54 protein-coding genes (1 of these 54 cut by a window edge) are annotated in these 57,034 nt (G+C 67.5%); 18 read left to right on the top strand and 36 right to left on the bottom strand.

The window, feature by feature from the left end; genetic code table 11:
* The 3 genes in view from RQG77_RS12765 to RQG77_RS12755 are tightly spaced (at most 47 nt apart) and all read left to right on the top strand, a layout consistent with a single transcriptional unit that may run on beyond the window.
* A protein-coding gene (locus tag RQG77_RS12765; RefSeq protein WP_311245038.1) for a long-chain-fatty-acid--CoA ligase crosses the window boundary here: on the top strand, positions 1-1,533 show its 3' portion. 168 nt of this gene lie to the left of the window's left edge; only the last 1,533 of its 1,701 coding nucleotides appear in the window; its start codon lies off the left edge, out of view; the stop codon is at positions 1,531-1,533.
* Between the two features lie 47 nt (positions 1,534-1,580).
* On the top strand, positions 1,581-3,425 hold the full coding sequence (locus RQG77_RS12760; RefSeq protein ID WP_056307871.1) for a DEAD/DEAH box helicase: 1,845 nt from the start codon (positions 1,581-1,583) through the stop codon (positions 3,423-3,425).
* Positions 3,426-3,436: 11 nt separating this feature from the next.
* A complete protein-coding gene (locus tag RQG77_RS12755; protein WP_167456846.1) occupies positions 3,437-3,892 on the top strand; it encodes a GNAT family N-acetyltransferase in 456 nt (151 codons plus the stop codon).
* A 6-nt stretch (positions 3,893-3,898) separates the two neighbouring features.
* Here the strand turns inward: RQG77_RS12755 and RQG77_RS12750 are convergent, their stop codons facing one another.
* The 4 genes from RQG77_RS12750 to RQG77_RS12735 are packed head-to-tail and all read right to left on the bottom strand — an operon-like array spanning position 3,899 to position 9,021.
* Positions 3,899-4,384 (bottom strand): hypothetical protein, encoded by a 486-nt coding sequence (locus RQG77_RS12750; protein WP_311245037.1) that lies wholly within the window; start codon positions 4,382-4,384, stop codon positions 3,899-3,901.
* A complete protein-coding gene (gene ligA, locus RQG77_RS12745) occupies positions 4,381-6,696 on the bottom strand; it encodes an NAD-dependent DNA ligase LigA (protein WP_311245036.1) in 2,316 nt (771 codons plus the stop codon). The genes RQG77_RS12750 and ligA overlap by 4 nt, the downstream gene beginning before the upstream one ends.
* A gap of 42 nt (positions 6,697-6,738) precedes the next feature.
* A complete protein-coding gene (gene mnmA, locus RQG77_RS12740; RefSeq protein ID WP_311245035.1) occupies positions 6,739-7,836 on the bottom strand; it encodes a tRNA 2-thiouridine(34) synthase MnmA in 1,098 nt (365 codons plus the stop codon).
* 9 nt (positions 7,837-7,845) lie between these two features.
* Entirely contained in the window at positions 7,846-9,021 is a 1,176-nt protein-coding gene (locus RQG77_RS12735) for a cysteine desulfurase family protein (protein WP_311245034.1), read from the bottom strand.
* Positions 9,022-9,115: 94 nt separating this feature from the next.
* Here RQG77_RS12735 and glgX point away from each other — a divergent pair, with 94 nt between their 5' ends.
* From glgX to glgB, 3 genes are all read left to right on the top strand, one after another.
* Positions 9,116-11,188 (top strand): glycogen debranching protein GlgX, encoded by a 2,073-nt coding sequence (gene glgX, locus RQG77_RS12730; protein WP_056307883.1) that lies wholly within the window; start codon positions 9,116-9,118, stop codon positions 11,186-11,188.
* A gap of 76 nt (positions 11,189-11,264) precedes the next feature.
* Positions 11,265-13,328, top strand: a complete 2,064-nt coding sequence (locus RQG77_RS12725) for an alpha-1,4-glucan--maltose-1-phosphate maltosyltransferase (protein WP_311245033.1) — start codon at positions 11,265-11,267, stop codon at positions 13,326-13,328.
* On the top strand, positions 13,325-15,529 hold the full coding sequence (glgB, locus tag RQG77_RS12720) for a 1,4-alpha-glucan branching protein GlgB (RefSeq protein ID WP_311245032.1): 2,205 nt from the start codon (positions 13,325-13,327) through the stop codon (positions 15,527-15,529). The genes RQG77_RS12725 and glgB overlap by 4 nt, the downstream gene beginning before the upstream one ends.
* A 22-nt stretch (positions 15,530-15,551) precedes the next feature.
* On the opposite strand, the gene RQG77_RS12715 is transcribed toward glgB, so the two are convergent.
* Both RQG77_RS12715 and RQG77_RS12710 read right to left on the bottom strand, forming a co-directional pair.
* Entirely contained in the window at positions 15,552-16,481 is a 930-nt protein-coding gene (locus tag RQG77_RS12715) for a tetratricopeptide repeat protein (protein ID WP_311245031.1), read from the bottom strand.
* Entirely contained in the window at positions 16,478-18,463 is a 1,986-nt protein-coding gene (locus RQG77_RS12710; protein WP_311245030.1) for a glycosyl transferase, read from the bottom strand. The genes RQG77_RS12715 and RQG77_RS12710 overlap by 4 nt, the downstream gene beginning before the upstream one ends.
* A gap of 177 nt (positions 18,464-18,640) precedes the next feature.
* Here RQG77_RS12710 and RQG77_RS12705 point away from each other — a divergent pair, with 177 nt between their 5' ends.
* The gene (locus tag RQG77_RS12705) at positions 18,641-19,702 is read left to right on the top strand and encodes an AI-2E family transporter (RefSeq protein ID WP_311245029.1); all 1,062 of its coding nucleotides are present in this window, start codon (positions 18,641-18,643) and stop codon (positions 19,700-19,702) included.
* Here RQG77_RS12705 and RQG77_RS12700 read toward each other — a convergent pair.
* The 9 genes from RQG77_RS12700 to rpsB all read right to left on the bottom strand — a co-directional run bounded on the left by RQG77_RS12700 (position 19,699) and on the right by rpsB (position 26,378).
* Positions 19,699-20,412, bottom strand: coding sequence for an alpha/beta hydrolase (locus RQG77_RS12700; protein ID WP_311245224.1), 714 nt, complete (start codon positions 20,410-20,412; stop codon positions 19,699-19,701). The two genes, RQG77_RS12705 and RQG77_RS12700, sit on opposite strands and share 4 nt — an antisense overlap.
* 2 nt (positions 20,413-20,414) lie before the next feature.
* Positions 20,415-20,702 carry a hypothetical protein gene (locus tag RQG77_RS12695; RefSeq protein ID WP_311245028.1) on the bottom strand — a complete coding sequence of 96 codons (288 nt, stop codon included), beginning with the start codon at positions 20,700-20,702 and terminating at the stop codon, positions 20,415-20,417.
* 9 nt (positions 20,703-20,711) lie between these two features.
* Positions 20,712-21,380 carry a transglycosylase SLT domain-containing protein gene (locus RQG77_RS12690; protein ID WP_235560683.1) on the bottom strand — a complete coding sequence of 223 codons (669 nt, stop codon included), beginning with the start codon at positions 21,378-21,380 and terminating at the stop codon, positions 20,712-20,714.
* A gap of 48 nt (positions 21,381-21,428) precedes the next feature.
* Positions 21,429-22,013, bottom strand: coding sequence for a DivIVA domain-containing protein (locus tag RQG77_RS12685; protein ID WP_311245027.1), 585 nt, complete (start codon positions 22,011-22,013; stop codon positions 21,429-21,431).
* Positions 22,013-23,152 carry a phosphatidate cytidylyltransferase gene (locus RQG77_RS12680; RefSeq protein WP_311245026.1) on the bottom strand — a complete coding sequence of 380 codons (1,140 nt, stop codon included), beginning with the start codon at positions 23,150-23,152 and terminating at the stop codon, positions 22,013-22,015. Before RQG77_RS12680 ends, RQG77_RS12685 begins: the two co-directional genes overlap by 1 nt.
* Positions 23,153-23,157: 5 nt before the next feature.
* Positions 23,158-23,712, bottom strand: a complete 555-nt coding sequence (frr, locus tag RQG77_RS12675; protein WP_056307900.1) for a ribosome recycling factor — start codon at positions 23,710-23,712, stop codon at positions 23,158-23,160.
* Positions 23,713-23,778: 66 nt separating this feature from the next.
* Complete coding sequence (gene pyrH / locus RQG77_RS12670; protein WP_056307902.1) at positions 23,779-24,495, bottom strand: UMP kinase; 717 nt, start codon at positions 24,493-24,495, stop codon at positions 23,779-23,781.
* Between the two features lie 90 nt (positions 24,496-24,585).
* A complete protein-coding gene (tsf, locus tag RQG77_RS12665) occupies positions 24,586-25,413 on the bottom strand; it encodes a translation elongation factor Ts (protein ID WP_311245025.1) in 828 nt (275 codons plus the stop codon).
* A gap of 44 nt (positions 25,414-25,457) precedes the next feature.
* Positions 25,458-26,378 (bottom strand): 30S ribosomal protein S2, encoded by a 921-nt coding sequence (gene rpsB / locus RQG77_RS12660; protein WP_311245024.1) that lies wholly within the window; start codon positions 26,376-26,378, stop codon positions 25,458-25,460.
* Positions 26,379-26,685: 307 nt separating this feature from the next.
* Here rpsB and RQG77_RS12655 point away from each other — a divergent pair, with 307 nt between their 5' ends.
* A complete protein-coding gene (locus RQG77_RS12655; RefSeq protein ID WP_311245023.1) occupies positions 26,686-27,216 on the top strand; it encodes a M23 family metallopeptidase in 531 nt (176 codons plus the stop codon).
* Positions 27,217-27,292: 76 nt separating this feature from the next.
* Here RQG77_RS12655 and RQG77_RS12650 read toward each other — a convergent pair whose 3' ends face one another.
* The 9 genes from RQG77_RS12650 to RQG77_RS12610 all read right to left on the bottom strand — a co-directional run bounded on the left by RQG77_RS12650 (position 27,293) and on the right by RQG77_RS12610 (position 34,298).
* A complete protein-coding gene (locus RQG77_RS12650) occupies positions 27,293-28,195 on the bottom strand; it encodes a tyrosine-type recombinase/integrase (protein WP_311245022.1) in 903 nt (300 codons plus the stop codon).
* A gap of 35 nt (positions 28,196-28,230) precedes the next feature.
* Complete coding sequence (dprA, locus tag RQG77_RS12645) at positions 28,231-29,412, bottom strand: DNA-processing protein DprA (protein ID WP_311245021.1); 1,182 nt, start codon at positions 29,410-29,412, stop codon at positions 28,231-28,233.
* On the bottom strand, positions 29,409-30,938 hold the full coding sequence (locus RQG77_RS12640; protein WP_311245020.1) for a YifB family Mg chelatase-like AAA ATPase: 1,530 nt from the start codon (positions 30,936-30,938) through the stop codon (positions 29,409-29,411). The genes dprA and RQG77_RS12640 overlap by 4 nt, the downstream gene beginning before the upstream one ends.
* Entirely contained in the window at positions 30,935-31,297 is a 363-nt protein-coding gene (locus tag RQG77_RS12635; RefSeq protein ID WP_311245019.1) for a YraN family protein, read from the bottom strand. The genes RQG77_RS12640 and RQG77_RS12635 overlap by 4 nt, the downstream gene beginning before the upstream one ends.
* 102 nt (positions 31,298-31,399) lie before the next feature.
* Positions 31,400-31,726, bottom strand: coding sequence for a DUF2469 family protein (locus RQG77_RS12630; RefSeq protein ID WP_056509743.1), 327 nt, complete (start codon positions 31,724-31,726; stop codon positions 31,400-31,402).
* Between the two features lie 47 nt (positions 31,727-31,773).
* Positions 31,774-32,433, bottom strand: coding sequence for a ribonuclease HII (locus RQG77_RS12625; RefSeq protein ID WP_311245018.1), 660 nt, complete (start codon positions 32,431-32,433; stop codon positions 31,774-31,776).
* A complete protein-coding gene (lepB, locus tag RQG77_RS12620; RefSeq protein WP_311245017.1) occupies positions 32,430-33,164 on the bottom strand; it encodes a signal peptidase I in 735 nt (244 codons plus the stop codon). The genes RQG77_RS12625 and lepB overlap by 4 nt, the downstream gene beginning before the upstream one ends.
* 118 nt (positions 33,165-33,282) lie before the next feature.
* A complete protein-coding gene (gene rplS, locus RQG77_RS12615) occupies positions 33,283-33,630 on the bottom strand; it encodes a 50S ribosomal protein L19 (protein ID WP_053099097.1) in 348 nt (115 codons plus the stop codon).
* Between the two features lie 179 nt (positions 33,631-33,809).
* Positions 33,810-34,298 (bottom strand): MFS transporter permease, encoded by a 489-nt coding sequence (locus RQG77_RS12610; protein ID WP_311245016.1) that lies wholly within the window; start codon positions 34,296-34,298, stop codon positions 33,810-33,812.
* Between the two features lie 110 nt (positions 34,299-34,408).
* On the opposite strand from RQG77_RS12610, the gene map reads away from it, so the two are divergent.
* Complete coding sequence (gene map, locus RQG77_RS12605) at positions 34,409-35,191, top strand: type I methionyl aminopeptidase (protein ID WP_311245015.1); 783 nt, start codon at positions 34,409-34,411, stop codon at positions 35,189-35,191.
* A gap of 15 nt (positions 35,192-35,206) precedes the next feature.
* Here map and RQG77_RS12600 read toward each other — a convergent pair whose 3' ends face one another.
* The gene (locus tag RQG77_RS12600; RefSeq protein ID WP_311245014.1) at positions 35,207-35,944 is read right to left on the bottom strand and encodes a class I SAM-dependent methyltransferase; all 738 of its coding nucleotides are present in this window, start codon (positions 35,942-35,944) and stop codon (positions 35,207-35,209) included.
* Between the two features lie 69 nt (positions 35,945-36,013).
* Between RQG77_RS12600 and RQG77_RS12595 the strand changes: the two genes are divergently transcribed.
* Positions 36,014-36,607, top strand: a complete 594-nt coding sequence (locus tag RQG77_RS12595; RefSeq protein ID WP_311245013.1) for a histidine phosphatase family protein — start codon at positions 36,014-36,016, stop codon at positions 36,605-36,607.
* On the opposite strand, the gene trmD is transcribed toward RQG77_RS12595, so the two are convergent.
* From trmD to rpsP, 4 genes are read right to left on the bottom strand one after another with little or no spacing between them, the layout of a single operon-like run.
* The gene (gene trmD / locus RQG77_RS12590; RefSeq protein ID WP_311245012.1) at positions 36,604-37,314 is read right to left on the bottom strand and encodes a tRNA (guanosine(37)-N1)-methyltransferase TrmD; all 711 of its coding nucleotides are present in this window, start codon (positions 37,312-37,314) and stop codon (positions 36,604-36,606) included. The two genes, RQG77_RS12595 and trmD, sit on opposite strands and share 4 nt — an antisense overlap.
* A gap of 19 nt (positions 37,315-37,333) precedes the next feature.
* The gene (gene rimM / locus RQG77_RS12585; protein ID WP_311245011.1) at positions 37,334-37,945 is read right to left on the bottom strand and encodes a ribosome maturation factor RimM; all 612 of its coding nucleotides are present in this window, start codon (positions 37,943-37,945) and stop codon (positions 37,334-37,336) included.
* Positions 37,938-38,168: an RNA-binding protein gene (locus tag RQG77_RS12580; protein WP_056307930.1), complete on the bottom strand. Its 231-nt coding sequence runs from the start codon at positions 38,166-38,168 to the stop codon at positions 37,938-37,940. The genes rimM and RQG77_RS12580 overlap by 8 nt, the downstream gene beginning before the upstream one ends.
* A 6-nt stretch (positions 38,169-38,174) precedes the next feature.
* A complete protein-coding gene (gene rpsP / locus RQG77_RS12575; protein ID WP_311245010.1) occupies positions 38,175-38,606 on the bottom strand; it encodes a 30S ribosomal protein S16 in 432 nt (143 codons plus the stop codon).
* A gap of 209 nt (positions 38,607-38,815) precedes the next feature.
* On the opposite strand from rpsP, the gene RQG77_RS12570 reads away from it, so the two are divergent.
* Positions 38,816-39,967, top strand: a complete 1,152-nt coding sequence (locus RQG77_RS12570) for a glutamate--cysteine ligase (protein ID WP_311245009.1) — start codon at positions 38,816-38,818, stop codon at positions 39,965-39,967.
* A 2-nt stretch (positions 39,968-39,969) separates the two neighbouring features.
* On the opposite strand, the gene RQG77_RS12565 is transcribed toward RQG77_RS12570, so the two are convergent.
* Positions 39,970-40,869, bottom strand: coding sequence for a sugar-binding transcriptional regulator (locus RQG77_RS12565; protein ID WP_235560697.1), 900 nt, complete (start codon positions 40,867-40,869; stop codon positions 39,970-39,972).
* A 172-nt stretch (positions 40,870-41,041) separates the two neighbouring features.
* Between RQG77_RS12565 and RQG77_RS12560 the strand changes: the two genes are divergently transcribed.
* The 3 genes from RQG77_RS12560 (at position 41,042) to glpK (ending at position 45,143) form a co-directional block, all read left to right on the top strand.
* The gene (locus tag RQG77_RS12560) at positions 41,042-42,754 is read left to right on the top strand and encodes a glycerol-3-phosphate dehydrogenase/oxidase (RefSeq protein ID WP_311245008.1); all 1,713 of its coding nucleotides are present in this window, start codon (positions 41,042-41,044) and stop codon (positions 42,752-42,754) included.
* Between the two features lie 92 nt (positions 42,755-42,846).
* Positions 42,847-43,599 (top strand): MIP/aquaporin family protein, encoded by a 753-nt coding sequence (locus tag RQG77_RS12555; protein ID WP_311245007.1) that lies wholly within the window; start codon positions 42,847-42,849, stop codon positions 43,597-43,599.
* A 29-nt stretch (positions 43,600-43,628) separates the two neighbouring features.
* Positions 43,629-45,143 (top strand): glycerol kinase GlpK, encoded by a 1,515-nt coding sequence (glpK, locus tag RQG77_RS12550; RefSeq protein WP_056509721.1) that lies wholly within the window; start codon positions 43,629-43,631, stop codon positions 45,141-45,143.
* Between the two features lie 2 nt (positions 45,144-45,145).
* Here glpK and RQG77_RS12545 read toward each other — a convergent pair whose 3' ends face one another.
* Positions 45,146-46,081 carry a LysR substrate-binding domain-containing protein gene (locus tag RQG77_RS12545; RefSeq protein WP_311245006.1) on the bottom strand — a complete coding sequence of 312 codons (936 nt, stop codon included), beginning with the start codon at positions 46,079-46,081 and terminating at the stop codon, positions 45,146-45,148.
* Positions 46,082-46,159: 78 nt separating this feature from the next.
* Between RQG77_RS12545 and RQG77_RS12540 the strand changes: the two genes are divergently transcribed.
* A complete protein-coding gene (locus RQG77_RS12540; RefSeq protein WP_311245005.1) occupies positions 46,160-47,071 on the top strand; it encodes an EamA family transporter in 912 nt (303 codons plus the stop codon).
* A gap of 6 nt (positions 47,072-47,077) precedes the next feature.
* Here the strand turns inward: RQG77_RS12540 and ffh are convergent, their stop codons facing one another.
* Positions 47,078-48,631 carry a signal recognition particle protein gene (gene ffh, locus RQG77_RS12535; RefSeq protein WP_056509713.1) on the bottom strand — a complete coding sequence of 518 codons (1,554 nt, stop codon included), beginning with the start codon at positions 48,629-48,631 and terminating at the stop codon, positions 47,078-47,080.
* Positions 48,632-48,709: 78 nt separating this feature from the next.
* Entirely contained in the window at positions 48,710-49,306 is a 597-nt protein-coding gene (locus RQG77_RS12530) for a TetR/AcrR family transcriptional regulator (protein ID WP_311245004.1), read from the bottom strand.
* 96 nt (positions 49,307-49,402) lie between these two features.
* Between RQG77_RS12530 and lipB the strand changes: the two genes are divergently transcribed.
* Positions 49,403-50,056: a lipoyl(octanoyl) transferase LipB gene (gene lipB / locus RQG77_RS12525; protein ID WP_311245003.1), complete on the top strand. Its 654-nt coding sequence runs from the start codon at positions 49,403-49,405 to the stop codon at positions 50,054-50,056.
* The gene (gene lipA / locus RQG77_RS12520) at positions 50,053-51,042 is read left to right on the top strand and encodes a lipoyl synthase (RefSeq protein WP_056509711.1); all 990 of its coding nucleotides are present in this window, start codon (positions 50,053-50,055) and stop codon (positions 51,040-51,042) included. The genes lipB and lipA overlap by 4 nt, the downstream gene beginning before the upstream one ends.
* Before the next feature lie 22 nt (positions 51,043-51,064).
* On the opposite strand, the gene RQG77_RS12515 is transcribed toward lipA, so the two are convergent.
* The 3 genes from RQG77_RS12515 to smc all read right to left on the bottom strand — a co-directional run bounded on the left by RQG77_RS12515 (position 51,065) and on the right by smc (position 56,125).
* On the bottom strand, positions 51,065-51,565 hold the full coding sequence (locus RQG77_RS12515; protein ID WP_311245002.1) for a DUF2004 domain-containing protein: 501 nt from the start codon (positions 51,563-51,565) through the stop codon (positions 51,065-51,067).
* 44 nt (positions 51,566-51,609) lie between these two features.
* Positions 51,610-52,482, bottom strand: a complete 873-nt coding sequence (gene ftsY, locus RQG77_RS12510) for a signal recognition particle-docking protein FtsY (RefSeq protein WP_056509708.1) — start codon at positions 52,480-52,482, stop codon at positions 51,610-51,612.
* 97 nt (positions 52,483-52,579) lie between these two features.
* Positions 52,580-56,125, bottom strand: coding sequence for a chromosome segregation protein SMC (smc, locus tag RQG77_RS12505; RefSeq protein ID WP_311245001.1), 3,546 nt, complete (start codon positions 56,123-56,125; stop codon positions 52,580-52,582).
* A 541-nt stretch (positions 56,126-56,666) separates the two neighbouring features.
* Between smc and RQG77_RS12500 the strand changes: the two genes are divergently transcribed.
* The gene (locus RQG77_RS12500) at positions 56,667-56,948 is read left to right on the top strand and encodes a hypothetical protein (RefSeq protein ID WP_311245000.1); all 282 of its coding nucleotides are present in this window, start codon (positions 56,667-56,669) and stop codon (positions 56,946-56,948) included.
* The last annotated feature ends 86 nt before the right edge of the window (positions 56,949-57,034 follow it).

The raw sequence follows: 57,034 nt of genomic DNA, 5'->3' as shown, positions 1-57,034 counted from the left end.
GAGCTGCAGGAGGCGATCGATCGCGCTGCCGCTGGACTCCGCGACCTCGGCGTGCGGGCCGGCGATCCGGTCGCGATCGTCCTTCCGAACTGCCCGCAGCACATCGTGGCGTTCTACGCCGTCCTGCGCCTGGGGGCGGTCGTGGTCGAGCACAATCCGCTCTACACGCCGCGCGAGCTGCGCAAGCAGTTCGAGGACCATGGCGCGAAGCACGCGATCGTGTGGAACAAGGTCGTCGCCACGGTGCAGGAGTTCCCGACCGACCTCGCCGTGACGACCCTGATCTCCGTGGACGTCACTCGCGCGATGCCGCTCCTGACGCGAGTCGCCCTGCGGCTTCCGGTAGCCAAGGCCCGTGAGTCGCGAGCGGCCCTCACCGAGAGAGTGCGGGGAACAGTCACCTGGGATTCACTGGTGCAGTCCACTCCCCTCCCGGCCTCGCACCCGAAGCCGACCACGGACGACCTCGCCATCATCCAGTACACCTCCGGCACCACGGGCACCCCGAAGGGCGCGGCTCTGACGCACCACAACCTCCTGGCGAATGCCGCGCAGTCGCAGGCCTGGGTGCCGTCGATCCACCGCGGTGAGGGGTGCGTCGTCTACGCAGTGCTGCCGATGTTCCACGCCTACGGCCTGACGCTCTGCCTGACCTTCGCGATGTCCATGGGGGCGCGGCTCGTGCTCTTCCCGAAGTTCGACCCCGATCTCGTGCTCGATGTGATGAAGAAGCACCCGGCGACCTTCCTGCCTCTGGTGCCTCCGATCGCCGACCGACTGCTGTCGGCCGCGAACGCCAAGGGAGTCTCGCTCGACGGCATCGAGGTCGCGATCTCCGGCGCGATGGCGCTGCCGCATGACCTGGTCGTCCCGTTCGAGGCGGCGACGAACGGATTCCTCGTCGAGGGTTATGGACTCAGCGAGTGCTCGCCGGTCCTGATGGCCAACCCGGTCGCAGACAACCGAGTGCCGGGAACCGTCGGTCTCCCCTTGCCGGGAACCGAGTGCCGCGTCGTCGATCCTGAGCACCCGACCGTCGACGTCCCCGCCGGCTCTGCAGGCGAGTTGCTGGTGCGCGGACCCCAGGTGTTCTCCGGGTACTACGGCAAGCCTGAGGAAACCGAGGCGGTCTTCGTCGACGGGTGGTTCCGCACCGGCGACATCGTCACGGTCGACGATGCGGGGTTCATCCGCATCGTCGACCGCATCAAGGAGCTGATCATCACCGGTGGCTTCAACGTGGCACCCACTGAGGTCGAGAACGCACTGCGACAGCATCCTCAGGTGTCGGACTCCGCCGTCGTCGGACTCCCGAGCGATCACTCCGGCGAGGAGGTCGTCGCGGCGATCGTCGTCGACGGCAATTCCGATGTCGATGTCGAAGCGATCCGCGAGTACGCGCGCAGCATCCTCACCCCGTACAAGGTGCCCCGCCGCATCTTCATCGTCGACGAGCTGCCGAAGTCGCTCATCGGCAAGGTGCTGCGCCGACAGGTCAAGGAGAGGCTGCTCGCCCTCACCTCCGGCACCTGAGGGCGCCCTCACAGGCGCGGAATCCCGTGAAGCGCTACCCTTGGTCAGTGACTCCTGAAGACGCTGTGCCCACCGACGCCCCCGAGACCCCTGGATTCGAGGAGCTCGGCATCACCGGCCCCGTCCTCAAGGCCATCAAGGACCTCGGCTACGAGACCCCCTCCCCCATCCAAGCCGCGACGATCCCGACCCTGCTGTCCGGTCGCGATGTCGTCGGCATGGCGCAGACCGGAACGGGAAAGACCGCGGCCTTCGCGCTCCCCGTGCTCGAGCGCCTCGACGTATCGCAGAAGACCCCGCAGGCCCTCGTGCTCGCACCGACCCGCGAACTCGCCCTGCAGGTCTGCGAGGCATTCGAGTCGTACGCCTCGAAGATGAAGGGCGTCCACGTCCTCCCCGTCTACGGCGGACAGGGCTACGGTGTGCAGCTGTCGGCACTCCGCCGTGGCGTGCACGTGATCGTCGGAACCCCCGGCCGCATCATGGATCACCTCGCCAAGGGCACCCTCGACCTGTCCCAGCTGCAGTACCTGGTGCTCGACGAGGCCGACGAGATGCTGAAGATGGGCTTCGCTGAAGACGTCGAGCAGATCCTCGCTCAGACGCCTGAAGAGAAGCAGGTCGCCCTGTTCTCGGCCACCATGCCGCCGCAGATCCGTCGTCTGGCGCAGAAGTACCTGCGCGAGCCCGAAGAGATCAGCATCAAGTCGAAGACCGCGACCGGCACGAACATCACCCAGCGCTACCTCGTGGTGTCGTACGCGCAGAAGGTCGACGCGCTCACCCGCATCCTCGAGGTCGAGAACTTCGACGGGATGATCGTGTTCGTCCGCACGAAGAACGAGACCGAGACGCTCGCTGAGAAGCTCCGCGCCCGCGGGTACTCCGCTGCGGCGATCAACGGCGATGTCCCCCAGGTGCAGCGCGAGCGCAGCGTCAACCAGCTCAAGGCGAGCAAGCTCGACATCCTCGTCGCGACCGATGTCGCAGCGCGTGGTCTCGACGTCGAGCGCATCAGCCACGTCGTCAACTTCGACATCCCGACGGACACCGAGTCCTACGTGCACCGCATCGGTCGGACGGGACGTGCAGGCCGCAGCGGAGACGCGATCAGCTTCATCACGCCGCGCGAGCGCTACCTGCTGAAGTCCATCGAGAAGGCCACGCGTCAGCAGCCCACGCAGATGCAGCTGCCGACTCTGGACGATGTGAACACCACACGTCTCACCAGGTTCGACGACGCGATCACGGCGGCTCTCGGCGATGCCGCACGGATCGAGAAGTTCCGCGACGTCATCGACCACTACGTGCGCAATCACGACGTGCCGGAGGCCGATGTGGCCGCTGCTCTCGCGGTCGTCGCACAGGGCGACACTCCGCTGCTGCTCGACCCGGCCGATGACCCGCTGTCGAAGGCCGTCGAGTACGACAATCGTCCGCCGCGTGAGAACAACAAGGGCGATCGTCGAGAGACCCGGGAGCCCCGCGAGCGTCGTGGGCGCGGCGACTACAAGCCGTACCGCATCGAGGTCGGCCGTCGTCACCGTGTCGAGCCCCGCCAGATCGTCGGCGCGCTCGCGAACGAGGGCGGTCTCGGCCGTGACGACTTCGGCGCCATCAACATCCGCCCGGACTTCACCGTCGTCGAACTGCCCGCGAACCTCGATTCGTCGGTGCTGGACAAGCTGAAGGACACCCGCATCTCAGGTCGCCTGATCGAGATCAAGCCCGACCGCGGTCCTGGAGCCCGTCGCAACGACGGTCCGCGCGACGGCGCCCGTGGCGGGTTCGACCGCCGCGACGACCGCCCGCGATACGACCGGGACGAGCGCCCGGCTCGCAGTGATGAGCGAGGCGAGAAGCCGTTCCGCAAGCCCCGCCACAAGGACTGACAGGCACGCACGTGCACATCGAGCGCGCAGGCCCCGACGATGTTCGGGGCCTGGCGCGCGTGAAGTGGATCGACAGAGCCGCTGACGATGCCGGCGATGCGGAGTTCGACTCGTTCGTGACGGCTCTCTCATCCTGGTGGGACGACCACCGGGCCACGCACTCCGCGTTCGTCGCGCGGACGATCGACGACGAGATCGTCGGAGCCGCATGGGTCGCATTGCTCCCCCGCGTTCCGAGCCCTGGTGCGAGCAACCGCCTGTCGGCAGACATCCAGAGCGTCTTCGTGCTTCCCGAGCACCGTGGCGAAGGTGTGGGAACCGCTCTCGTCGATGCGGCGACAGCCCACGCGCACGGTGCAGGCGCATCCAGGGTCACCGTGCACTCGAGCGAACGCGCTGTCCCGGTCTATCGGAGGCTCGGGTTCGCCGGGTCGCCGAAGCTGCTCCAGCGCATCTCCGAAGCGTAGGCGTGGTCAGGACCCTGACGATCCGGTCGCCGCGCTGCGGGCGAGACGCGCCGCGACCTCGATGAGCGGTTCGGGCCGAGCCAGCAGGGATCGCTGGTCAGGGTGATCGATGAGGTGCTGCAGCAGCCTGTGGGCGCCGTCGACGGTGGGAGCCCAGTACCCGCCGACATGATGGCGGCTCAGCGGCGCGGTGGTCGACTCGCCGTCGATCACCACGTCGACCGTGCCGTCTTCCGGGTCCATTCCGAGATCTGAGAGAGCGAGGAACGTCAGCGCACCGATCACGATCGTGCTGACGAGACCCGGCAACCGGAAGCGCGTCACAGGGACGTCGAGAAGCACCCGCTCGATCTGGCCCCACGGAACGATCCCGCGGTTCTCGGTGCCGTCACGGAAGAGCACCGCGTCCGGTGTGAGACGCAGGTGGTGTCTTCCCGGATCGCCGACGGCCAGTGCACCCGGAACGACGATCAGCGGTCCGTAGCGCCTCATCCGAGCGCGTCCGGTCCTTCGGTCACGAGGATGTGGAACTGCGCCGCGTTGAGGATGCGGATGCCGAGCTCCTCCGCCTTGCCGAGCTTCGATCCGGCACCCGGCCCCGCCGCGACGAAGTCGGTCTTCTTCGACACGCTCGACGCCGCTTTGCCACCGGCCTTGATGATGGCCTCCTGCGCTCCGTCGCGCGTGTAGCCGTCTAGTGAGCCGGTCGCCACGATGGTGAGACCGTCGAGCACACCGCCCTCGACGACCGCAGCGCCGGGGCCCGGGTGTCCGGGGGTCGCCCACTGCACGCCGGCGTCCGCCCACTGCCGCACGATCTCCTGATGCCAGTCCACGTCGAACCAGGCCAGCAGCGAATCGGCGATGATGCCGCCCACTCCCTCGACCGCCGCGAGCTCTTCACGGGATGCCGCGCGGATCGCATCGAGCGAACCGAACCATTGCGCGAGGGCTCGGGCGGCGACAGGCCCGACGTGGCGGATGTTCAACGACACGAGAAGACGCCAGAGATCCTTGGTCTTGGCCTTCTCGAGCTCCGCCAGAAGCGTGAGCGCCTGAGAGGACGGCTGAGGACCCTTGAGACCGGACTTCTTTTCCGCCGCGCTGGGATTCCGGCGAAAGGGTGCTCGCGTCTTGACGAGACCGTCGTCGTCTTCCTTCGGCAGGCCGGTCTCGGCGTCGCGCACGAAGAGCTCGATCGGCACGATCTCGTCCAGGGTCAGCGCGAACAGACCGGCCTCTGTCTCGAGAGGAGGAACCTCGGGGAACGTCGGCTGCGTCAGAGCCGCGGCCGTGACCTCGCCCAGCGCCTCGACGTCGAGTGCCCCGCGCGATCCGATGTGCTCGACGCGCCCGCGCACCTGTGCGGGGCATGATCGCGCGTTCGGGCAGCGCAGATCGATGTCGCCCTCCTTCATCGCACGCAGAGGTGTGCCGCACTCGGGGCACTCCACCGGCATCACGAACTCCCGTTCGGCGCCGTCGCGCTTCTCGACGACCGGGCCGAGAACCTCGGGAATCACGTCGCCCGCCTTGCGCAGTACGACCGTGTCGCCGATCAGCACGCCCTTCGCCTTCACGACGTCCTTGTTGTGCAGGGTCGCCTGTCGGACGACGGAGCCGGCGACGTGTGCGGGTGCCATCACCGCGAAGGGTGTCGCCCGACCTGTGCGTCCGACGGAGACGACGATGTCGAGGAGCTTCGTCTGCACCTCCTCGGGTGGGTACTTGTAAGCGATCGCCCACCGCGGGGCTCGGCTCGTGGCGCCCAGCTCGTCATGCAGCGAGAGTTCGTCGACCTTGACGACGATGCCGTCCAGCTCATGCTCGATGTCGTGGCGGTGCTCACCGAAGTACTCGACGAACGCCGCGACCTCGTCGATGCTCGTGCAGACCTTGGTGTGCGGACTCGTGGGCAGCCCCCACTCGGCCAACTGCTCATACACCTGGCTCTGCGCGGCGACCGGCGGGTTCTCCCAGGCACCGATGCCGTGCACGTAGAGAGCGAGGGACTCGATCCGCAGCATCCCCGCCTCGAGCTCGAGCCCATCCTTCTTGTCGATCTGCTGACGCAGACCGCCGCTCGCCGCGTTGCGCGGATTGGCGAAGGAGGGGAAACGGCGGGCCGCCGCCGTGCGCGCCTTCTCTTCGTCGAAGGGCTTCTTCACGCCGCCACGCGCCTCCCAGCGCGCCAGCGCATCGGCATACGCCCGGTCGCGGAACGACGCCTGTGCGGCGTTGAGACGCTCGAAGGCGGCCACGGGGATGAACACCTCGCCTCGGACCTCGACGATCGGAGGATGTCCGTCGCCGCTGAGCTCCAGCGGGATCTCAGGAAGACGCAGTGCGTTCTCGGTGACGATCTCGCCGACGCGTCCGTCGCCCCGGGTCGCCGCCGACGTCAGGCGCCCGTTCTCATAGCGCAGATTGATCGCGAGGCCGTCGATCTTGAGCTCGGTGAGCCAGTCGACGTCTCGCCCCGCAGCGGCGCGCGTCTTCGCGGCCCACTCGCGGAGTTCGTCGATCGAGAACACGTTATCGAGACTGAGCATCCGCTCGGCGTGCTCGATGGTCGCGAGCCCAACCGCCTCGGCCGCGCCCACCATCTGCGTGGGCGAATCCTCGCCCTGGAGCTCAGGATGCAGTCGCTCGAGTTCCTCGAGCCGGTGCATCCAGCCGTCGTAGGTGAAGTCGTCGACGACGGAGGTGTCGCGCCCGTAGTACGCGTCCTTCGCCTCGAGGATGCGAGTGGTCAGCTCGTCGGCTTCGATACGGGCGTCTTCCAGCGAGATGTTCTCCGGCACTCCGCCAGTCTACGAGCGGCCGCCGACATCCAGAGTGAGGCGCTACGCGTCGACCGGTACCGCGGACACCGTGCGGTCGATCGTGAACTGACCGAGCACGCGCGTGTCGACGTAGAGCACCGCTGTCTGCCCCGGGGCGACCCCGGCGAGCGGTTCCTCCGGCACGACGCGCACGCCCTCCGCCGTGACGAACGCGCGAGCGACCTCGGGCTCGGCGTGAGCGCGGATCTGCACCTCGCAGTCGAACTCCGACTCCACGGGGGCGGCACCGGCCCAGCTGAAGCGCTCGCCCGAGATCTCACGGATCGCGAGCGCCTCCTTCGGTCCCACGACGACCGTGTTCGAGACGGGGCGCACTTCGAGCACGAATCGCGGCTTGCCGTCAGCGGCCGGAACACCGAGCTTGAGTCCGCGACGCTGACCGACGGTGAAGGCGTGCGCGCCCTCGTGCGAACCCACGACATCGCCGGTCCGATCGACGATCTCACCGGTCGCTGTGCCGACCTTCTCGGCGAGCCACCCGCGAGTGTCGCCGTCGGGGATGAAGCAGATGTCATGACTGTCGGGCTTCTGGGCGACGGTCAATCCGCGCTCCGCGGCCTCTGCCCGGACGACGGCCTTCGAAGGCGTCGTGCCGAGCGGGAAGTAGGTGTGGGCGAGCTGCTCGGCTGTCAGCACTCCGAGCACGTACGACTGGTCCTTCGCGTTGTCGGCTGCGCGGTGCAGCTCGAGGCCGGCATCCGTCGGGATCAGGGTGGCGTAGTGCCCCGTGCACACCGCGTCGAAGCCGAGCTCGATCGCGCGCTCGAGCAAGGCGGCGAACTTGATCTTCTCGTTGCATCGCATGCAGGGGTTCGGTGTGCGCCCTGCCTGATACTCCGACACGAAGTCGGCGATGACGTCTTCGCGGAAGCGCTCCGAGAAGTCCCAGACGTAGAAGGGGATGCCGAGAAGATCGGCTGCCCGTCTGGCATCGAGTGCATCCTCGATCGTGCAGCACCCTCTGCTGCCCGTGCGCAGGGTGCCCCCGGCGCGGGACAACGCGAGATGCACGCCGACGACGTCGTGTCCGGCATCGACCGCACGCGCGGCTGCCACGGCGGAGTCCACACCACCACTCATGGCCGCAAGAATCCTCATGGATCCAGTCTACGAGCGTGCGGCTGAGCCGGAGCCGGATGCGCGGGAGTACGCCTCAGCGATCGATGAGAGGACCGCATCGACGTCGGCGTCGGTGGATGTGCGTCCGAGCGAGAAGCGGAGCACGCTGCGCGCATCCTGTTCACTGCGGCCCATGGCCATGACCACGTGCGAAGGCTCTGCCACACCCGCCTGACATGCGGATCCCGTCGACGCCGCGATCCCTGCCATGTCGAGCAGGAAGAGCAGGCTCTCCCCCACTGCGCCGGGGAACAGGATGTGCGCGTTCCCCGGAAGCCTCTCGACGCGGTCCCCGAGGACTTCGGCGGTCGGAACTCGGGCGAGGATGCCGTCGACCAGTCGATCGCGCATCCCGCTCAGCCGGGCGCTCTCCGCCAGCCGCTCCGCCTCGGCGAGCTCCAGTGCGACGGCGAACGCGGCGGCGCCCGCGACATCCTGGGTCCCCGCGCGGAGGCCGCGCTGCTGTGCGCCTCCTCGGAGGATGGCCGCGAGGCGCGCGGTGCGCGAGGTGACGAGGGCGCCGACACCGACGGGTGCGCCGATCTTATGACCGGCGACGCTCATCGCGACCAGTCCGACGGCGTCTGCGGCATCGCCGCGCAGGGCACGGAAGGACAACGGAACGTGACCGAGTGCCGACACGGCATCGAGGTGCAGCGGAACCCGCGCGGCCGCGGCCGATGAGGCCAGCACCGCGGCGTCGTTGATGGTCCCGGACTCGTTGTTGGCGACCAGTGCGGTGGCCAGCGCCGCGCCCGGAAGCTGTGCGGCGAATGCGGCCGGATCGATCGCCGCCGTGCGATATACCGGAACAGCGCGCAGTATCGCTCCCGCCCCGACCAGCGCCTCCACCGTGTCCATGGTCGCGTGATGCTCGGCATCCGGCATCACGATGGCGTCCGTCCCCGCCTGGCGCGCCTGCCACAGCCCCTGCAGCGCGAGGTTGATCGACTCCGTTCCCCCGGACGTGAAGACCACCTCGATGGGATCGGACCCGAGCACCGCGGCGGCACGCTCCCGCGACTCCTCCAGCAGGCGCCTGGCGTCCTGCCCCGCTCCGTGCGTCGACGACGCGTTGCCGACGATCGCGCTCGCGTCCAGCCACGCCTCGCGCGCCTCCGGGCGCAGCGGGGTCGTGGCCGCGTGATCGAGATAGTGCTGCATCCCTCAACTCTCTCCCATTTTCGTCCTCGGGAGCGCACCTGGAACTGAGTGCATCGTGTCCTGAGACCCGAGCGCAGACCCCTATGGTGTATTCATGCCCGCGATCCGAGACATCACCGTGCCCGGCGGTACTGCACTCGACGACCTCGGCGTTCGCCTTCACGACGGCGTCGGAACCCTCCGCGTCTGGTCGCAGAACGCGTCGTCCATCGAGCTCGTCGTCTTCGATGCCACAGACCTCGACTGGGTGACCGATCAGGTCGACCTCGAGCGACTTCCCGGCGGTGTCTGGGAGGTCACGACCGAGCTGCTGCAGCCGGGCACCCGCTACGCGATCCGCGTCGGCGGACCGCACGGCCCCGGCAACACCTTCAACCCCGAGACCCTCCTCCTCGACCCGTATGCGCGCGGCCTCGCCCAGGGCGACGGCTACGAGGAGTGGCGATCCGTCGTGATCGTCGACGGCTTCGACTGGGGCGACTCGGTCAAGCCCCGCATCCCCCTCGATCGCACGGTCATCTACGAGGGTCATCTGAAGGGCCTCACCAAGCGTCAGCCAGACGTGCCCCCTGCACTGCACGGAACCTATGCGGGTCTCGCCCACCCCGCGATGATCGAGTACTTCCATGAACTCGGCATCACCTCGATCGAGTTGCTTCCGGTGCACGCGTTCGTGCCGGAGCCTCGTCTGCTCGAGCGCGGACTCACCAACTACTGGGGCTACAACACCCTCAACTTCTTCACTCCCCACAATGCGTACGCGACCGAGGACGCGCGAAAGGGCGGCCCCGAGGCCGTGCTCGCCGAGTTCAAGGGGATGGTGCGGCTGCTCCACGAGGCAGGGCTCGAGGTCATCCTCGACGTCGTGTACAACCACACATCGGAAGAGGGACTCGGAGGCCCTCGCTCGAGCCTGCGCGGGATCGACAATGCGGGCTATTACCGTCAGGATGCGTCCGGGGCGTACATCGACACCACCGGATGCGGCAACACGCTCGACACCTCGACGGATGCCGGCGCCCGCCTCGTGCTCGACTCGCTGCGCTACTGGGCCCAGGAGATGCAGATCGACGGGTTCCGGTTCGATCTCGCCGCTGCCATCGCTCGCGACGGCTCGCACACCTACACCCCCGAGCACCCGCTGCTCGCGGCGATCGCCGACGATCCGATCCTGAAGGAGACGAAGCTCATCGCCGAGCCGTGGGACGTCGGTATGGGCGGGTGGCAGACGGGCAACTTCCCGAAGGGCTGGCTGGAGTGGAACGATCGCTACCGCGACCGCGTGCGCAACTTCTGGCTGAGTGACATCGACTATGCGCGCAGAGCGTCGGCGCCGGTCGGCATCGGTGGTTTCGCGACGCGTCTCGCCGGATCCTCGAACACCTTCGCCGACGAGCGCGGGCCGCTCGCGAGCATCAACTTCGTGACGGCGCACGACGGTTTCACCCTGCACGACCTCGTCTCGTACGACGTCAAGCACAATGAGGCGAACGGCGAGCACAACCGCGACGGCGCCGACATGAACCGTGCGTTCAACCATGGGATCGAGGGTCCGACGGACGATCCGGCCATCCTCGCGCCGCGACGCAAGGCGATGCGCAACCTGCTGGGCACGCTCCTGCTCTCAGCCGGTATCCCGATGCTCACCGCGGGCGACGAGGTCGGTCGCACGCAGCGGGGCAACAACAACGCCTATGCCCAGGACTCCGCGATGACCTGGCTCGGCTGGGACCCGGAGCCATGGCAGGAAGACCTGCGCGCTCACGTCAGCAGACTGATCGAGCTGCGCTCAGAGAACCCCGCGTTGCGACCGAGCAGGTACGCGCGACTGGGCGAACACATCCCGAACGCCTCCGTCATGGACTGGTTCGACCAGAACGGCGAGACGATGGAGAGTGAGCAGTGGACCGACCCGGGCAACCGCACGCTGCAGTATGTCGCCGCCTCCACTCCGGACCGTGAAGCGGCCAATCGCATCCTCCTGATCGTGCACGGCACGGAGTCGCCGATCGACGTGCGACTGCCCGAGGAACTCGAGGATGCGACCCGGTTCGTGTCGCTGTGGTCGAGTGCCGACGAGCGCCCCGGCGCCGACGGCGAGACGTTCGCGCCGGGCGACATCCTGCCGATCCCGGGAACCTCGATGAGGCTCTTCCGCGTCGAATGACGTGCGGCGCGCCGAAGCCGTCCGCTCGCTACCCGCGGTGCGTGGGTAGCGGTACATTCGGGGGGTGGCCGCACGAATGAGCAGCACCAGTCCTCAGGCTCTCCGGAGTCCCGCTCAGATCCCTCTGCGTCCGCTGGGCGTCGTGTCGGACGGTGACTCGCTCCGCGCCACGCGCATTCCGCTGGTGGACGGGAGACCTGCTGTTCCCGGCGGGTTCTCACCCAAGGCCTTCGTGGGAGAGGTCGTGCCCTTCAGCGTCGTCGCCTTCCGCGAGGGTCACGACCTGATCGGTGTGCAGCTGCGGCTGACGTCGCCTGACGGCGAGGAGTCGCTCCATCGCCTCTCGCCGCTGCTGGACGGAACCGACCGGTGGAGTGCCGAGGTCGCACTCGACGCCCAGGGCAGATGGACGTTCCGCTTCGAGGCGTTCTCCGACGACTTCGCGACCTGGGCCCATGCCGCCGAGCTCAAGGTGGCCGCCGGTGTGGACGTGCCGGTCATGGCCGCACTCGGTGCCGAGCTCCTCACCCGCGCCGCCGCGGAGAAGGACCGCCCTCTTGCACAGCGCAAGCGCCTCGCCGCTGATTCCACCGCGCTTCTGCAAGGAGACGGTGCGACTACGATCGCCCTGTCGACGGACGCGGAGCTTGCTCGGGTATTCCTCGAGCGGCCGCTGACGACGCTGCGCTCGATGTCCGCGGCGCATACCCTGCTCGTCGAGAGGACCGCCGCGGGGGTCGGCGCCTGGTACGAGTTCTTCCCCCGCTCCGAGGGCGCCAGACGGCTGAAGGACGGCACGATCAAGAGCGGCACGTTCCGCACCGCGACGAAGCGGCTTCCGGCCGTCGCCGCGATGGGATTCGATGTGATCTACCTGGTCCCGATCCATCCGATCGGGATCACCAACCGCAAGGGGCGCAACAACACCCTGACCACCGAGCCCGAAGACCCCGGCTCCCCCTACGCGATCGGTGCCGCAGAGGGCGGTCATGACGCCATCCACCCCGATCTCGGCAAGCCCGCCGACTTCCGCGCCTTCGTGCGTGCGGCACGGAGCGAGGGGCTGGAGGTCGCCCTGGATCTCGCTCTGCAGGCGTCTCCTGACCACCCGTGGGTCGCCGAGCACCCGGAGTGGTTCACGACTCTTCCCGACGGAACGATCGCGTATGCCGAGAACCCGCCGAAGAAGTACCAGGACATCTACCCCCTGAACTTCGACAACGACCCGGCCGGCATCTACCAGGAGATGCTCCGGATCGTGCAGCACTGGGTGCGAGAGGGCGTGAAGATCTTCCGTGTCGACAACCCGCACACCAAACCGCTCCAGTTCTGGGAGTGGCTGATCGCCACGGTGAACGCCGCGGACCCCGATGTGATCTTCCTCGCCGAGGCCTTCACCCGCCCCGCCGTCATGCGGGCGCTGGCCGCGGTCGGGTTCCAGCAGAGCTACAGCTACTTCACGTGGCGCAACACCAAGGCCGAACTCGAGGAGTTCCTCACTACCGTGTCGCAGGAGACCAGCGACTACATGCGGCCGAACCTCTTCGTGAACACCCACGACATCCTCACCGAGTACCTCCAGTTCGGCGGGCGTGCCGCGTACCGCATCCGCGCCTGCATCGGTGCGACCGCCGCCCCCTTGTACGGCGTGTACGCCGGTTACGAGCTCTTCGAGAACGTCGCCCGTCCGGGGTCCGAGGAGAACATCGACAACGAGAAGTACGAGTACAAGCTTCGCGACTGGGAGGGAGCCGAAGCCGCCGGCGACTCGCTCGCTCCCCTTCTGCGTCGCCTGAACGAGATCCGACGCGTGCACCCGGCTCTCCGTCAACTGCGCAATCTCTCGGTCCACTGGAGCGATGACGACTCGGTGCTCGTCTACAGCAAGCATCTCGATGCCGCGTTCACGGGCACGGGCGTCGCGGACACCCTCATCGTGGTCGCCAACGTCGATCCCCACTCGGTGCGGGAGACCACGGTCCACCTCGACACCACGATCTGGGGCGTTCCTCTGGGCGAGTCCTTCGAAGTCGAGGACCTCCTCACCGGAGCCGTCTGGACATGGGCAGATCACAACTACGTGCGGCTCGACGCCTTCGCCGAGCCGGTGCACATCCTGAAGGTGAGGAAGCGTTCATGAGCTACCTGGAAGATGCGACGACGTCGTCGGACTGGACCGCGGTGGCGGCAGGCTCCCACCACGACCCGCACTCGGTGCTCGGGTCGCACCCGTTCACCGACGCGAGCGACCGCACCGTCACCGTGATCCGCGCTCGTCGTCCGCTCGCGGCATCCGTGGCTGCCGTGTTCGGCGATGGCACCCGCCTGGAGTTGAACCACGTAGCGCACGGCATCTGGGAAGGGCATCATGACGGCTCCCCTGTGCCGTACCGGATCGCGACGGCGTACGGCGACGACGCCGAGACCGTCAGCGGCGACCCGTACCGGCATCTCCCGACGCTGGGCGACATCGATGTGCACCTGATCGCCGAGGGGCGCCATGAGCGCCTCTGGCAGGTGCTGGGCGCGCATCCTCGGGTCGTCGAGGGCGACGCAGGCGTGGCCTTCGCCGTGTGGGCTCCCAACGCCACCGCCGTTCGCGTGGTCGGTGATCACAACGGGTGGAACGGCGAGCCCCACGCCATGCGCTCGATGGGTGTGAGCGGGATCTGGGAGCTGTTCATCCCGGATCTCCCTGTCGGCACGACCTACAAGTACGAGATCAGAACGCGCGACGGTGCGTGGATCTTCAAGGCGGATCCGATGGCGCAGGCCGCGCAGGTCCCGCCGGAGACCGCATCCGTGGTCACCGAGTCGACCTACGCGTGGTCGGATGGCGCCTGGATGACCCGCAGGGCCGCGACCCATGCCGTCGCGCAGCCGCTGTCGGTGTACGAGGTGCACCTGGGGTCGTGGCGAGGAGGACTGAGCTATCGGGACGCTGCGGAGCCCCTCATCGCCCACGTCGAGGAGGCCGGCTTCACCCATGTGGAGTTCATGCCGCTCGCCGAGCACCCGTTCGGCGGATCCTGGGGCTATCAGGTCAGCGGCTACTACGCGGCGACGAGCCGCTTCGGCAGCCCTGACGACCTGCGCTACCTGATCGACCGCCTGCACCAGGCGGGCATCGGCGTCATCATGGACTGGGTCCCCGGCCATTTCCCGAAGGATGCGTTCGCGCTGGCGCGATTCGACGGCCAGCCTCTCTACGAGCACCCGGATCCCCGACGGGGAGAGCACCAGGACTGGGGCACGCTCATCTTCGACTACGGGCGTCCGGAGGTGCGCGGATTCCTCGTCGCGAACGCACTGTTCTGGCTGAGCGAGTTCCACGTCGACGGTCTCCGTGTCGACGCGGTCGCGTCGATGCTCTACCTCGACTACTCCCGAAACGACGGCGAGTGGGAACCCAACATCCACGGCGGGCGCGAGAACCTCGAGGCGATCCGATTCCTGCAGGAAGTCAATGCGACCGCCTACCGAGTGCACCCCGGCGTGCTGATGATCGCCGAGGAGTCGACCAGTTTCCCCGGTGTCACCGCTCCGACCGATCATGCCGGTCTCGGCTTCGGCTTCAAGTGGAACATGGGCTGGATGAACGACTCGCTCCAGTACATCGAGCGAGACCCGATGTACCGCGCGCACCATGAAGGCGAGATGACGTTCTCCTTCGTGTACGCGTTCGGAGAGAACTACCTGCTGCCGATCAGCCATGACGAGGTCGTGCACGGCAAAGGCAGTCTGCTCGCGAAGATGCCGGGAGATCACTGGCACAAGCTCGCGAACGTGCGCGCCTACCTGGGATACATGTGGGGGCACCCGGGCAAGAAGCTGCTGTTCATGGGGCAGGAGTTCGGCCAGCTCGCAGAGTGGTCCGAGTCCCGTGAGCTGGACTGGTGGCTGCTCGACCAGCCGTCCCATGCCCAGCTGCAGAGCTTCGTCGGGCAGCTCAATCGCACCTATCGTGCGCAGGCTCCGCTCTGGGAGCGCGACAACGACGGCTCGTCCTTCTCTCGCCTCGGCGCGCCCAGTTGGGACCCGAACGTGATCGCTTTCGAACGCCGCGACGCCCATGGCGGCCGGCTGGTCGTGATCAGCAACTTCGCCGGCGTCGAGCGCAGCGGATATCGCCTCGCTCTGCCCAGCGCGGGAATCTGGCAGGAGATCCTCAACACGGATGCCGCGGAATACGGCGGACGAGGTTCAGGCAACCTCGGCGTGGTCGTCGCCGATGCAGCAGACGGCGGCACCCCGACGGCGACGATGACGATCCCTGCGCTGTCGACGATCTGGCTCCGCCATCAGAACGACCCGCACGTGCCGACGATCAGCCACGGCTGACCGCGGGCGGCACGCTGCGCGGTCAGAACAACAGCGACGAGAGCCGGTTGCGTGCCGCGATGACACGCGGATCTGCCGCGCCGATGAGACCGAACAGTTCGATGAGCCGCTCGCGAACCGGCGTGCGGTCGGCGGAGGGAAGCTGAGCGAACAGGTCGAGCAGACGACCGAACGCATCGTCGACGTGCCCCCCAGCGAGATCGAGATCCGCGACGTCGAACTGCGCCTGCACATCCAGCGGATCCGCTGCGGCAGCTGCCCGAGCCTCCTGCAGGTCGAGCTTCTGCACGCGATCGAGGAGACGCACCTGCCCGAGACCGGCGATCGCATCTTCGTCACGAGGATTCTCGGCGAGTGCCTTCTCGTAGGCGACGACCGCTGCGGCGTAGTCGCCGAGTTCGATCGCCGCGAACGCCTCCGCATGCAGAGGCGGTAGCGGCGGCTCCTCGGCGGTCTCCTCGGTCGCAGGGGCTTCGCCCACGTCCAGCGACCCCGTGACGCCGTTCTGCGCGGCGAGCTGAAGCAGCTGCGCGAAGACTTCGCGTACCTGCTGCTCGGGGACAGCTCCGGTGAACATCGGTACTGGCTGGCCTGCGATGAGAGCGACCACCATCGGAATCGACTGCGCGCGGAAGCTCTGCGCGAGCTGAGGATTCGCGTCGACGTCGACCTTGGCGAGAAGCACCTTGCCGCCGAGCTCGCGCGTCACCTTCTCGATGATCGGACTCAGCTGCTTGCAGGGTCCGCACCACTCGGCCCACAGATCGACGACCACGGGAACGGTGCGTGAGACCTCGAGGATCTGGCCGAACGTCTCATCGGTCGCGTCGACGACCACATCGACGACACCCGCCGCGGAAGCGGGCGCTCCGGCCGGGGGCGTCGCCGGCCGGTTGCGGAGAGTGGAGAGGTCGACGGCTCCTCGGAGCGCGGCAGGAGAGATATCGGTCACTTGATCACCTCGACGGAGAGAAGATCCTGGCGCACGGCCAGGAGCCGGATCTGCTCCGTCGAGCCCTGGGCGGGGACGGAGAAGAACAACTGGAATTCGTACTTGGTCGTCACGCCCTTGGCGGACTCGGTGACACCGGTCAGCGCCTTCGCCTGGGCGTTGTCACCGAAACGGATCACCGCATCCGCGGAGGTCGGAGTGACCGTCTCGGTGTCGACCAGAGAGACGGCCACGATGGCACCGCTGCCCAGGGTGGTCATCGACACGGGGGCGGAGTCCGCCGGTGCGATGTCGAAGGCCGTCTGCGACGTCGCGGCCGCGCCGTTGTCCGCGAGGTTCTGCACCACAGCCTGGCGGCTGTCGCGGATCGACTTCGCGAGGTTCTGCGAGATCTCGTCGAACAGCCCGTACGACGCGCTCTGCTCTCCTGCGTCGACGACGTCAGAGAACGTCGCGGCGAGCTCACCCGGCGGCAGGCTGAGGAAGGCGGAATCGTCCGGTACCAGCGAGGTTCCGAGCCACGGAGCGGCAACCTCGGGGAAGACGGCGTCGGCCGACATCTCGGCCATGTTGTTGACCTTGTATTGGGACCAGGGGTCCTGCTGGGTCATCGTCAGGACCACCGGGGGGACCGTGTCGTCACCGTCGCTCTTCGAGAGGAGGAGGACTGTGCGCGGCCAGCGGTCGGTCGCCTCGGGCAGCATGACCTCGACGTCGTCGGTCGGGATGGCCGCGGGCGCGGCGGTGTCGGGAAGCGCGGTGCGGAGAGCGTACTCGGTCTTCCGAGCCGTCAGCGCCGGACCGTCGAGGCGGGTTCCCGCCAGATCGATGTCCATGGCTGCATCGGCGTCCGAGAGCGTCGCCGACACCTCCTGAAGGATGCGCTTGGCCTGAGCCTCGGTCACTGCCGGAGGCTTCTGGTTCTCTGGAGCGATCACGGTCGCGCTGGGCGAGGGACTGGGCGTCCCTTCCCCGAACTGCGGCCAGGAGTCGGCCGAGCATCCGGTCGCAAGAAGCGCGGTCAGCGCGAGAGCCGGGATGGCGATCATCCGACGTCTGCGGGTCGGCGGCGTGGCGCGCATCTCGGACCTGCGATCACCCGCTGTGTCGCCCTCGGTCGCCGTGCCGCTCGCTCCCTCGCCTTGCGCGTTCTCCGCATCGACGCCGTGATCAGCGGGCGTGGAGTCCTCGTCGTTGACGGTCGTCGAGGATTCCTCGATCGCCTTCCGCTCCGACGGCGGCAGCTGAGCCACGTCGATCGGCTCGGTGGCCGGAAGAGGCCCCGGCCCTTTCCGCCGGGGGCCGCGCCCGCGGCGCTGGTGGCGGATGCCGAGCACGTACAGGACGAGGCCGACCAGGAGCACGGCCGCACCGGCCGCCATCAGCGGACCTGCCAGAGGCGTCGAGGTGTCGAGCGGCCAAGAGACGACGATGTCGTCAGGCGCGTCGGCTGTGCCGTCGTGGGCGATGAGCAGACTGACGCCCTCGGGAAGCTGCATGTCGGCGATCAGTGCGTCGGTGTCGGTGAACGAGTCCAGCCAGAGATCCGACCCGACAGGACTGCGCCCGGCTTCGGCTGCCGCACCGTCCTCTGCGGGCGTCTCCTCGGGAGCGGGGGTCGCCTCCGGGTCGTCCGTGCTCTCGTCGTCACCTGCCGCGGCCGGATCCACGAGCTCGACGTCGAGCTCGCCGTCCTTGCCGACGCTGACATGGTTGTACGAGGTGTCAGCAAGCCACGCCTCCATGTCGGCCGTTCGACCGTACGCGGCGAAGATATCGCCGTCGCCACGGACGAGAAGGGTCTGAGCGCCGGGGTGCTCCCTCAGGACGTCGCCGTCCAGAAGCACATAGGGCGCAGGTTCTTCCACGGCGACCGAGGTCTCCTGGGTCGACGGACCCATGAAGACGGTTCGCTGCGCGATGCCCGCAGCGATCAGTCCCGCAGCCAGCACGAAGGCCACGACGGCCCATACGAAACGCACGAATAGTCTCCTCACGCAACCCGGACGAGCGCCCGAGTCACAACACTCGACATTTCAGACTAGCGAAATCACCTGTGTGTTGCCCACGAGGGGATGCCTGATCAGCCCGGCACGTCGTGACGATCAGGCATCGTGCGCTCGATAGCCTTGCATCATCAGCATCTCCGAGGAGCACCGATGAAGATCCACAACCCGTTCCGCACCGCTCTCGTGGCGACGCTCGGCGTGGGGCTGGGAATCCTGCTGATCGGAAGCGTCGAGAGCCTGTCGACGGTTCTCCTGTACGTCGGCACGGCCCTGTTCCTCAGCCTCGGTCTCGATCCGCTCGTGTCGTTCCTCGAACGCAAGAGGCTTCCTCGCTGGCTCGCGGTGCTGATCACGATCCTGGGCGTCCTCGGCATCTTCGCGGGCATCATCCTGATCGTCATCCCGGTGCTCGTCGACCAGATCTCGCAGCTGATCGCCCAGATCACGGCCATCGTCCAACGCGGAACATTCCTCGCCGACCTCCGAGAGTGGATGGTCGACACCTTCCCCAATCTCAAAGTCGACGAGGTGTTCGCGTACGTGACGAACTGGCTCGAGACGAATCTCACTCAGATCGGCGGGTCCATCGGGCAGAGCGTCCTCGCAGCCAGCGGCGCTGTCGTCAGCGGACTCTTCGGAGCCTTCATCGTCCTGATCCTGACGATCTACCTGACGGCCTCGACGCCCTCGCTCAAGCGAGCGGTGTACCAGCTCGCACCCGCCTCGAAGCGAGAGCGCTTCATCGACCTCGCCGAGCAGATCACCGACTCGGTCGGCTACTACGTCATGGGTCAGGTGACGCAGGGCGTCATCAACGGCGTCCTGAGCATGATCTTCCTGACGATCATCGATGCGCCGTTCCCGGCGGTGCTCGCTGTCGTGGCCTTCTTCTTCTCGCTGATCCCACTCGTGGGCACCCTGACGGGGTCGACGATCATCGTTCTCGTCTGCCTCATCCCCGGCCTCGGGTCCCCCGCCACCGCGATCGCGGCGGCGATCTACTACCTCGTCTACATGCAGATCGAGGCCTACGTGATCTCACCGAGGATCATGAGTCGGGCGGTGTCCGTGCCCGGAGCCGTCGTGGTGGTCGCAGCGCTGGCGGGAGGGAGCCTTCTGGGGCTTCTGGGGGCGCTCATCGCGATCCCGGTCGCGGCCAGCATCCTCATCATCTACCGACAGGTGCTGATCCCCCGGATGAACGAGCTCTAAGCCACCGGCCACTCGTTCGGCAGTGGCAGCGCCGCAGGATTCACTGCCGCGACGATCTCGGTGAGCACACGCCGGGTCTGGCTCTCCCCCACCCAGAGGTGCTTGCCTCCCTCGACCGCGATCAGGTTCGCGTGCGGGATCGCCGCGAACCGCTCTCGGGCCTCGGCAGGACGGAGATAGTCGTCGAGCTCGGGAACGAGAATGACGACCTCGACGTCCTCGTCCGCCCATGCGGCGACCTCGGCCTCCGTCGCGCGATGGAGCGGCGGCGACAGGAGGATGATCCCCTCGACATCGTGCTCTCGCCCGTACTTGAGGGCGAGCTCCGTACCGAACGACCAGCCGACCAACCACGGTCGCGGAAGGCCGCGCTCACGGACGAAGTCCATCGCCGCGGCGACGTCGAACTGCTCGGCCGCTCCCCCGTCGAACGCGCCGTCGCTCGTTCCCCGAGGCGATGTCGTGCCGCGCGTGTTGAAACGCAGCACGGCGAGGTCGGCCAGCGCCGGGAGACGCGCGGCCGCTTTACGGATGATGTGAGAGTCCATGAAGCCGCCCGCGGTGGGCAGCGGGTGGAGCGTCACGAGCGTCGCGACCGGGTCGGACGATTCCGGCACAGCCAGCTCGCCGACAAGCGTCAGCTCGTCCGCTGTCTCCAGAACGATGTCCTCGCGGCGAGCAGGAAGCTCGAGCGGTCCACGGATCTCGATGCTCACGCAATCCTCCAACAGTGTGTGTGCCAATGCCGCCGGGCGGCGAGATCTGCGGCGTCACCGAGCACGCCGTCCGCGCGCCAGATCACGAGGTGGGCGATACCCGGCGCGACGGTGCGCCCGCAGCCGGGGCAGATGTACTCCTTGAGTGCCTGTGCTGCCGATACCGGCTGCACAGTCCACTCGGAGCCACGGCGCACCTCAGTGCGCTTCCAGGACGCCAGGAGGCGGTCCAGCGAGTCCTCGGTCTCAGGGCGCGCCGGACGGCGTCTGCGGGAGCGGGCCATGGTGGCCGCTCACCACCAGTGGTTGTTCGTCCAGAAGGCGTGCGCGCCGGCCCAACTGCCGTATCGTCCGGTGGCATAGCCCGTGGCCCAGCGCAGGTTGTCGACGGGGTCGTATCCGTTGCCGGGCACCTTGCTGCAGGGCAGCGCCTGGACGAGACCGCACGCACCCGACGATTTGTTCGTCGCGTTGGGGTTCCATCCGCTCTCGCGCGAGACGATGTAGTCGACGTAACCCCAGTCGGACTCGGCGATGCCCGCAGCAGCCATCCATTCGGCAGGCGCGCCCCCGCCGGTGTAGAAGAGAGGCGCAGCGCTGCTCGACTTCGGGGAGGACGCCGTCGTCGGCGTGGGGGTCGGTGTGGGCTTCGGCGTCACGTAGACCGAGAAGGTCCCTCGCTGGACGGGCGCGATAGCCGCGCCCTCGACCGAGACGGTGAGGTTCTGGGTCTCGGTGAGCGCGACCGAGTAGGCCGATTCCGGGCTCTCCTCTGCGGGCTGCTCCGCAAGCGCGACGCCCGTCGGAGCGACCATCGCCGCCGCGAAACCGACGACCGCGAGAGCGCTGAAGAAGCCCACGACACCACGGCGTCGGCTGCCCTTGCGCGCCGAAAGAGTCGCCGATGCGGGCACAGGCGTGACGTCGTTTCGCTGGGGAGTCATGTCGTTTCGGGAGTTCACGATGAGAGGAAGTCTACCCGCTGAGGCCTGACACGGCCATCAGAACGCTCAGCGAACGGCCAGGATGACGTCTACGGCGGCGTCGAGCAGCGCGTCGACCTGCTCTTCGCGGTAGCCACCACGCTGCATCCGGAATGCGGCGGCGCGCAGCTGCTCGGCCGTCAGCGGCTCTCCGTCACGCAGGTAGCGGGCGATGCGCGTGCCCACGTGATCGACCTCGTCGATGCGGTAGCCGAAGGTGAGCACACCCGTGCGCGCGAACCGGTGACGCTTCGGGCGGGCCAGGTGATCGAGGATCACCTGCGCGTCGTCGCGTGCCTGCTCGACCCACGCACCCGCACCACGGGAGCGCACCACCCGATCGCGAGCGCGCGCCGCCAGCGCATCCTCGACCCGGCCGAGCGCAGCGTCGACTTCAGCCACGACATAGCCGTTCTTCACCAGGGGGAACGAGGCCACCCGCACGTCGGCCGCGCTCAGGTCGTCGGCGTCGCCCTCGAAGGCCGTGCGCGCTGCCGCGAGGAAGGTGTCGACCGCTGCGCGATGGTAGCCACGGACACGTCCGCTCGTGAGAGAGAAGGCGGGCGGCGCCTCGACGGCGTCGTCCGCTACCTGTACGTCGTCGGAGACCATCACAGCACCACCCAGGAGGAGAAGAGGAAATAGAGGCACAGCGCGGGCACCGTGGACGGCAGGATGCTGTCGAGCCGGTCGAGGAGTCCGCCGTGACCGGGAAGCCAGGAGCTCATGTCCTTGATGCCCAGGTCGCGCTTCAGCATCGACTCACCGAGGTCACCCAGCGTCGCGGACAGCAGGATCGCGACGCCGAAGATCACGCCGATCCACCACGGGATATCGAGCAGGAAGATCGCGAGGAGCACGCCGGCAGCGATCGAACCGACAACCGCACCTCCGAATCCCTCCCACGTCTTCTTTGGACTGATCTTGGGGGCCATCGGATGCCGCCCGAAGGCGAGCCCCGCGGCATAGGCGCCTGTGTCGGCGACGACGGCGATCGCGATGAAGCTGAGCACCCACCACTGACCGCCCTCCTGCTTGAGCAGGATCAGGGCGACGGCGGCGAGGAACGGGACGTAGATCTGCACGAAACCGCTGATGACGGCATCCGTGAGCACATCACCGTACGTCCTGCCGTCCTTGGCGATCATCTGCGCGACGAGCCGCCACACGATCACGAACGCGACGGCGAGGAACAGCATGACCCAGACGAGCCAGAGATCGAGGAAGAAGGCGGAGAGCACGAGAAGGGTGGCAGCGATGAACTGCGGCACCACGTCGATACGTCGACCCGACGCGCGGAGGGCGAGGGAGAGCTCGTAGACGCCGAGCAACGCCGCTGCCAGCGCGAAGGGCACGAAAAGGACCTTGATGAACAGGAGCGATGCGAGCAGCGCCGCACCGAACGCGAGACCGATCAGCGTGGCGAGGATCAGGTCGCGACCCGTGCGCTCCTTGATGCGCTCATTGGCCTGGTCGAGCTGACCACGAGCGTGCGAGACATGATTGCCCAGTTCGTCTCTGGCCGCTCTCCACTGCTCGCGGATGGCGTTGTGATCGGCGGTGTCCAGTGTGGATGCCGTGACCGCAGGCCCCTCTGCGGGCAGAGGAGGCCGCGGCGGGATGCTCATGGTGTCGAATGCCGGGAAGGCGCCGTCGACCAGGGGAATGCCGCCGGCCGGGGTCGACGAGTCGCGCGCCTCACGACGCGTCTGCGGCTTGTCGGTACCGTCACCGCTGGAGTCGTCGGACATGCCGCCTACACCTCGAGGAGTTCGGCCTCTTTGCGCTTGAGTGCGTCGTCGATCAGGTCGACGTGCTGGCGCGTGAGGGCGTCGAGTTCCTTCTCTCCCCTGGCGATCTCGTCTTCGCCGAGTTCGCTCTTCAGGGCGTCGAGCTCATCCTTGCCCTTGCGGCGGATGCCTCGGACGTGGACCTTGGCGTCCTCCGCCTTGGTCTTGACGAGCTTCACGTACTCCTTGCGACGCTCGGCGGTGAGCTCAGGCATCGTGACCCGCACGAGGTTGCCGTCGTTGGTGGGGTTCGCGCCGAGGTTCGGCATGTCGCGAATGGCCTGCTCGATGCCCTTCAGCGCCGACTTGTCGTACGGCGTGATGATGAGCGTGCGTGCTTCCTGGTTCGCCAGTGAGGCAAGCTGCGCCAGCGGAGTCGGCGTTCCGTAGTAGTCGACCAGCACCTTCTGGAAGAGCTGCGGGTTCGCACGACCGGTGCGCACCGTGGAGAAGTCCTCCTTGGCGGCCTCGACGGCTCGTGCCATGCGGGAGGTGGTTTCAGCGAGGACATCCGCGATCACGGTGACTCCTATCGTCGGGGTGTTCTGAAATTCTATCGGGCCGGGCCCTCGAGCACCGGCAGGCGCTCAGGCCGTGACCAGAGTGCCGATGTGCTCGCCGAGGAGAGCTCGCGTGACGTTGCCCGCCGGTTCCATACCGAAGACCCGCATGTCCATGTTGTTGTCCATGCAGAGGCTGAACGCCGTCGAGTCGACGACCTTGAGCCCACGCTGGAGGGCATCACGATACGTGACGCGCTCGATGCGTTCGGCGTCCGCGTGCTTGTTCGGGTCGGCGGTGTAGATGGCGTCGACGCCGTTCTTGGCGACGAGGACCTCCTCCGCACCGATCTCGAGCGCGCGCTGCGCGGCGACCGTGTCGGTCGAGAAGTACGGCAGGCCGGCACCGGCGCCGAAGATGACCACACGCCCCTTCTCCATGTGACGCTCCGCCCGCAGCGGGATGTAGGGCTCGGCCACCTGCGTCATCGAGATCGCGGACTGCACGCGTGTGGGCGCGCCGGCCTGCTCGAGGAAGTCCTGGAGAGCGAGAGCGTTCATGACGGTGCCGAGCATGCCCATATAGTCGGCGCGGCCGCGGTCCATACCACGCTGGCTCAGCTCCGCCCCACGGAAGAAGTTGCCACCACCGACGACGATGGCGATCTCGACGCGGTCGACCGCTGCGGCGATGTCGCGGGCGATCTGGCTGACGACATCGGGGTTGACACCGAGCTGGCCGGCGCCGAACGCCTCGCCGGAGAGCTTGAGAAGAACGCGGCGGCGTCCTGTGCGGTCGGTCATGGGGTGATCCTCTCGTCCCGATTCAAGATAGTGCCTTCTGGGCATGAAGAAGGGGTCCGGATCGCGTTGATCCGAACCCCTTCGACGATGTTACGCGCCGACCTTGAAGCGCGCGAAGTCCGTCACGGTGATACCGGCGTCCTTCGCCACCTGGGCGACAGAGAGCTTGTTGTCCTTCGCGTAGTCCTGCTCGAGCAGGGCGACCTGCTTGATGAACGCGGAGACACGGCCCTCGACGATCTTGGGCAGAGCCGCTTCCGGCTTGCCCTCGTTGCGGGAGATCTCGGTGACGATCTCGCGCTCCTTCTCCACGGCGTCGGACGGAACGTCCTCGCGGGAGAGGTACGACGGGTTCGCGAACGAGATGTGCTGCGCGATGCTGCGAGCGGTCTCGGCGTCGTCACCCGAGTAGGCGACGACGACACCGATCTGCGGCGGCAGGTCCTTGCTCGTGCGGTGCAGGTAGACCTCGACCTTGTCGCCCGAGACCGTGCGCACGCGACGCAGTTCGACCTTCTCGCCGATGATCGCAGCCTCTTCCGAGATGATCTGCTCGACGCTCTTGTCGCCCGCCTGAGCGGCGAGACCGGACTCGACCGAGTCCGCCTTGACTGCGGCGACAGCATCTGCGACCTTGTCGGCCAGCGCGATGAAGCGCTCGTTCTTCGCGACGAAGTCCGTCTCGCAGGCGAGCTCGATCAGCGTCACTGCGCCGTCCTGCTCGCGAGCGACGATGAGGCCCTCGCTGGTGGAACGGTCAGCACGCTTCGCGTTGCCCTTGGCACCCTTCAGGCGCAGGATCTCGGTGGCCTTCTCGACGTCTCCGTCAGCCTCCTCGAGCGCCTTCTTGGTGTCGACCATTCCTGTGCCGAGCTGCTCACGCAGCGCCTTGAGGTCGGCGATGGTGAAGTTGGCCATGTGTGGTGGCTCCTTGCTTCGTGATGTGTGTGGTGGTCGCGGAATTACTTGGCGTCTGCCTCAGCGGGGGCCTCTGCGGCCTCTGCTGCGGGAGCCTCGACGGTCTCGGCGTCTGCGGCCGGAGCCTCGACTGCTGCGTCCTCAGCAGCTGCGTCCTCGGCCGGAGCCTCGGTGGCAGCGTCTGCGGCCGGAGCCTCGGCAGCGGCGTCAGCCGGCGTCTCGAGAAGCTCCTTCTCCCAGTCGGCGAGCGGCTCAGCGTCGCCCGTCTCGGGGTTGTGCTTCTGCTGCAGGCCCTCTGCCGCCGCGTCCGCGATGATGCGGGTGAGCAGCGAGACCGAACGGATCGCGTCGTCATTGCCGGGGATCGGGTACTGGAAGTCGTCCGGGTCCGCGTTCGTGTCGAGGATGCCGATCACGGGGATGCCGAGCTTCTTGGCCTCGTCGATGGCGAGGTGCTCACGCTTGGCGTCGACGACCCAGATGGCGGACGGCGTCTTGGTGAGGTTGCGGATACCGCCGAGCGACTTGTGCAGCTTGTCGAGCTCGCGCTTCTTGAGAAGCAGCTCCTTCTTCGTGAAGCCGCTGTTCGCCGGGGTCTCGTAGTCGAGCTCCTCGAGCTCCTTCATGCGTGCGAGACGCTTGGAGATCGTCTGGAAGTTGGTGAGGAGCCCACCGAGCCAGCGCTGGTTGACGAAGGGCTGACCCACGCGGGTCGCCTGCTCGGCGAGGATCTCCTGCGCCTGCTTCTTCGTGCCGACGAAGAGGATCGTGCCACCGTGGGCGACGGTCTCCTTGACGAAGTCGTAGGCCTTGTCGATGTAGCCGAGCGACTGCTGGAGGTCGATGATGTGGATGCCGCTGCGCTCGGTGAGGATGAAGCGCTTGACCTTCGGGTTCCACCGACGGGTCTGGTGTCCGAAGTGCACGCCACTGTCGAGCAGCTGGCGGATGGTGACCACAGCCATGGTCGTCTCCTTGTTCCGGCGCGGTTCTGCGCCATTGAGGTTGTCAAGTCGATCGGACGATCGAACTTCCTGGTGCCCGGCGCACACCCGCCTGCTCGGAAGCAGGACCTGTGGGAATGGATGCCACGACCGAAGTCGCTCTGGGCACGCGTAGTCACCCCGAGATCGAGGTGCTCCCCCAGCATACAGGATGCGAGGGCGTCACTCGCCCTGCACCGCGGAGCGCGTCCGGGGGTTCTGAGCACCTCCTGCGACGATCCGCCCCGCGTCCGCTTCGACCGAGGCGCGCATCCCGGATCATGGCCCGATGGCCATCCGTCGTCGCATCCTCGCCGTCATCCTGCTCGTCGCTCTGCTGAGCGTCGGCTTACATGTGCCCGCGAACGCGGTCCCGCCGTCCGCCGCCACTGCATCCACCTCCGCGACCTGGACTTGGCCGTTCGACGGGGACCGCTCCATCGCGAATCCGTATCGGGCACCGGCGCATGAATACGGAGCCGGACACCGGGGTATCGACATCATCTCGGTACAGGGCGGTGCCGTCCGCGCACCCGCTGACGGCACCGTGGCGTTCCGCGCAACGGTCGTTGACCGGCCTCTGCTCACGATCGAACACTCCGGCGGGTACGTGTCGACGTTCGAGCCGGTGATGTCCAGCCTCTCCCCCGGAGATGTCGTGACGGCCGGCGACGAGATCGGCACCGTCGCATCGGGCGGCCACGCGTCGCCGGGATCGATGCATCTCGGCGTGCGGCTCGACGGCGACTACATCAACCCGATGCTCCTGTTCGGAGAGGTGCCGCGCGCGGTGCTCCTCCCCTGCTGCGACCCCCTATGAGCCGCGCCGGCGCGTCGCGGTATGTCTCTTCCCGCGTCCTCTCAACATTTGCCGACGAAGCCTCCCTCAAGAGGCCTCAGGCTCGCGGATGCGCCAGTCGATAGGTGGCCGTGAGCCGCTCGGCGGATACGTGCGTGTAGATCTGGGTGGTGCCGAGGCTGGCGTGCCCCAGTATCTCCTGCACCGCCCGTAGATCGGCACCGCCGTCGAGCAGGTGCGTCGCCGCGGTGTGTCTGAGGGCGTGCGGCCCGACCGTGTCGGCTCCGACGTAGGGAGCGAGCACCTCTGCGACGAGTGAGTACACGGCTCGGGGTCCCACCCGCGCGCCGCGCGCGCCAAGGAACAGGGCAGGGGTCGGGCGTGCGGCCCGCGCGACGTGCACGGGACGACCACGGGTGAGATAGGCGCCGATGGCGTCTCTCGCCGGCGCCCCGAAGGGGACCACGCGCTCCTTGGATCCTTTGCCGAGGACGCGCGCGGTGCCGCGGTCGAGGTCGAGATCGTCGACGTCGAGTCCGCAGAGCTCGGAGACACGGATCCCCGCGCCGTAAAGCAGCTCGAGGATCGCATGGTCCCTCAGTCGGGTCGGCTCCCCTGTCGACGCCGCCGTCCGTTGCGCGTCGAGGAGGGTGGTCATCGCATCCTGGGAGGCGATCGTCGGCAGAGTACGGCCGCGCTTCGGTGCGACGAGGCGCAGGCTCGGATCGTGTGGGATGAGCTCCTGCTCCTGCGCCCAGGCGAAGAACGACCGAGCTGCGGCAGCTCGTCGCGCGAGCGTCGCACGGGCATCGCCCCGCTGCGTCGCCAGCCAGAGCCAGCCCCGCAGAGTCTCGAGCGACACGTCTTCCACACCGAGCTCCCCGACCGACTGCGCCAGATCGCGCAGGTCCGATCGGTACGCCCGAACCGTCGCGGGCGACAGCCTCCGCACCTGGTCGAGGTGATCGGTGAAAGCCTGTGCCGCGGCGGCGAACTCCATGGATCAAGCTTGCAGGAGCGGGCATGGGCATCGTGTCAGCCGCGCCGCCCGACTTCGCCGGCCTTCCGCCACCCGCCCTCGACCCGCCTGACGACGCCTTCCAGCTCGAGAACCCCGAGGATCGCGCTCACCTTGTCGGGTGCGAGTCCCGACCGACGGCAGATCTCGAGAATCGGTAGCGACGAGCGACCGGTGATCGCGTCGAGCAATCGCACCTGATCAGGGTCGGATCGCTCACCGTCTTCCGCCGCTTGCAGCGCCCCTCCCCACAGTTCACGGATCTCCGCAGGAGTCGTCACGCACCGCGCGTCGTACTCACGAAGAAGTCGATGGCATCCGGCGGATGCCGCTGACGTGACCGGTCCCGGCACCGCGCCGAGCGGGCGCCCCAGTGCTGCCGCGTGACCGGCGGTGTTGAGAGAGCCACTGCGCCACCCCGCCTCGACGACGACCGTCGCCTGACTCAGCGCGGCGATGAGCCGGTTACGCGCGAGGAAACGCCATTTGGTCGGCGCGGTACCGCACGGCACTTCGCTCACCACTGCGCCCGTGTCGACGATGCGTCTCAACAGCTCTCTGTGGCCTTGGGGGTACGCACGATCGACTCCGCCGGCCAGGAAGGCCACTGTCCTGCCAGCGACGCCGAGCGCCGCCCGGTGGGCTGCACCGTCGATGCCGTACGCGCCACCTGAGACGACGACCGCGCCGCCCATGGCGAGGTCACCCGCGAACTCGGCGGCGAGCATCTCCCCGTAGCCACTCGCCGCACGGGCACCGACGATCGCGACGCGCGGCTCGGCGGAGAGAAGCAGGGGGTCGCCTCGTACCCAGAGCAGCGTGGGCGCGTGCTCGCCGAGGTCGTCGAGAGCGATCGGCCAGCTCGCGTCGCCCGGAAGGACGAGTCGCGCACCGACATCGCGCGCACTTCGAATCGACTCCGCCACCGCACGCGAATCGGCGCGCGCCCGCCACCTTGCGCGTCCCTCAGCGAGTGCCCGCCCGCCCGCCCCCGGCTGCGCACGACTTCGGTCGGCGAGTGCGAGCTCCAGGGCCTCGTGAGCGCCGAGCTCTGCGATGAGAGCGCCCGCCACCCCGTCACCCGGTTCCGCGAGAACCGACCATGCGACCCTGGAGAGCGCGTCCTCCGGATTCCCGTGCGGCCGCATCTCGTCGAGCGCGGAACGGACATCGGCGTCCTCCCTCAGCGATTCGATCATGATGTGTATCCCCTCTTCAGAAACAGTGCCCGCCCGACCTCGTCGCGCCCCGGTTTCTCGATTCCCTCCAGGTCCGCCATCGTCCACGCCAGTCTCAGGACACGGTCGTAGCCCCGGAGCGTGAGCGCACCCCGTTCCAATGCACGGTCGAGCGGTGCGCGGGCAGGCGCGGCGAGTCGCAGATCGGGCTGACGCAGCCTCGCACCCGGTACTTCGCCATTACGACGCCACGGGGTACCCCGCCAGCGTGCGACGGCGCGCGCCCTGGCCGCGGCGACGCGCTCGCCAGCGACGACGGTGGTGATGGAAGTCCGGTCCGCGGCCATCGCCTGGACGGCGGAGACGCGGGCGACCTGCAGCTCGATGTCGATGCGGTCGCGCAACGGACCTGACAGTCTCGTCGCGTATCTGCGGATCGCCAGCGACGGGCAGACGCACTCGGAGCCCCGGACTCCGTAATTGCCGCAGGGGCACGGATTCATGGCGAGGACGAGTTGGAACCTCGCTGGGAACAGGGCCGTGATCCCTGATCGACTCACCTCGATCGAACCGGATTCGAGCGGCTGCCGCATCGCGTCGAGTGCGACGCGTGAGAACTCCGCGGCTTCGTCGAGGAACAGCACCCCACGGTGCGCTCGTGAGATGGCGCCGGGTCGGACCGCTCGCGATCCCCCGCCCACGAGAGCGGCCACCGAGGCGCTGTGATGCGGCGATTCGATCGGCGGAGTGACATCGAGGCGTCGCACGGGCTCACCTGTGAGGGAGCGGATAGAGGCCACCTCCAGCGCCTCCGCCTCGGTGAGCCGCGGCAGTATTCCTGGGAGACGCCTCGCGAGCATCGTCTTGCCGGCACCCGGTGGGCCACTCAGGAGCAGATGGTGTCCACCTGCAGCCGCGACGATGAGAGCCTGGACAGCATCCTCCTGACCGACGACCTCGGACAGGTCCAAGGACTCGCCCGACTCATGGGAGGGGGCGTCCGCGACGACAGGGTCGCCATCGAGCACCTCGACATCTGCTCCGTGCCACACGGCGACCTGCGAGAGCGTCGCAGCTGGACGAATGTCGATATCAGGCACGAGCGCTGCCTCGGCCTCGTTCGCCGAAGGGACGATCACGGTGTCGAATCCCGCCCGCGCAGCCGCGAACACGGCGGGCAGCACGCCGGGCACCGGCCGGAGCCTTCCGTCGAGTCCCAGCTCACCGAGGTGCACGGTTCGCGCGATGGAACGCGAGGAGAGCGAGCCTCCGGCTGCCAGCGCCGCCACAGCGATGCTCAGGTCGAAGCCCGAACCCTGTTTGGGAAGGCTCGCCGGCGAGAGATTGACCGTCAATCGGCGGCGCGGAAGGTCGAGCGCGCTGTTCTTGCACGCGTTGTGCACGCGTTGCACAGCTTCTCCGAGCGACTTGTCGGGGAGCCCGATGATCTTGAAGTCAGGGGTCTGGTTCGACAGGTCCGCTTCGACCTCGACCATGTGGCCGTCGACACCGGTCAGGGCGACGGCCCAGGTCCGCGCCGTCGTCATGACAGTGCCACGAGGTGCTCGAGTGTGCCGCACGAGGGGTCCGCGCCGATGATCCCGATCGCGTCGATCCGGATGGTCATCCCCTGTGCGCTCTCGGCATGGTCAGCAGCCCAGGCGTGAGCCAGCCGCCACAGGCGGCGCAGCTTGCGGCCGTCCACCGCCTCGAGCGGGTGTCCGAAGGAATCGCTCCGTCTCGTCTTCACCTCGACGACTGCGAGATGCGAACCGTGGGATGCGACGATGTCGATCTCGCCCTGAGCGCACCGCCAGTTCCGATCGAGAACCTGATACCCGAGCGTCGTCAGGTACCGAACCGCTTGCTCTTCACCGGCTCTGCCGAGATCGTCTTTCGCTGCCATGACGACAGCCTGTCGACCGCAGTCGATGATCTTCGCGGTGGATGTGCCGATCGCCCGGGAGTCAGGGACAGGCCGTCAGAACGACAGACTGTGCAGAAGGGGTCATTCCCCGTCGAGCGACAGTTCCTGGGGCAACTCGAACTCACGGCGCTGGAGTTCTTCGACGTTGACGTCCTTGAAGGTGAGCACGCGCACGGCCTTCACGAAACGGTCGGCGCGGTAGATGTCCCACACCCAGACGTCGGTCATCGAGATCTCGAAGTAGAAGTCGTGCTCGGTGTCGCGGCGCACGACGTTGACCTCGTTGGCCAGGTAGAACCGGCGCTCCGTCTCGACGACATACTGGAACTGAGCGACGACGTCGCGGTATTCGCGGAACAGCGCCAGCTCGAGTTCGCGGTCGTAGTCGTCGAAGGCTTCCTCATCCATGATGTCTCCATCCTAGAGTCGGCGGCGCATCGTCGCCGCACGGAGAGTCAGAACAGCGTCGGAGCATCGGCGATAGCCCATGACGAACGATGATGGGGCGACAGCCCGAGAGCGCGGATCGCATCTCGGTGCTCCAGACTCGCGTAGCCCTTGTTCCTGTCCCATTGGTAGGCCGGATGCCCTTCGTGAAGCTCCGCCATGTAGGTGTCTCGCGCGACTTTCGCGATCACGGACGCCGCTGACACCGATGCGCAGTCTCTGTCCGCCTTGATCACCGGACGGACGCGAAGCGGCACGGGATGGACGGAGGACACGTAGTCGTGGTTGCCGTCCAGCAGCACGAGGGCGCTCTCGATCGCGACGCCCTGGTCGACGATGCTCTGCACCGCTCGAGAGGCCGCCAGTCCCAGTGCCCGCATGATGCCGACCTCATCGACCTCTGCGGAACTCGCCCAGCCGACACCGGACGCCTGGACCCAGGCGGCCGCTCTGGCGGCGACGTCGGGTCGGCGCTTCTCCGTGACGAGCTTCGAGTCCCGCAGGCCCTCGGGGACGCGACGACGGGATCCTGCGGCGTCCATCGCCGCGGCTCCGACCGCGACAGGACCGGCCAGCGCTCCTCGCCCGACCTCGTCGAGGGAGATGACCAGATCGCACTCGGTCAGGAGGCGACGCTCCAGGGTGAGCTTGGGTGCGACGACGGTCATTCCGAGTCCGGAACGCCGTTGAAGCTGTCGTGATGTCCGTCGATGGTCCCCATACGGTCGAAGGGCCACGTGGTGAGGAACGCCTTGCCCACGAGATTCTCGAGGGGGACGAAGCCGCCGCTGGGGAGGTCCTGATGCGCCCGCGAGTCACGCGATCGGTCGCGGTTGTCTCCCAGCACCCAGATCGACCCCTCGGGCACGACGACGTCGAAGGGCTCGTTCGAGGCTGCGGTGTCCCCGTCGGGAAGGTTCAGGTAGCTCAGCTCGTCGATCGGGGCCCCGTTGATGGTGAGCTGGCCGAGCGCGTTGCAGCAGACGACATGATCTCCGGGAAGCCCGATCACGCGCTTGACCAGGTGGTCCTGCGAGTCGGTGGCGGAGATGCCGACCACGTTCAGGACCCAGTCGAACGCCTGGATGAGCGGGGGCTGCGCGGGAGTCTGAACCTGTCCGTCGAGCCAGCCGCCCGGGTCTTTGAAGACCACGACGTCGCCACGCTCGTAGGACGTCCAACGAGGCGTGAGCTCGTCGACGAGGATCCGGTCGTTGACGAGCAGTGTGCGCTCCATCGAAGCCGACGGGATGTAGAACGAGCGGACGACGAAGGTCTTGACCACGAATGAGACGAGCGCGGCGATGACGATGATCACGAGGACGTCCCGCAGGAAGACCAGGAACCCGCGGCGCCGCTTCGTCGGGGGCGTGGATGCGGCGGCGGAGTCAGTCGTCATCAGTGTTCCTTCACAGTCTCGCACCGCTCGGAGACGGCACTATCAAGGGTCGCACACCCCGGAGAGAACAAAGCACCCCAGGACATCGTGTCCCGGGGTGCTGTGGAGAACCTGCGCGTCAGTTGTCGCGCTTCTCCTTGATCTTCGCCTTCTTGCCACGCAGCTGGCGGAGGTAGTAGAGCTTCGCGCGACGCACGTCACCGCGGGTGACGACCTCGATGTGGTCGATCACCGGGGAGTGCACGGGGAACGTACGCTCGACGCCGACCTGGAAGCTGATCTTGCGAACGGTGAAGGTCTCGCGCACGCCGTCGCCCTGGCGGCCGATGACGACGCCCTTGAAGACCTGGATACGCGAGCGGGTGCCCTCGGTGATGTTCACGTGTACGTTGACCGTGTCACCGGGGTGGAAGACGGGAACGTCGGAGCGCAGGGATGCTGCGTCGACGGCGTCGAGGATCTGCATGATCGTCTCTCTCTGCACTCGCCTCAGGTCGGATGCATGATGTAGGAAGGAACAAGAACGGGTGTGTGCTGAACGGCGCCGAAGCGTCCGCGGGCTCCCCTGGGGCAGAACCGGTCACGGCACAAACATTCATTCTGCCATGGATGCCTCACGCGGCCAAAACGTCACGTGCTGCGGTGTCAGTCCCGAGCGTCGCTCTCCCTGACCACGATGACCTCATGCGCACGCGTCGCGGGCTCCGGCTCATCGACGCCCGGGACTGTGGACCAGGCGATGGTCTCGCGGAATCGCGCGCCACTCCCCTTGGCCTCGTTCCACAGCTGCCACAGCTGCAGCCACACGAGGCCGATGCCGACGATGATCGCGGCGGCGAGCAGCCAGCCGAATGCGCCGTCGATGAAGCACCCGACGGCGATCGTCAGCCCATGCCAGAGGCTGAATCCTCCGACGTCCCACCACGACACGGCACGATCGGCGCGCACCGAAGGGCGGGACCGTGTGAGGAGCGTGAGCAGAAGCTGCCCCACGAAGACGGACGGGATCGCGATGAAGAGGACCCAGAGGATCGTCCAGCCACCCTGGAAGACGCCCCAGCCGATCAGGAGCCAGAGCGGCAGCAGGAACGCGGCCGGAACCAGCCACCGGAAGAACGCCTGACGCAACCACATGTCACAGATCGTACGACGCCCGCTCCGCCGCCGCCCCGGTGTTCGCTGTGAGCGCGCGGACACCGGAGGCGCACGCATCGGCGAGAATGGAGGGGACGAGAGGACACCCGATGATCGAACTGCGCACCCCTGCCGAGATCGACGAGATGCGCGCCGCCGGGCGCTTCGTGGCCGAGACGCTGGCGACCCTGCGCGACGAGACGAAGGTCGGCACCAACCTGCTGTCGATCGATCGCCGAGCGCACGACATGATCCGGAAGGCGGGAGCGGAGTCGTGCTACATCGACTACCACCCCTCGTTCGGTGCGAGCCCCTTCGGCAAGGTGATCTGCACGTCGATCAATGACGCTGTGCTGCACGGACTCCCCCACGACTACACACTCCGCGATGGGGACCTGGTCTCGCTCGACTTCGCCGTGTCCGTCGACGGATGGGTCGCGGACTCGGCCGTCTCTTTCGTCGTCGGCACTCCGCGCGACGAGGATCTCAGACTCATCGACACGACCGAGCGCGCCCTCGACGCCGCGATCGCGGCTTCCGTCGTCGGCAACCGGATCGGTGACATCTCCGCCGCCATCGCCGCCGTATCGCACGGCGAGGGGTATTCGATCAACACCGATTTCGGCGGGCACGGCGTCGGCCGCATCATGCACGGCGATCCGCATGTCCCCAACGACGGGCGGGCAGGACGAGGCTTCCCGCTTCGCGAGGGACTCGTGTTCGCACTCGAGCCCTGGCTGCTCGAGACCACCGACGAGCTCATCACAGACCCTGACGGCTGGACGCTTCGCAGCGTCGACGGATCCCGAGGCGCTCATTCGGAGCACACGGTGGCCGTCACGGCCGACGGCCCGATCATCCTCACCGACCGCTCGTTCCTCGGCGTCGACTGAGCACGTGCCCTCGGGTCAGGCGCGTCTGTAGACGAACACGTCCGTCACGATGGGCAGGTCGAACTCCTCGCGACCACGCGTGTCGGAGTCGGCGTCCAGGATGGCCTCGATCGCGGCGAGCATACGCGCGCGTTCGTCGTCATCCGCCACGAGGAAGCTGCTCACCGTCGACCACCGCTTGAGATAGTCCTCCCGGCGGATCCGCTCCGTCCAACGGATCTGCTCCTGTCGGACGTGCACGAAACCTGGCAGCTCGTCCGCGGCTGAGCTCGTCGTGCCGTCCTCCTCCGCCACCGCGGGGTGCGCGATGCGATGCGCCGCTCTGTCCCAGGTGCTCGCGGGGTCGGAGTGGTTCCAGACCAACCCGAGGGCGCCGCCGGCCACGAGCACTCGAGCGATCTCCGCGCAGGCGGCCTCACGATCGAACCAGTGGAAAGCCTGCGCGACGGTCACGACATCGACGCCGCCATCGCCGACCGGAATCTGCTCGGCGCTTCCCTGCATGGCCTCCGCTGTCGGCAGTTTCGCTCTCAGAACGTCGAGCATCGCCGACGACGGTTCGACCGCGATGACGTGCTCGGCTCGACCCTCGAGCAGTTCCGTGAACTTCCCGGTGCCGGCTCCGAGGTCGAGCGCAGCCCGCACGGGTGTCGGCACGATCAGGTCTGCCGACGCCTGTGGGAAACCCGGGCGATAGCGGTCGTAATCCGCTCCGATACGTTCGAAGGACTTCGCAAGAACCTCATCGACCATGCTCCGACGGTATCAGCCGAGCGCGGGATCACTCCGCCGCGATCGCGGTGGCTGTGCCATCCTGAGTCCATGATTCCGCAGGATCGCCACGTGCCGGAGCACCTGTTCCTGGTGAGACACGGGCAGACACTGTGGAACCTGGAACACCGTCTGCAGGGGCAACTGGATTCGCCGCTGACAGACGACGGCATCCGCCAGGCGAAGAGCATCGCCGAGCGCCTCTCCGGACGAGGGATCACCACGGTCTGCTCGAGTCCGCTCGGCCGAGCGCTGAGAACCGCCGTCATCATCGCCGATCGCCTCGGCGCCGATCTCGTCGAGGTCCCTGAACTCGCGGAGGTCCACCACGGCGACATGGCCGGCCTGACCTGGGATGAGATCGATCGACGATTCCCCACCGCGCGCGAGGACCGCGCAGCGAACCGCTACGGATGGGCCTTCCCCGGCGGGGAGAGCTATGCGCAGGCACGGGCGCGAGCACGCCGGGCGCTGTCGTCGTGCGGATGGGCGACGGCCGGCATCCCGCTCCTGGTGAGTCACGAGATGATCGGCAGGATGCTCCGAGCCGACCTCCGAGGCCTGGATGCGGCGTCGGCCCTGTCGCTCCGGCATCCGCATGATGTCGTGCTCGAGATCGACCACGGCAGCGAGACGATGCTCTAGGCGTCGTCTTCCGCAAGCAGGTCGGGACGACGGCGACGCGTGCGCTCGAGCTGCTGCTCGCGCCGCCACGAGGCGATGACCGCGTGGTTGCCGCTCAGCAGCACGTCGGGCACCGAGCGATCGCGCCAGACCGATGGCTTCGTGTACGACGGGTATTCGAGCAGGCCGTCCTCGTGGGACTCCTCGACCAGGCTCTCGGGATTGCCGACGACTCCGGGGATGAGGCGGCCGATGGCTTCGATCATCGCCATGGTCGCGACCTCGCCGCCGTTGAGGACGTAGTCGCCGAGGCTGACGAGACGGACCTCGCCCAGCGACGCCGCGTACTCGAAGACCCGCTCATCGATGCCCTCGTATCGGCCGCAGCCGAAGATCAGGTGATCGCGGGTGCTCAGGTCGCGTGCGGTGGCCTGAGTGAAGACCTCCCCGGCCGGCGAGGGGAAGATGATCGTGGGTCGGGTCTGCGTCATCTCGGTGCTCGATGACGCGACCTCGTCGAGCGCGAGGCCCCAGGGCTCGGGCTTCATGACCATCCCGGCGCCGCCACCGTACGGGGTGTCGTCGACGGTGCGGTGACGATCGGACGTCCACTCGCGGAGGTCACGCACTCGGAGGTCGAGGATGCCGGCGCTCTGCGCCTTCCCGAGGAGGGAGAGCGTCAGTCCGTCGAAGTACGACGGGAAGATGGAGAGGACGTCGATGCGCACGGAGGAACCGTACCAGCGGTCACGCGGACGCGTCGGAGTCCGAGGACTCTCCCGCATCCGCTGTGTCTGTCGCGTCCGGAAGCTCTTCGAAGAGGCCGGGAGGCGGAGTCACGATGACGCGCCCCGCTCGGACGTCGACGCTGGGGACGATCGCCTGGACGAACGGCACCATGATGTCCTGATCGCCGGATCGGACGATGAGCAGATCCTGCGCGGGGAAGTGCTCCACGCGCACGACCTTGCCGACGACGATCTCATCGCGGACGACATCGAGACCGACGAGCTGGTGGTCGAACCACGCGTCGTCCTCGACCTCGTCATCGTCCTGATCGATCCAGAGGATCGCGCGGACGAGGGTCTCGGCACCCTCACGATCGTCGACGTCCTCGAGGAACACGACCGGATTGCCGTTCATCACGCGGTATTCGCGGACGACGACGGTCTTGCCATGCCACGGAGATGCCTCTGGCACCTGCAACGTGAACTCGGCTCCCGGAGTGAATCGGCGCTCGGGGTTGTCGGTGTAGAGCTCCAGCTTCAGCGCGCCCTTGAGGCCATGGGCCTTGACGAGACGCCCTACGCGCAGCTGGTTCTTGCCCTGGTTGCGTTCTTTCGCCACCACGTCAGTCATCCGCGACGTCGACGCGGACGCGACGCCCATCAGCCAGCGCGGAGATGAGCGTACGCAGTGCCTTGGCGGTGCGGCCGCCGCGCCCGATCACGCGTCCACGATCATCGGGGTGCACACGCACCTCGAGGAGATCGCCTCGCGGCGAGGTGGAGGAGTTGATACGCACATCCTCCGGGTGATCGACGATCCCCTTGACGATGTGTTCGAGCGCGGCGGCGAGCACGACGGATTACTCCGAGTCGGCTGCGGGAGCCTCAGCGGCCTCCGCGTCGGCCTTGGCGGGAGCCTCCTCTGCGGGAGCCTCCTTCTTCTCGGCCTTGGGCTTGACGACGGACTTCTTGGACGCGTCGATCTCGAACGGAACCTTGGGCTCCTTGACCTTGAGCGTGGACTTCGCGTCCTTGTCGCCCTTGAACTTGCCCCAGTCGCCCGTGATCTTGAGAAGGGCCGCGACCTGCTCGGTCGGCTGCGCGCCGACGGAGAGCCAGTACTGCGCACGCTCGGAGTCGATCTCGATGAACGAGGGCTCCTCGGTGGGGTGGTACTTGCCGATCTCCTCGATCACGCGACCATCGCGCTTGGTCTTCGAGTCGGCGACGACGATGCGGTAGTACGGCGCACGGATCTTGCCCAGGCGCTTGAGACGAATCTTGACAGCCACGATTCTCCTGAATTGTGTGGAAATTGACGAACCGATCGCCTGGAGAGTGGGGTGCACACCCGGCGGAAGCTCAAAGAGGGAGGACGAATGCTGGATAGAGGGTCGAGCACGTCGTCCGACCTTCTATTCTGCCAGATCCGCGGCCAAGGAGCGAAACGGGGCGACACGGGGGTTGCCGTGTCGCCGACGGCGCGTGTCAGACTGTGCTCGTGAAGCTCGATTTCGCGCCATCGGCGCGGTCCACCGTCGGCCTGGAGTGGGAGATCATGCTCGCCGATCCGGTGAGCGGTGATCTGGTAGGTCGTGCGCCGGAGCTGCTCTCGGCGCTCGAAGCCGAGAGCGAGGATGAGCGGCACACCGTGACCGGCGAACTGCTCACCAACACCATCGAGGTCACCAGTGGGATCGGCGACTCCGTCGCGCACGCGGTCGACGACATCGCCAATGCGATCGCAGCCGTGCGCACCGCGACCGACCCCGCGGGCATCGAGCTTCTCTCCGCCGGAAGCCACCCGTTCGCCCAGTGGTACGACCAGGAGGTGACCGACAAGACCCGGTATCACACCCTGATCGAGCGGACCCAGTGGTGGGGTCGCAACATGATGATCTGGGGCATCCACGTGCACGTCGGGGTCGAGGACCAGCGCAAGGTGATCCCGATCATCAACGCCCTGTCGGGCTACCTCCCCCACCTTCAGGCGCTCGCGGCGTCGAGCCCGTTCTGGGCAGGAGAGCGCACGGGATACGCCTCGAACCGTGCGCTCGTCTTCCAGCAGCTGCCCACCGCAGGCCTCCCGTGGCCTCTTCAGAACTGGTCGGAGTACGAGGCCTACCTCGACGACATGGTCCGCACCGGTGTCATGGCCGATGCCACGGAGGTGCGGTGGGACATCCGTCCTGCGCCGCGCTGGGGGACGATCGAGATCCGCGCGTGCGACGGCCTCTCGACCCTCCCCGAGCTCGCTGCCGTCGCGGCGCTGGTCCAGGTGCTCGTGGAGCACCTGTCCCGGGAGCTCGACGAGGGGCGGACGCTCCCGCAGATGCCGGCCTGGTACCACCGCGAGAACAAGTGGCGTGCGGCCCGTTACGGCCTCGACGCACGCGTGATCGTGGACGCCGTCGGCACGCAGCGCCCTGTTCGCGAACATCTCGCTCAGGTGATCGAAGACCTGGCGCCGGTCGCCGTGGAGCTCGGCTGCGTGCGCGAGTTCGGCAGCATCGGGACCATCCTGAACGACGGCGCCAGCTACGAGCGCCAGTTGACCATCGCGAATGCGACCGGCGGAGACCTGGGCGCCGTCGTGCAGCATCTGATCCGCGAGTTCCGCTCGGGCCCCGAGGCGTCGACGGAAGAAGGCTGAGCTCAGTCCTCGACGAGTCGCCGCGCCAACCCCTCGTCGAGCACCACGTCTGTGATCAGCTCGGCGGCGATCGCCGCGCGAAGGCTCACCAGCTTGGGGACCCCGGACACCACGCACACGCGCCGGGGAACGCGGCGCAGCCGGTCGAGCCCTGGACCGGTCGCCCGCGCGTTCACCCGGATGTCCCTCCACGAGCCGTCCGCGCGGAAGAACACCGTCGCCACGTCTCCGATCGCGTGGTCCTCTCGTAGGCTCCGGTAGTCGTCACGCCCGAGGTAACCGCCGACATAGACCCGACTGGGAACCTCCGCGGCTGGCGAGCCGAGGCTGAACACGGCGATGTCCATCTTCGACTGCAGGTCGAGCACACGACGAGTGCTGCGTTCCCTCCACATCGCCTCGCGCGTCGAGGGGTCGTCGAAGAACGCCGGCACCGGGAACTGCTGCACTTGCGCGCCGAACGCACTGCCGAAGCGCTGCAGGATGTCGCTCGAGTACTCCACACCGCTGGTCTGCGTGTTGCCCGCGCCGTTGAGCTGCACGAATGTCGTGTTGTGCGTCTCCTTCTGCGTGAGACCGCGACTGACAGCACTGATCGTCGACCCCCAGGCGACGCCGACGATCATGTTCGAGTCGACGAACTGCGACAGCAGCCGCCCGGCGGTCAGCGCGACGCGTTCGAGTCGCTCCACCTCGCTGACGATCTCCGGAATCGGCACGACGTGCGCGACGACGCGGTAGCGGTCCCTGATGTGCTGCTCGAGCATCCCGAGGCGCTCCAGCGGGGAGTTGATGCGGATGTCCACGAGACCGCTCTCTCTGGCGAAGCTGAGAAGACGCGATACAGACGACCTCGACGTCTTCAGCTCCTGCGCGATGACCTCCATCGTCTTGTCCTGCATGTAGTAGAGCTGGGCGGCGGTGAGCGCCGCGACCAGCTTGGAATCCCGGGATACTGCATCTGAATGGGTCACGACGACCTCCTCGCCTCGATCTTTGCACATATGTGCAACCGGCTTGCGCGCACTGGCCAGAAGGGTCGAAGCTGGGGGCACGCACAGAGAAGGGTCGAAGATGATCGAGTCGACACACTCATCACCGGAACGCGCCGAAGTCCGCGCGGTCCGTGAATCGGGACGCACGACCGTCCTTGTCATCGGAGCGGGGATCAACGGCATCTCCACATTCCGTGACCTCGCACTGCAGGGCGTGGACGTCCTGCTCGTCGAACGCGGAGACTTCGCCTCCGGCGCGTCGGCGGCGTCGAGCCACATGATCCACGGCGGCATCCGCTACCTCGAGAACGGCGAGTTCCGACTGGTCCGCGAGTCTGTCGAGGAGCGCAACGGTCTGCTCAAGATCGCGCCTCACTACGTGAAGCCGCTCGAGACGACGATCCCGATCTACTCGACCTTCTCGGGCATCCTGTCCGCTCCCCTTCGGTTCCTGACGCACAAGAGCGGCAAGCCCCAGGAGCGCGGCGCGTTCCTGATCAAGGTCGGCCTCACGATCTACGACACGTTCTCGCGCGACGGCGGCATGGTCCCCCGTCACCGGTTCCTCGGCCGCAAGCGCTCGCTGGCCGAGCTCCCCTCGCTGGACCCGAACATCAAGTACACCGCGACGTACTACGACGCCTCCATGCACGACCCCGAGCGCCTCGCGCTCGACGTGCTGCAGGACGGACGCGCCGCGCATCCGGGCGGCGCCATCGCCCTGAACTACGTCGAGGCCGTCGCACGCGACGGTGCGAACGTGGTGCTGCGCGACCGCGAGAGCGGCACCGAGTTCACCGTCACGGCCGACGTGGTCGTCAACGCATCCGGGCCCTGGACCGACCTCACGAACGACGCCCTCGGCACCGACACCCGTTTCATGGGCGGCACCAAGGGCTCGCACATCGTGCTCGACCACCCCGAGCTCCTCGAGGCGACCCGTGGACGCGAGATCTTCTTCGAGCACTCCGACGGCCGCATCGTGCTGATCTATCCGCTCAAGGGACGCGTCCTCGTCGGCACGACCGACATCGACGCCGACCCGCGCGAGGTCCCGGTCTGCACGGAGGAGGAGATCGACTACTTCTTCGACCTCATCCACCACGTCTTCCCGCAGATCGACGTGACACGCGAGCAGATCGTCTACAACTTCTCCGGCATCCGCCCGCTTCCCCGCCACGAGGACACGGCTCCCGGGTTCGTCTCTCGCGACTACCGCATCGAGGTGGACGAGAAGGGTGCAGCGCCCCTCGTCAGCCTGGTCGGCGGCAAGTGGACGACCTTCCGCGCCCTCGGAGAGTCGCTCTCCGACGTCGTGCTCGGTCTGATCGGCCGAACCCGCACCGTGTCGACGGCCGGGCGCGCGATCGGCGGAGGCCGCGACTTCCCGCGCACCGAGAAAGCCCGTCGCATCTGGATCCAGGAGAACCTGCCCGGAGCAGGTGAGCGCGCCGAGCGCCTGCTCGCCCGTTACGGCACCCACGCAGCGCAGGTGTGGGAGTACATCGAACAGGGCGACGACGCTCCCCTCGCCGGTGGCGACCTCTCGACGCGCGAGCTCGCCTGGATGGTGGAGAACGAGATGGTCGCGCGCCTGCAGGACGTCATCCTGCGCCGCACCAGCATCGCGTTCACCGGACACGCCGACGCGGATGTGCTCGAAGAGCTTGCCGATGCACTGGCACCTCTGCTCGACTGGGATCGCGAACGCCACGATGCCGAGCTTGATCAGACGCGCACGCTGCTGAACGAGCGACATGGACTGAAGATCTCGTCCCGCACACGCGGCTGACGAGACATCCGAACACCGCCCTCCACGCGGTGTAACTCCCAACAAGTGCCAGGGCTAAGGGGCCCTGGCACTCAAGAAAGGTCAATGAAGACATGACTGATGTGAATCTCGGTCTCTACTTCCTCTCGGAGTTCGTCGGCACAGCGATGCTGATCCTCCTCGGATGTGGTGTGGTCGCCAACGTCGCCCTCGCGAAGAACAAGGGCTTCGGCGGCGGCTTCCTGATGGTCAACTGGGGATGGGGTCTCGCGGTCTTCGTGGGTGTCCTCGCCTCCGCATACTCCGGCGCGATCCTGAACCCGGCTGTCGGCATCGGCCTCCTGGTCGGAGGGAAGATCGACTTCTCGCAGTTCGCCGTCGCGACCGGCGCCGAACTCCTCGGAGCGATCGTCGGCGCGATCCTCACCTGGCTCGCCTACAAGCAGCACTTCGACGAGGAACCCGAAGCAGCCAACAAGCTCGGCGTGTTCTCGACCGGACCGGCGATCCGCTCCTACGGCTGGAACCTCGTCACCGAGGTCATCGGCACCTTCGTGCTCGTGTTCGCGGTCTTCGCCTTCGCCGACTACGGCGTCGCTGACATCGGCGTCCCCGGAGGCCTCGGACCGCTCAGCGCTCTCCCGGTCGCACTCGTCGTGGTCGCCATCGGTGCATCTCTCGGTGGACCGACCGGCTACGCGATCAACCCTGCACGTGACCTCGGACCGCGTATCGCCCACGCCATCCTGCCGATCAAGGGCAAGGGTTCCAGCGACTGGTCCTACTCGTGGGTCCCGGTCGTGGGTCCGCTCATCGGTGGTGTCCTCGCCGCCGTCGCCGCACCCGTCCTGCTGAACCTCGCCTGAAACAGAACCTGACTTCAAAGGAGAACACAATGGCCGACTACATCATCGCCATCGATCAGGGCACCACCTCGAGCCGCGCGATCATCTTCGACAAGAAGGGCAGCATCGTCGCGACCGGTCAGAAAGAGCACGAGCAGATCCTGCCGAAGGCCGGTTGGGTCGAGCACGACCCCGCCGAGATCTGGCGCAACGTGCAGGAGGTCATCGGGCTCGCCCTGAGCCGCGCCGACCTGACGCGTCACGACATCGCCGCCGTCGGCATCACCAACCAGCGTGAGACCGCCGTGGTCTGGGACAAGACGACCGGCAAGGCCGTCTACAACGCCATCGTCTGGCAGGACACCCGTACGCAGGAGATCGTCGACCGCCTCGCGGCGGACGGCGGCGTCGAGCGGTTCAAGCCCGTCGTGGGCCTCCCCCTCGCGACCTACTTCTCAGGCACCAAGATCGCCTGGATCCTCGAGAACGTCGAGGGTGCGCGCGAGAAGGCCGAGGCGGGCGACCTCGTCTTCGGCACGACCGACAGCTGGGTGCTGTGGAACCTCACGGGTGGTGTCGACGGCGGTGTCCACGTGACCGACGTCACCAACGCCTCGCGCACCATGTTCATGGATCTCGAGACGCTCGAGTGGCGCGACGACATCCTCGAGGCTTTCGGCGTGCCGCGCTCGATGATGCCGGAGATCCGTTCCTCCTCCGAGGTGTACGGCGCTGCCGAGGACTCGTCGCTGTTGCGCGAAACGCCGATCGCCGGCATCCTGGGTGACCAGCAGGCCGCGACGTTCGGCCAGGCCGCCTTCAACCAGGGTGAGAGCAAGAACACCTACGGCACCGGCTGCTTCCTCATCTTCAACACGGGCGAGGAGATCGTCCACTCGAAGAACGGGCTGCTCACCACCGTCGGCTACAAGCTCGGCGACGGACCGACGCACTACGCTCTCGAGGGCTCGATCGCCGTCACCGGATCGCTGATCCAGTGGCTCCGCGACCAGCTCGGGATCATCAGCTCCGCTCCCGAGGTCGAAGAGCTCGCCAAGCAGGTCGACGACAACGGCGGCGTGTACATCGTCCCCGCGTTCTCGGGTCTGTTCGCTCCGTACTGGCGTCCTGACGCACGCGGCGCGATCGTCGGTCTCACCCGCTACGCGAACAAGAACCACATCGCTCGCGCGGCACTCGAGGCAGTCGCCTTCCAGACCCGCGACGTGCTCGACGCGGTCAACGCCGATGCAGGCGTCGACCTCACCGAGCTCAAGGTCGACGGCGGCATGGTCGCGAACGACGCGCTGATGCAGTTCCAGGCTGACGTCCTGGGCGTCCCGGTCGTTCGTCCGGTCGTCGCCGAGACGACGGCACTCGGTGCCGCGTACGCCGCAGGGCTCGCCGTGGGCTTCTGGAACGGTCTGGACGACCTGTCCGCCAACTGGCAGGAGGACCGCCGCTGGGAGCCCTCGATGGAGGACGCCGAGCGCGACCGCCAGCTGCGCCTGTGGCGCAAGGCCGTCAGCAAGTCGATGGACTGGGTCGACGAGGACGTGAAGTGACCTCAGCGTTCTGAGGAGACGGGCCCGGAGGATTCCTCCGGGCCCGTTTCGTCTCCTCTGAAACCTGTCACGGAGTCGAGGACGCGAAGGAAGGCAGTCGCGACGCTGCGCGGCGCGCGGTCGTCCCACGCGACGTACTGGACTCGAACGGGCCCATCGGCCAGATCGACGGCGATCGCATCCGTGGCTGACGCGGCGATCACGCCCGGCGCAAGCAGGGCGACCGCGAGGCCCTCCGAGACGAGCCCGAGTAGCATCTCCGACGAGTCGGCCTCGAATGCCACATCGCGCGAGATGCCGGATGCCGCGAACGCCGCGTCTCCCTGGGCGCGACCCGACGTGCCTGCCGGAAAATCCGCGAAGACCTCGTCCGCGAGGTCCGCGAGCCGGACTCGTGTCCGACCTGAGAGACGATGCGTCGGGGGCATCGCGACGACCAGGCGCTCGCGACCGAGTTCCCGCGAGGAGACACCTCTCGGCACGGCTTCCTCGCGGAGGCCCAGCAGCGCGACATCGAGGTCGCCCCGCCGCACCGCGTCGGCGAGGGTGTCGCTGTTGCCGACGGATAGCTCGACGCGAGCATCGGGATGCGCCTCGCGGAAGCGAGAGATGACCCGCGGCACCGAGACCGCACTCGCCGTGGGGATGACGCCGAGTCGGAGCGTGCCCACGACACGGCCGGAAGCCGCAGCCGCGGCCTCACGGGCGTCGTCGGCCGCCATCACCGCCATCTTCGCGTGAATCAGGAAGGCGTCCCCCGCCTCGGTGGTCCGGACGCTGCGGCTCGATCGGACGAAGAGACGCTGTCCGAGCTCTCGCTCGAGGGCGGCTATCTGATGGCTGAGGGCGGACTGCGTGACGAAGCAGCGTTCGGCCGCTCGAGTGAAGCTCGACGCGGTTGCCACCTCGACGACGTACCTGAGTTGCTGGAGATCCACACTTCCATGATCGTCCTTCATGAAAGGAGTGACAACCATGCGTTGGACTCATCGCAATGAACGAATGAAGCTGAAGACATGAATCGCATGCCCGTTCTGCTCCTCACGGCTCTTGCTCCCCTCTCCTGGGGCACCACCTACCTCGTGACGACAGAGCTGCTCCCCGCAGGCCATCCCCTTCTGGCAGGTCTTCTCCGCGCACTCCCCGCGGGTCTCGTCGCGCTCGCGATCGGCAGGACGCTGCCGTCCGTCGGCTGGTGGCTGAAGTCCCTGGTGCTCGGAAGTCTCAACATCGGGGCGTTCTTCCCTCTGCTCTTCCTGGCTGCGGAGCGGCTGCCCGGTGGAGTCGCCGCTGCCGTCGCTGGAGCACAGCCAATGATCCTCCTCGGCATGAGCGCGCTCGTTCTCCGCGACCGGATCCGCCCGCTCACTGCCGCCGCTGCCGTCGCGGGAGCGGGCGGCGTCGCTCTCGTCGTGCTGGGTCCGGCCGCGCAGCTCGACGCCCTCGGCATCCTCGCGGCGCTCGGAGGCGTGACCGCCACCGCTCTCGGAATGATCCTCACCAAGCGCTGGGGCCGCCCTGCAGGCGTCGGACCGGTCGCCTACGCGGGGTGGCAGCTGACCGCGGGCGGTCTCGTCCTCCTTCCGCTCACGCTGCTCCTCGAAGGTGTTCCTGCCACCATCGATGGCGGAGCGGTGCTCGGATACGTGTGGCTGGGCTCGGTGGGAGGACTGCTCGCCTACACGCTGTGGTTCCGAGGCATCCAGCTGCTGCCGGTCGTCGCCCCCGGGCTGCTCGCTCTGCTCTCCCCAGTGGTCGCGACGCTGTTGGGCACACTCGTGGCCGGCGAGTCGTTCACACCGCTTCAGGCGCTCGGAATCGCTCTGGTACTCGTCGCCCTCGTCGTGGGACAGCTGGCGGCACTCAGACCGCCACGTCGGTCATCGACCCCTGCTCGGGAGCCAGCACTGCCGGCGTCCCGAGCCTGACGACCGTCAGTTCTTGCCGAAGAGCTTCTGGATCTCGGCGAGGTCGGCCTCGCTGGGCGCCTTCGCCCCGCCCAGCCCGAATCCTGACCCGGTCGGGGTGGAAGCGGTCGCGATCCCCGCATTCTCGGCCGCGCGCTTCGCCGGGTTGCCCGAGCGCGAGCCGCCAGACGACTTGCCCTTCTTGCCACGCTTCGACGAAGCCCCCGGCTTGCCCATGCCGGGCATCGATCCCATACCGGGGATGTTCGGGGTGCCACCGCGGGCGACCGTCTTCATCATCTTCGCGGCCTGGTCGAAGCGCTGCACGAGCTGGTTGACGTCGGTCACGGTCATACCGGAACCACGCGCGATGCGCAGACGGCGCGATCCGTTGAGGACCTTGGGGTTGCGGCGCTCACCGGGGGTCATCGAGCGGATGATCGCCTCGGTGCGATCGATCTCCCGCTCGTCGAAGTCCTCGAGCTGCTGCTTCATCTGGCCCATGCCGGGGAGCATCCCCAGCATCTTCTTCATCGACCCCATCTTCTTCATCTGCTGAAGCTGGTCGAGGAAGTCCTCGAGCGTGAACTGCTCTGTGGCGAGCTTCTCGGCCATCTTGATGGCCTCGTCCTCGTCGAAGGCCTGCTGGGCCTGCTCGATGAGGGTGAGGATGTCGCCGAGGTCGAGGATGCGGCTGGCCATACGGTCGGGGTGGAAGGGCTCGAGATCTTCGAGGCGCTCTCCGGTCGACGCGAAGATGATGGGCCGACCGGTGACCGACGCCACGGACAGCGCGGCTCCACCGCGCGCGTCACCGTCGAGCTTGGACAGGACGACACCGGTGAAGTCGACACCCTCCTGGAACGCCTTGGCCGTGTTGACCGCATCCTGACCGATCATGGCGTCGATGACGAACAGAACCTCATCGGGGTCGGTCGCCTTGCGGATGTCGGACGCCTGCTTCATGAGCTCGGCGTCGACTCCGAGACGGCCGGCGGTGTCGATGATGACCACGTCGTGCTGCTGGCGACGGGCGTACTCCACGCCGTCGCGGGAGACCTTGACCGGGTCGCCGACGCCGTTGCCCGGTTCTGGAGCGTAGACCGTGGCACCGGCCTGCTCCGCCACGACCTGAAGCTGATTGACGGCGTTCGGACGCTGGAGGTCGGCGGCGACGAGAAGGGGCGTGTGCCCCTCGCCCTCGAGCTGCTTCGCGAGCTTGCCCGCGAACGTCGTCTTTCCCGAGCCCTGGAGACCGGCGAGCATGATCACGGTCGGCGCGGTCTTGGCGAACTGGAGTCGACGCTGCTCGCCGCCGAGGATCTGGACCAGCTCCTCGTTGACGATCTGCACGACCTGCTGCGCCGGGTTGAGCGCCTTGTTGACCTCGTCGCCGAGGGCACGCTCGCGCACCTTGGCGGTGAACTCCTTGACGACGGAGAGCGCGACGTCGGCGTCGAGGAGTGCGCGACGGATTTCGCGCACAGTGCCGTCGACGTCGGCCGCGGTGAGCTTTCCCTTCGTGCGCAGATTGCGGAAGGTCTCGGTGAGCCGATCGGAGAGCGTGCCAAAGGTAGCCATGGTGAGACCGAGTTTACGCGAATCTCGCCCGTTCTCCGCGCTCACGGCGCACTCAGGCGGTTTCGTCGGTGCCGTCGATCAGGCGGGTGCGGAGCCCCAGGGCAGCCGGTCGATCATGCGCACGGCATCGGCGAACCTGTCTCCGACCGATCCGCGCCCCGCACCGCCCTCCGCCCATGCCCGCACGGCCGCGAGAACCGCGGCAGACCAGGTCGCTGCCACGATGTCGGCCGGGAGAGGCGCGACGCCCGATCGCCGCGCGAGATCCGCGAGCGCGGCCGCGAGTCGCGCCTGGCGCAGCGCGGCATCCTGTTCGAGCTCATCGTCGAGCCCCATCGCCGACGAGTTCGTCATCGCCAGTGCGAGGCTGTCGGGAGTGAAGCCGTCGACGAGGTCGGTCAGGATCCGTCGGACCTCCACCCCCTCGCGATCGGCGGGGACCGTGATGAGATCGCCGACCGCGCTCGAGATGCGGTCATCCAATCCGGACCACAGCACGTCGCTCTTGGACGAGAAGTAGTTGAAGAAGCTCGAGCGGCTCACGCCCGCACGCTGCGTGATGTCGGCGACGGATGTCGCGTCGTAGCCGCGCTCGAGGAACAGCTCGCAGGCAGCCTCGGCGAGGGTCTCGCGCGAAGACGCCTTGGGGCGCCCTGCTCGGCTCGTGCTGCTCATGCTCACACGCTACCGCGCGTCGCTGCCGCGTGCCGGGGATCATGAGGAGGAGTATTCTTAGACGCAATCCATGTATTGAATGAGAGCGACCTGATCATGCTCGACATCCTGACTCCCGGACTCGCTCCGGCCTACGTTCCCTATACGGACGGATGGGATCTGCAGCGCCGCACCCACGCCGATGTGGTCGATCGCACGCGCCCGGACACCCTCATCCTCCTCGAACACGAAGCCGTGTACACCGCCGGAAAGCGCACGGAACCGCAGGAGAGACCGCAGGACGGCACTCCGGTCATCGACGTCGACCGCGGCGGGAAGATCACGTGGCACGGGCCGGGGCAGTTGGTCGGGTATCCGATCGTCCGGCTGCCGGAGCCCATGGACGTCGTCGCGCACGTCCGCCGGCTCGAGCGCATCCTCATCGATGTCCTTCGACCGCTCGGTGTCGACGGCTACCAGGTGGATGGCCGAAGCGGCGTCTGGGTGCGTCGTCCACTCTCCGAAGACAAGGTCGCGGCCATCGGCGTTCGCGTGCAGCAGGGAGTCACGATGCACGGGTTCGCGATCAACTGCGACAACAGCCTGTCCGGATTCCGGGGCATCATCCCCTGCGGCATCACCGACGCCGGAGTGACGACCGTCAGCGAGGTCGTCGGCGCCGACGTCTCCCCCGCGGACATCGTCGACGCAGTCGCCGCCTCCTTCCTCGCCGAATACTCGCCCGCCGACCACGCAGGAGTACCCGCATGACCGCCGCACCCGAAGGGCGCAAGCTCCTGCGCCTCGAGATCCGCAACGCCGAGACCCCCATCGAGCGCAAGCCCGAATGGATCAAGACGAAGGCGAAGATGGGGCCCGAGTACACGGCTCTGCACTCGCTCGTGAAGAGCGAGGATCTGCACACGGTCTGCCAGGAGGCCGGCTGCCCCAACATCTTCGAATGCTGGGAGGACCGGGAGGCGACATTCCTCATCGGCGGCTCGCAGTGCACGCGGCGCTGCGATTTCTGCCAGATCGATACGGGCAAGCCCGACGCCTACGACACGGACGAACCGCGGCGGGTCGCCGAGAGCGTCGTGCGCATGAACCTGCGCTACGCCACGGTCACGAGCGTCGCCCGGGACGACCTCCCCGACACGGGCGCGTGGCTCAACGCCGAGACGGTCCGCAAAATCCACGAGCTCAACCCGAACACGGGTGTCGAGCTGCTCGCCAACGAGCACAATGCGGATCCCGCGTTCCTCGGGCAGATCTTCGACGCGCGCCCCGAGGTCTTCGCCCACAACGTAGAGACCGTGCCGCGCATCTTCAAGCGCATCCGTCCGGCCTTCCGCTACGAGCGCTCGCTCGACGTGATCACACAGGGACGGAACGCCGGACTCATCACCAAGTCGAACCTGATCCTCGGAATGGGCGAAGAGCCCGAGGAGGTCGTCCAGGCTCTGAACGACCTGCATGACGCAGGTTGTGACATCATCACGATCACGCAGTACCTGAGGCCGTCGCCTCGCCATCTGCCGGTCGCCCGCTGGGTCAAGCCGACGGAGTTCGTGGAGTTCAAGGAAGAGGCCGAGCGGATCGGCTTCCTCGGCGTCCTCGCGGGGCCCCTGGTGCGCTCGTCGTACCGCGCGGGCCGGCTCTGGGCGCAGTCGATGGTGTCGAAGGGACGCGAGATCCCCGCGCATCTGGCCCACATCGCAGACAGCGCCGACCTCGGCTTCGCTCAGGCGGTCTGAACCGCCTGAGCGGTCATCGGCGTCAGTCGGCGCTCATGACCGATTGCACGCTGCCGTCGGAACCGAGGTTCACGAGCAGCACATCATCGGTCGTGCCGGCGTCGAGCGCGTACTCGAGGACGGCGAAAGGCTCTGATCCTCCGTGCTCATCGGCCAGGATCGTCATGCTCATGAGCCGCAGCGAGCGGATGATGTCGACGGCGGCGTCGCCGCTCACGTCGACCAGGACGTCTTCGAGCTCGTCACCGTAGGCCTCCTGCTGCTGCAGGATGTACTCGGTCACCTCACTCGTGCGATCGTCGACCTCCGAGAGCATGCCACGCCGTGACGTCGCGTCGACGCTCTCGAGCCCGGCGATGAGAGACGCAGCGATGTCGAGGGCATCAGCGGAGACGTCGTCCTGGTCAGGAGCCGTGAGATCGACGGTGACGCTCTGGTCGCCGAGCTCCACCGTCTCAGACCAGAAGATCGAGCCGTCGGGCCCTGAGGACAGGAGTCCGAAGTAGTCGTGTTCGATCGCCATAACGCTATGAAACCAGCCTCGTGCTCGCGGCGGTAGTCCTGTGCTCAGCCGACGAGCGACTGGACGAAGACATGGGGGGTGAAACCGGTCAGATCGTCGATGCCCTCGCCCTGCCCGAGGAGCTTGACGGGGATGCCGGTGCGCTCCTGAACGGCCAGCACGAAGCCGCCCTTGGCGGAGCCGTCGAGCTTGGTCAGGACGAGGCCGGTGACACCCGCGTGCTCGAGGAACGCCTCGGCCTGCATGACGCCGTTCTGGCCCGTGGTGGCATCGAGGACGAGCAGCACCTCGCTGATCGGAGCCTGCTTCTCGATGACGCGACGGATCTTGGTGAGCTCGTCCATCAGGCCGCCCTTGGTGTGCAGGCGGCCGGCCGTGTCGATGATCGCGATCTCGATGCCTTCACGCTGCGCGTATTCGATGGTCTGGTACGCGACGGATGCCGGATCCTGACCTTCCTGCTGGGGGCGGACGATGGCCGCTCCCCCGCGCTGCGCCCACGTGGCGAGCTGGTCGACGGCGGCCGCACGGAACGTGTCAGCGGCTCCGACGACGACGCTGCGCTGGAAGCCGCGCAGGAACTTGGTGAACTTGCCGATCGTGGTGGTCTTGCCGACCCCGTTCACGCCGACGACCAGCACGACGGCGGGGCGTTCGGTGAGCTTCAGGGTCGTGTCGAACTTGGCGAAGTGCTCCTCGAGGGTCTCGCGGAGCATCCGCTGCAGGTCCTGCGGGTCCGTCGTGCGGAACCGCTCCACCTTCTCGCGGAGCTCGTCGACGACGCGCTCGCTGATGTCGGGGCCGAAGTCGGCGGTGATGAGCGCCGTCTCGAGGTCCTCCCACGTCGTCTCATCGATCGTGGGCTTGACGAACATCCCGCGCAGCGCACGGGTGAGGGACCAGGACTTCTCCGCCATGACTCCAGCCTACGGGTAGCGCCTCGAGCGCCTGCGGCCCACGCCTACGCTCTGAGCACAACTTCGGAGCTTTGCGGAGATTCGCCCGCTCCTCGGATCAGCCGGCGGCCGCGGCGCGGTCCCCGACACGCTGACCGACGACGGCGGATACGCCGTCCTGTCGCATCGAGACGCCGTAGAGGGCGTCGGCGATCTCCATCGTGCGCTTCTGATGCGTGATCACGAGCAGCTGGGAACTCTCGCGGAGCTGCTCGAAGACCGTGAGCAGTCGGCCGAGGTTCGCGTCGTCGAGCGCAGCCTCCACCTCGTCGAGGATGTAGAACGGGCTCGGACGGGCTTTGAAGATGGCGACCAGCAGGGCGACGGCCGCGAGCGAGCGCTCGCCACCCGAGAGCAGCGACAGACGCTCGATCTTCTTGCCGACGGGACGGACCGAGACCTCGATGCCCGTCGTGAGCATGTTATCGGGATCCGTGAGCGAGATGCTTCCCGATCCGCCGGGGAACAGCAGCGGGAAGACCTCGCCGAACGCCACCCTGGTGTCCTCGAACGCGCTCGCGAAGATCGTCTGCATGCGCTCGTCGAGGTCGGCGATGATCGTCAGCAGATCCTGCCGGGTCTGCGTCAGGTCGGCGAGCTGCTCAGTCAGGAACGCGTGGCGCTGTTCGAGGGCCGCGAACTCCTCCAGCGCCAGCGGGTTCACGCGTCCGAGCTGTGCGAGCTTGCGCTCGGCATCGGCGAGTCGGCGCTGCTGGATGCGTCGATCGAACGGGATCGCGGTGTCGTCTGCGAGCTCGTCTTCGGTGTGCTCTATGCCAGGATCGCGGGGAACCAGCTGGTCGGGTCCATATTCCGCAACGAGAATATCTTCGTCGAGCGCGAGCTCGGACGCGACCCGCTCGAGCAGGCTGTTGAGGTGGAGCTTCTTCTCGTGGATCTGCAGCTCGAGTCCGTGCACGCTCTCGGTGAGTCCGGCGAGCCTCTCTCGCAGAGAGGTCTCCTGCGCGCGCAGAGCGGTGAGTTCCTGGTTCTGTGCGGACCGCGCGGACTCCGCCTCGGCCAGGGCGACCCGCGCCTCGGTGACCGATCGGTCGATCGAGTCCAGGATGCGCGGAAGCTCGTCGGCGACGCTGGATGCCGCTTCTCGCTGTGCCCGCCGGATCACCGCGCGGCGTGCGGCCTCCGCGGCCGCGTCGCGCTCCTGTTCCCGTTGACGTTCGAGGCTCGCGACACGCGCCTGCGCAGCGCGCACCCTCTCGCGCAGCGTCTCGATCTCGAGTCGTGCTCGGACCTCACCCTCGCGCGCGAGCTCAAGGGCGTCGAGCAGCCCGTCACGTGCCGAGGCGTCCAACACCGGTCGCGGCGCCGACACCGCGGCCTCGAGTTCGGCCTTCGCCGCCTCGGCCTTCTCCTCAGCATCCTCGACCGCGGACTGCGCTTGGGCGAGGCCCGCTTCCAGACGCTCGCATTCGGCGACAGCGGACTCGTGCATCACCGTGATGCGGTTGACCTGCTCGGCGTGGCTCGCGAGAGCAGCATCGTGTTCGCGCAGCGATCGGAGAGCGTCCTTGGCGTTGCGGCGGGTGCTCTCGACGATCTCGTTCGCATCCTCGCGTGCTTCTCGCAACGAATCGACGATGACCTGCACCTCTGCGAGGCGATCGTTCGCCGCATCGCGCTCGGCAGCGAGCTCGAGGCGCGACCGCTCACCTCCGGAACCGGTGCGCAGCGTCTGGGCGGTGATCACATCGCCCCCGGTCGTGACGATCGTCGTCGTGGTGTCGCCGATCGCGTCGAGCGCCGCACGGGCTGTGCGTGCAGCGTCCAGCCCCTCGGCGATCAGGACGTGCGCCAGGATGCCCAGAACTCCGTCCGGAGCCGTCACCGTGTCGATCGCGGGTGTCACTCCTTCGAGCGAGGGCAGATCGACAGCGGGTCGCAGGGCACCGGCGACCACGAAGTCGACGACGCCCTTGCGCTGCTCCGCAGCCTCGTTCGCGAGAGCGAACGCGTCGGACGCCCGATCCACGAGCACCCCTTCGGCGAGAGAGCCGAGCACTGCCGCGATCGCCGCTTCGAAACCCGCTCTGACCTGGACGGAGTCACCGACCAGTCCTCGGATGCCTGCACCGCCGGTCTTCACGATCTCGGCAGCGCCGCCCGAGATAGCGAGCGCGCTTCCGAGTGCCGCCGACTTCGCCGTGAGCGAGTCGACCTCGCGCTCGGCCGCATGCAGTCGCTCCCGAAGCGTCTCGCGTTCGGTCTCCGCGGCTGTCGCCGCCCGCTGCGCGGTCTCGTACGCGGTCGAGTGCTCCGCTGCCGTGCCCTCCGGCGCTTCGGCTTCGTCGATCGACTCGAGTGCCTCAGCGGCCTCGCGGCGACGCGCGTTCGCGGCTTCGAGAGCGTTCTCCTGACGCAGCACCGCGCCGCGCACCGCGGCGAGGGCGGATGCTGCGGCATCGGCCGTTCCGCGGAGCGCACTGAGCCGCATGTCGTACTCGGACACCAGGGCGCTCTGCTCGGCGATGTCCACATCGAGCGTGTCGAGTTCGGCTCGTGCATTCACGACCTCGCGGCTCGCGACGGTCGCCGCGTCCTTGGCGTCGCCGAGGCCGGCTGAGATCTCGGTGATCTCGTCCTTCGCCTCGTCGATCGTGCTCTGCGTCACCGTCACGGCGGTCACCGCGGCGTCGTCCTCATCGGATCCGAGCAATGCGAGCCGCTGGTTCGCGAGGGTATAGAGCCCGCGCATCCGCTCCTGCACCTGCTCGAGGCCGAAGGCCACGCCCCTCGCCTGGTCGACGGCGACCGAGTTCTGGTCCTGCTCGAGGCGCGCGATGCTCCCGCGCACCGCCTCCGCCTGGTCCGACAGCACCAGACGCTCGGTGTGCCGTTCATGCTCGGTGCGCGTGTGATCGGCGAGAGCAGTGCGAAGCGCCACGACGTCGTCGGCGAAGATGCGAGCCTTGGCGTCGCGGACCACGGCTGCGATGGTCTGCGCTTCGCGCGCGATCTCGGCCTGCCTGCCGAGCGGCTTCAGCTGGCGCCGGATCTCTCCGGCGAGGTCGCTCAGGCGTGTGAGGTTCGTCTCCATCGCATCGAGCTTGCGGAGAGTCTTCTCCTTGCGGCGCCGATGCTTGAGGATTCCCGCGGCTTCCTCGATGAAGCCCCGACGGTCCTCGGGCGATGCCTGGAGCACGGTGTCGAGACGTCCCTGACCCACGATGACGTGCATCTCGCGACCGAGTCCCGAGTCGCTGAGCAGCTCCTGCAGATCGAGCAGTCGACAGTTCTCGCCGTTGATCGCGTACTCGCTCGCCCCGTTTCGGAACAGGGTCCTGCTGATCGTCACCTCGGCGAATTCGATGGGCAGCGCCCCGTCGCTGTTGTCGATCGTGAGCTGCACCTCTGCGCGGCCGAGTGGGCCCCTGGTCGAGGTGCCGGCGAAGATGACGTCCTCCATCTTGCCGCCGCGGAGAGTCTTGGCGCCCTGTTCGCCCATGACCCAGGCGAGAGCGTCGACGACGTTGGACTTGCCCGAACCGTTGGGTCCGACGATGCAGGTGACACCCGGTTCGAACACGAAACTCGTGGGCTGCGCGAAGGACTTGAACCCCTTGAGGGTCAGGCTCTTCAGATGCATGCGCGTGCCGCGCTTCGGGGGTGAATCACGCCCATACGCTACCGGAATGACCGCTCAGAACCGGCATCCCGCGCGGGTCCCGATCGAACCGGGACAGGGCGCGACACGCCGATCCACGCCGAAGGTGCTTGACGGACACGCCCGGGTTTCGCTACCGTAACCTCCGGATCGCCACACGAAAGGAGGTTACCGATGATGATCACACTCACCGCACAGGCCACTGGCCTCGCCGCGCCATTCGCGCCGCGTCTTGCGCACTCGGTAACCGCCGGCGTCCGCACCACTGCGCTCTCGTAGAACCGCAGCCCGAGGACTCCGTCCTGCGCCATCCGCAGGTCGCCGCCCCGTGAGGGGCATCCCTCAGCCGCGTGTCACCGCGCCCACCCTCTGATCCGTCCTCGGATCACGGATTCCCGCCGACCCCGGCGATCGCCTTCTCGCGACCCGGGCTCTCGACTCTCCGCACCCGCCCGGACACCTCTCGGCGTCCTGCGCAGGTGCTCGCCTCCCCCATCCACACCGTTCATCTCGAAGGATCATCGTGAATACCACGCTGTACCGCAACATCACCCATCCCCCGGATACCGAGGGCCAACAGGTCCTCCACATCCCCGCACCCGACGAGCTGCGGCGCCTCGCGCTCGCGGATCGTCTCTCCCTTCGGATCGGCCTGTGGCTGCTTCAGAGGGCTCAGCGTCCTCGCCGGGAGCGCCGCACGTCGGCTCCGGTCTACTCGGACGGCTCGCCTCTCGAACGACGAGACCGCGCGGCCGGCGAGACGCTCGCACTGCTCACGTACGACCTGCAGCGTCAGCTGCGCTGACCTGGAGATCACCATGGGCATTCCCCTCACCGATGATGCATCGCTGCATCCGCTCGTGCTGCCGGCACGGGCGGATGCAGCGGAGG

The organism is Microbacterium sp. WCS2018Hpa-23, assembly GCF_031843845.1.
Lineage (GTDB): Bacteria > Actinomycetota > Actinomycetes > Actinomycetales > Microbacteriaceae > Microbacterium.
The sequence above is the reverse complement of the archived record's forward strand: the minus strand, read 5'-3'. Positions and strand labels throughout refer to the sequence as shown.

Coding starts and splice junctions, on each gene's coding strand:
- RQG77_RS12750 (WP_311245037.1), bottom strand. CDS start 4,384: ATGAGGCGCTACGGACCGCTGATCGTCGTTCCGGGTGCACTGGCCGTC.
- mnmA (WP_311245035.1), bottom strand. CDS start 7,836: ATGAGGATTCTTGCGGCCATGAGTGGTGGTGTGGACTCCGCCGTGGCA.
- RQG77_RS12735 (WP_311245034.1), bottom strand. CDS start 9,021: ATGCAGCACTATCTCGATCACGCGGCCACGACCCCGCTGCGCCCGGAG.
- glgX (WP_056307883.1), top strand. CDS start 9,116: ATGCCCGCGATCCGAGACATCACCGTGCCCGGCGGTACTGCACTCGAC.
- RQG77_RS12725 (WP_311245033.1), top strand. CDS start 11,265: ATGAGCAGCACCAGTCCTCAGGCTCTCCGGAGTCCCGCTCAGATCCCT.
- glgB (WP_311245032.1), top strand. CDS start 13,325: ATGAGCTACCTGGAAGATGCGACGACGTCGTCGGACTGGACCGCGGTG.
- RQG77_RS12705 (WP_311245029.1), top strand. CDS start 18,641: ATGAAGATCCACAACCCGTTCCGCACCGCTCTCGTGGCGACGCTCGGC.
- RQG77_RS12695 (WP_311245028.1), bottom strand. CDS start 20,702: ATGGCCCGCTCCCGCAGACGCCGTCCGGCGCGCCCTGAGACCGAGGAC.
- RQG77_RS12685 (WP_311245027.1), bottom strand. CDS start 22,013: ATGGTCTCCGACGACGTACAGGTAGCGGACGACGCCGTCGAGGCGCCG.
- RQG77_RS12680 (WP_311245026.1), bottom strand. CDS start 23,152: ATGTCCGACGACTCCAGCGGTGACGGTACCGACAAGCCGCAGACGCGT.
- pyrH (WP_056307902.1), bottom strand. CDS start 24,495: ATGACCGACCGCACAGGACGCCGCCGCGTTCTTCTCAAGCTCTCCGGC.
- tsf (WP_311245025.1), bottom strand. CDS start 25,413: ATGGCCAACTTCACCATCGCCGACCTCAAGGCGCTGCGTGAGCAGCTC.
- rpsB (WP_311245024.1), bottom strand. CDS start 26,378: ATGGCTGTGGTCACCATCCGCCAGCTGCTCGACAGTGGCGTGCACTTC.
- RQG77_RS12655 (WP_311245023.1), top strand. CDS start 26,686: ATGGCCATCCGTCGTCGCATCCTCGCCGTCATCCTGCTCGTCGCTCTG.
- RQG77_RS12650 (WP_311245022.1), bottom strand. CDS start 28,195: ATGGAGTTCGCCGCCGCGGCACAGGCTTTCACCGATCACCTCGACCAG.
- dprA (WP_311245021.1), bottom strand. CDS start 29,412: ATGATCGAATCGCTGAGGGAGGACGCCGATGTCCGTTCCGCGCTCGAC.
- RQG77_RS12640 (WP_311245020.1), bottom strand. CDS start 30,938: ATGACGACGGCGCGGACCTGGGCCGTCGCCCTGACCGGTGTCGACGGC.
- RQG77_RS12635 (WP_311245019.1), bottom strand. CDS start 31,297: ATGGCAGCGAAAGACGATCTCGGCAGAGCCGGTGAAGAGCAAGCGGTT.
- RQG77_RS12630 (WP_056509743.1), bottom strand. CDS start 31,726: ATGGATGAGGAAGCCTTCGACGACTACGACCGCGAACTCGAGCTGGCG.
- RQG77_RS12625 (WP_311245018.1), bottom strand. CDS start 32,433: ATGACCGTCGTCGCACCCAAGCTCACCCTGGAGCGTCGCCTCCTGACC.
- lepB (WP_311245017.1), bottom strand. CDS start 33,164: ATGACGACTGACTCCGCCGCCGCATCCACGCCCCCGACGAAGCGGCGC.
- rplS (WP_053099097.1), bottom strand. CDS start 33,630: ATGCAGATCCTCGACGCCGTCGACGCAGCATCCCTGCGCTCCGACGTT.
- RQG77_RS12610 (WP_311245016.1), bottom strand. CDS start 34,298: ATGTGGTTGCGTCAGGCGTTCTTCCGGTGGCTGGTTCCGGCCGCGTTC.
- map (WP_311245015.1), top strand. CDS start 34,409: ATGATCGAACTGCGCACCCCTGCCGAGATCGACGAGATGCGCGCCGCC.
- RQG77_RS12600 (WP_311245014.1), bottom strand. CDS start 35,944: ATGGTCGATGAGGTTCTTGCGAAGTCCTTCGAACGTATCGGAGCGGAT.
- RQG77_RS12595 (WP_311245013.1), top strand. CDS start 36,014: ATGATTCCGCAGGATCGCCACGTGCCGGAGCACCTGTTCCTGGTGAGA.
- rimM (WP_311245011.1), bottom strand. CDS start 37,945: ATGACTGACGTGGTGGCGAAAGAACGCAACCAGGGCAAGAACCAGCTG.
- RQG77_RS12565 (WP_235560697.1), bottom strand. CDS start 40,869: ATGCAGGACAAGACGATGGAGGTCATCGCGCAGGAGCTGAAGACGTCG.
- RQG77_RS12560 (WP_311245008.1), top strand. CDS start 41,042: ATGATCGAGTCGACACACTCATCACCGGAACGCGCCGAAGTCCGCGCG.
- RQG77_RS12555 (WP_311245007.1), top strand. CDS start 42,847: ATGACTGATGTGAATCTCGGTCTCTACTTCCTCTCGGAGTTCGTCGGC.
- glpK (WP_056509721.1), top strand. CDS start 43,629: ATGGCCGACTACATCATCGCCATCGATCAGGGCACCACCTCGAGCCGC.
- RQG77_RS12540 (WP_311245005.1), top strand. CDS start 46,160: ATGAATCGCATGCCCGTTCTGCTCCTCACGGCTCTTGCTCCCCTCTCC.
- ffh (WP_056509713.1), bottom strand. CDS start 48,631: ATGGCTACCTTTGGCACGCTCTCCGATCGGCTCACCGAGACCTTCCGC.
- RQG77_RS12530 (WP_311245004.1), bottom strand. CDS start 49,306: ATGAGCAGCACGAGCCGAGCAGGGCGCCCCAAGGCGTCTTCGCGCGAG.
- lipB (WP_311245003.1), top strand. CDS start 49,403: ATGCTCGACATCCTGACTCCCGGACTCGCTCCGGCCTACGTTCCCTAT.
- lipA (WP_056509711.1), top strand. CDS start 50,053: ATGACCGCCGCACCCGAAGGGCGCAAGCTCCTGCGCCTCGAGATCCGC.
- RQG77_RS12515 (WP_311245002.1), bottom strand. CDS start 51,565: ATGGCGATCGAACACGACTACTTCGGACTCCTGTCCTCAGGGCCCGAC.
- ftsY (WP_056509708.1), bottom strand. CDS start 52,482: ATGGCGGAGAAGTCCTGGTCCCTCACCCGTGCGCTGCGCGGGATGTTC.
- smc (WP_311245001.1), bottom strand. CDS start 56,125: ATGCATCTGAAGAGCCTGACCCTCAAGGGGTTCAAGTCCTTCGCGCAG.